At 40.5% G+C, this 57,671-nt stretch carries 52 protein-coding genes and 3 tRNA genes (1 of these 55 running past the window's edge); 18 read left to right on the top strand and 37 right to left on the bottom strand.

Annotation, left to right across the window (positions count from 1 at the left end; translation table 11 throughout):
• Both AC6JA8_RS00275 and pstS read left to right on the top strand, forming a co-directional pair.
• Positions 1-423 carry the final stretch of a porin gene (locus AC6JA8_RS00275; protein WP_497975250.1) on the top strand. The gene continues 648 nt to the left of window position 1, outside the view, so 423 of the gene's 1,071 nt are visible here — the last part of the coding sequence; its start codon lies beyond the left edge, outside the window; its stop codon occupies positions 421-423.
• Between the two features lie 168 nt (positions 424-591).
• Positions 592-1,566 (top strand): phosphate ABC transporter substrate-binding protein PstS, encoded by a 975-nt coding sequence (gene pstS / locus AC6JA8_RS00270; protein WP_497975249.1) that lies wholly within the window; start codon positions 592-594, stop codon positions 1,564-1,566.
• A gap of 41 nt (positions 1,567-1,607) precedes the next feature.
• Here pstS and AC6JA8_RS00265 read toward each other — a convergent pair whose 3' ends face one another.
• The gene (locus AC6JA8_RS00265; protein ID WP_497975248.1) at positions 1,608-2,348 is read right to left on the bottom strand and encodes a sulfite exporter TauE/SafE family protein; all 741 of its coding nucleotides are present in this window, start codon (positions 2,346-2,348) and stop codon (positions 1,608-1,610) included.
• Between the two features lie 74 nt (positions 2,349-2,422).
• On the opposite strand from AC6JA8_RS00265, the gene AC6JA8_RS00260 reads away from it, so the two are divergent.
• The 6 genes from AC6JA8_RS00260 (at position 2,423) to AC6JA8_RS00235 (ending at position 8,199) form a co-directional block, all read left to right on the top strand.
• Positions 2,423-3,337, top strand: coding sequence for an AAA family ATPase (locus AC6JA8_RS00260; protein WP_497975247.1), 915 nt, complete (start codon positions 2,423-2,425; stop codon positions 3,335-3,337).
• Between the two features lie 3 nt (positions 3,338-3,340).
• The gene (locus AC6JA8_RS00255; RefSeq protein WP_497975246.1) at positions 3,341-4,258 is read left to right on the top strand and encodes a DUF58 domain-containing protein; all 918 of its coding nucleotides are present in this window, start codon (positions 3,341-3,343) and stop codon (positions 4,256-4,258) included.
• Positions 4,251-6,107: a transglutaminase TgpA family protein gene (locus AC6JA8_RS00250; RefSeq protein WP_497975245.1), complete on the top strand. Its 1,857-nt coding sequence runs from the start codon at positions 4,251-4,253 to the stop codon at positions 6,105-6,107. The genes AC6JA8_RS00255 and AC6JA8_RS00250 overlap by 8 nt, the downstream gene beginning before the upstream one ends.
• Before the next feature lie 38 nt (positions 6,108-6,145).
• Complete coding sequence (locus tag AC6JA8_RS00245) at positions 6,146-7,468, top strand: DEAD/DEAH box helicase (RefSeq protein WP_497975244.1); 1,323 nt, start codon at positions 6,146-6,148, stop codon at positions 7,466-7,468.
• Positions 7,469-7,639: 171 nt separating this feature from the next.
• A complete protein-coding gene (rbp, locus tag AC6JA8_RS00240) occupies positions 7,640-7,954 on the top strand; it encodes an RNA-binding regulator (protein WP_102241852.1) in 315 nt (104 codons plus the stop codon).
• 71 nt (positions 7,955-8,025) lie between these two features.
• Positions 8,026-8,199, top strand: a complete 174-nt coding sequence (locus AC6JA8_RS00235; RefSeq protein ID WP_497975243.1) for a zinc ribbon domain-containing protein — start codon at positions 8,026-8,028, stop codon at positions 8,197-8,199.
• Here AC6JA8_RS00235 and AC6JA8_RS00230 read toward each other — a convergent pair whose 3' ends face one another.
• The 6 genes from AC6JA8_RS00230 to AC6JA8_RS00205 all read right to left on the bottom strand — a co-directional run bounded on the left by AC6JA8_RS00230 (position 8,200) and on the right by AC6JA8_RS00205 (position 13,541).
• Positions 8,200-8,457: an RNA recognition motif domain-containing protein gene (locus tag AC6JA8_RS00230; RefSeq protein ID WP_497975242.1), complete on the bottom strand. Its 258-nt coding sequence runs from the start codon at positions 8,455-8,457 to the stop codon at positions 8,200-8,202.
• Positions 8,458-8,662: 205 nt separating this feature from the next.
• Positions 8,663-9,748, bottom strand: a complete 1,086-nt coding sequence (locus AC6JA8_RS00225) for an OmpA family protein (RefSeq protein WP_497975241.1) — start codon at positions 9,746-9,748, stop codon at positions 8,663-8,665.
• A 99-nt stretch (positions 9,749-9,847) separates the two neighbouring features.
• A complete protein-coding gene (locus tag AC6JA8_RS00220; protein WP_497975240.1) occupies positions 9,848-10,480 on the bottom strand; it encodes a response regulator transcription factor in 633 nt (210 codons plus the stop codon).
• Between the two features lie 137 nt (positions 10,481-10,617).
• A complete protein-coding gene (locus tag AC6JA8_RS00215; protein WP_497975239.1) occupies positions 10,618-11,946 on the bottom strand; it encodes a hypothetical protein in 1,329 nt (442 codons plus the stop codon).
• On the bottom strand, positions 11,947-12,570 hold the full coding sequence (locus AC6JA8_RS00210; RefSeq protein WP_497975238.1) for a hypothetical protein: 624 nt from the start codon (positions 12,568-12,570) through the stop codon (positions 11,947-11,949).
• An 83-nt stretch (positions 12,571-12,653) separates the two neighbouring features.
• Positions 12,654-13,541 carry a hypothetical protein gene (locus tag AC6JA8_RS00205; RefSeq protein WP_497975237.1) on the bottom strand — a complete coding sequence of 296 codons (888 nt, stop codon included), beginning with the start codon at positions 13,539-13,541 and terminating at the stop codon, positions 12,654-12,656.
• 177 nt (positions 13,542-13,718) lie between these two features.
• Between AC6JA8_RS00205 and AC6JA8_RS00200 the strand changes: the two genes are divergently transcribed.
• A complete protein-coding gene (locus AC6JA8_RS00200) occupies positions 13,719-14,123 on the top strand; it encodes a DoxX family protein (protein ID WP_497975236.1) in 405 nt (134 codons plus the stop codon).
• A 49-nt stretch (positions 14,124-14,172) separates the two neighbouring features.
• Complete coding sequence (locus AC6JA8_RS00195) at positions 14,173-14,331, top strand: hypothetical protein (protein ID WP_497975235.1); 159 nt, start codon at positions 14,173-14,175, stop codon at positions 14,329-14,331.
• A 67-nt stretch (positions 14,332-14,398) separates the two neighbouring features.
• Here AC6JA8_RS00195 and AC6JA8_RS00190 read toward each other — a convergent pair.
• The 18 genes from AC6JA8_RS00190 to AC6JA8_RS00105 all read right to left on the bottom strand — a co-directional run bounded on the left by AC6JA8_RS00190 (position 14,399) and on the right by AC6JA8_RS00105 (position 32,886).
• A tRNA-Arg gene (locus AC6JA8_RS00190) sits at positions 14,399-14,475 on the bottom strand.
• Positions 14,476-14,504: 29 nt separating this feature from the next.
• A tRNA-Ser gene (locus tag AC6JA8_RS00185) sits at positions 14,505-14,596 on the bottom strand.
• A 45-nt stretch (positions 14,597-14,641) separates the two neighbouring features.
• A tRNA-Ser gene (locus AC6JA8_RS00180) sits at positions 14,642-14,729 on the bottom strand.
• Positions 14,730-14,782: 53 nt separating this feature from the next.
• On the bottom strand, positions 14,783-18,004 hold the full coding sequence (locus AC6JA8_RS00175) for a tetratricopeptide repeat protein (RefSeq protein ID WP_497975234.1): 3,222 nt from the start codon (positions 18,002-18,004) through the stop codon (positions 14,783-14,785).
• 10 nt (positions 18,005-18,014) lie between these two features.
• Positions 18,015-19,397 carry an NADH-quinone oxidoreductase subunit N gene (locus tag AC6JA8_RS00170; protein WP_142410268.1) on the bottom strand — a complete coding sequence of 461 codons (1,383 nt, stop codon included), beginning with the start codon at positions 19,395-19,397 and terminating at the stop codon, positions 18,015-18,017.
• Between the two features lies 1 nt (position 19,398).
• The gene (locus AC6JA8_RS00165) at positions 19,399-20,883 is read right to left on the bottom strand and encodes a complex I subunit 4 family protein (protein WP_497975233.1); all 1,485 of its coding nucleotides are present in this window, start codon (positions 20,881-20,883) and stop codon (positions 19,399-19,401) included.
• Between the two features lie 14 nt (positions 20,884-20,897).
• Positions 20,898-22,883: an NADH-quinone oxidoreductase subunit L gene (gene nuoL / locus AC6JA8_RS00160; protein ID WP_497975232.1), complete on the bottom strand. Its 1,986-nt coding sequence runs from the start codon at positions 22,881-22,883 to the stop codon at positions 20,898-20,900.
• A gap of 8 nt (positions 22,884-22,891) precedes the next feature.
• Positions 22,892-23,188 (bottom strand): NADH-quinone oxidoreductase subunit NuoK, encoded by a 297-nt coding sequence (gene nuoK / locus AC6JA8_RS00155; protein ID WP_102241840.1) that lies wholly within the window; start codon positions 23,186-23,188, stop codon positions 22,892-22,894.
• On the bottom strand, positions 23,181-23,699 hold the full coding sequence (locus AC6JA8_RS00150; protein WP_102241839.1) for an NADH-quinone oxidoreductase subunit J family protein: 519 nt from the start codon (positions 23,697-23,699) through the stop codon (positions 23,181-23,183). Before AC6JA8_RS00150 ends, nuoK (AC6JA8_RS00155) begins: the two co-directional genes overlap by 8 nt.
• Positions 23,700-23,701: 2 nt before the next feature.
• Positions 23,702-24,751 carry an NADH-quinone oxidoreductase subunit NuoH gene (gene nuoH, locus AC6JA8_RS00145; RefSeq protein WP_497975231.1) on the bottom strand — a complete coding sequence of 350 codons (1,050 nt, stop codon included), beginning with the start codon at positions 24,749-24,751 and terminating at the stop codon, positions 23,702-23,704.
• A 1-nt stretch (position 24,752) separates the two neighbouring features.
• Positions 24,753-25,112 carry an NADH-quinone oxidoreductase subunit A gene (locus AC6JA8_RS00140; RefSeq protein ID WP_102241837.1) on the bottom strand — a complete coding sequence of 120 codons (360 nt, stop codon included), beginning with the start codon at positions 25,110-25,112 and terminating at the stop codon, positions 24,753-24,755.
• Positions 25,113-25,132: 20 nt separating this feature from the next.
• The gene (locus tag AC6JA8_RS00135) at positions 25,133-26,599 is read right to left on the bottom strand and encodes an NADH-quinone oxidoreductase subunit N (protein WP_497975230.1); all 1,467 of its coding nucleotides are present in this window, start codon (positions 26,597-26,599) and stop codon (positions 25,133-25,135) included.
• A gap of 25 nt (positions 26,600-26,624) precedes the next feature.
• A complete protein-coding gene (locus AC6JA8_RS00130) occupies positions 26,625-28,157 on the bottom strand; it encodes a complex I subunit 4 family protein (protein ID WP_102241835.1) in 1,533 nt (510 codons plus the stop codon).
• 37 nt (positions 28,158-28,194) lie between these two features.
• The gene (gene nuoL, locus AC6JA8_RS00125) at positions 28,195-30,360 is read right to left on the bottom strand and encodes an NADH-quinone oxidoreductase subunit L (protein ID WP_497975229.1); all 2,166 of its coding nucleotides are present in this window, start codon (positions 30,358-30,360) and stop codon (positions 28,195-28,197) included.
• A 36-nt stretch (positions 30,361-30,396) separates the two neighbouring features.
• Positions 30,397-30,702, bottom strand: coding sequence for an NADH-quinone oxidoreductase subunit NuoK (nuoK, locus tag AC6JA8_RS00120; RefSeq protein ID WP_102241833.1), 306 nt, complete (start codon positions 30,700-30,702; stop codon positions 30,397-30,399).
• Complete coding sequence (locus AC6JA8_RS00115) at positions 30,695-31,231, bottom strand: NADH-quinone oxidoreductase subunit J family protein (RefSeq protein ID WP_102241832.1); 537 nt, start codon at positions 31,229-31,231, stop codon at positions 30,695-30,697. Before AC6JA8_RS00115 ends, nuoK (AC6JA8_RS00120) begins: the two co-directional genes overlap by 8 nt.
• Before the next feature lie 21 nt (positions 31,232-31,252).
• The gene (nuoH, locus tag AC6JA8_RS00110; protein ID WP_497975228.1) at positions 31,253-32,449 is read right to left on the bottom strand and encodes an NADH-quinone oxidoreductase subunit NuoH; all 1,197 of its coding nucleotides are present in this window, start codon (positions 32,447-32,449) and stop codon (positions 31,253-31,255) included.
• A 2-nt stretch (positions 32,450-32,451) separates the two neighbouring features.
• The gene (locus AC6JA8_RS00105; RefSeq protein WP_102241830.1) at positions 32,452-32,886 is read right to left on the bottom strand and encodes an NADH-quinone oxidoreductase subunit A; all 435 of its coding nucleotides are present in this window, start codon (positions 32,884-32,886) and stop codon (positions 32,452-32,454) included.
• A gap of 98 nt (positions 32,887-32,984) precedes the next feature.
• Here AC6JA8_RS00105 and mfd point away from each other — a divergent pair, with 98 nt between their 5' ends.
• The 8 genes from mfd to AC6JA8_RS00065 all read left to right on the top strand — a co-directional run bounded on the left by mfd (position 32,985) and on the right by AC6JA8_RS00065 (position 44,133).
• On the top strand, positions 32,985-36,497 hold the full coding sequence (mfd, locus tag AC6JA8_RS00100; protein ID WP_497975227.1) for a transcription-repair coupling factor: 3,513 nt from the start codon (positions 32,985-32,987) through the stop codon (positions 36,495-36,497).
• Between the two features lie 172 nt (positions 36,498-36,669).
• Complete coding sequence (locus tag AC6JA8_RS00095; protein ID WP_497975226.1) at positions 36,670-37,524, top strand: peptidylprolyl isomerase; 855 nt, start codon at positions 36,670-36,672, stop codon at positions 37,522-37,524.
• An 89-nt stretch (positions 37,525-37,613) separates the two neighbouring features.
• Positions 37,614-38,534: a peptidylprolyl isomerase gene (locus AC6JA8_RS00090; RefSeq protein ID WP_497975225.1), complete on the top strand. Its 921-nt coding sequence runs from the start codon at positions 37,614-37,616 to the stop codon at positions 38,532-38,534.
• Positions 38,535-38,546: 12 nt separating this feature from the next.
• Complete coding sequence (locus AC6JA8_RS00085; RefSeq protein WP_497975224.1) at positions 38,547-39,461, top strand: PdxA family dehydrogenase; 915 nt, start codon at positions 38,547-38,549, stop codon at positions 39,459-39,461.
• Entirely contained in the window at positions 39,442-42,258 is a 2,817-nt protein-coding gene (gene uvrA, locus AC6JA8_RS00080; RefSeq protein WP_497975223.1) for an excinuclease ABC subunit UvrA, read from the top strand. Before AC6JA8_RS00085 ends, uvrA begins: the two co-directional genes overlap by 20 nt.
• Positions 42,255-43,010, top strand: a complete 756-nt coding sequence (locus AC6JA8_RS00075; protein ID WP_497975222.1) for a TrmH family RNA methyltransferase — start codon at positions 42,255-42,257, stop codon at positions 43,008-43,010. The genes uvrA and AC6JA8_RS00075 overlap by 4 nt, the downstream gene beginning before the upstream one ends.
• An 11-nt stretch (positions 43,011-43,021) precedes the next feature.
• On the top strand, positions 43,022-43,459 hold the full coding sequence (locus tag AC6JA8_RS00070) for an OsmC family protein (RefSeq protein ID WP_497975221.1): 438 nt from the start codon (positions 43,022-43,024) through the stop codon (positions 43,457-43,459).
• A 110-nt stretch (positions 43,460-43,569) separates the two neighbouring features.
• The gene (locus AC6JA8_RS00065; RefSeq protein WP_497975220.1) at positions 43,570-44,133 is read left to right on the top strand and encodes a hypothetical protein; all 564 of its coding nucleotides are present in this window, start codon (positions 43,570-43,572) and stop codon (positions 44,131-44,133) included.
• Positions 44,134-44,766: 633 nt separating this feature from the next.
• Here the strand turns inward: AC6JA8_RS00065 and AC6JA8_RS00060 are convergent.
• From AC6JA8_RS00060 to dnaA, 12 genes are all read right to left on the bottom strand, one after another.
• Complete coding sequence (locus AC6JA8_RS00060) at positions 44,767-45,084, bottom strand: ATP synthase F0 subunit C (protein ID WP_142410276.1); 318 nt, start codon at positions 45,082-45,084, stop codon at positions 44,767-44,769.
• Between the two features lie 44 nt (positions 45,085-45,128).
• Positions 45,129-45,941 carry a F0F1 ATP synthase subunit A gene (gene atpB / locus AC6JA8_RS00055; protein WP_497975219.1) on the bottom strand — a complete coding sequence of 271 codons (813 nt, stop codon included), beginning with the start codon at positions 45,939-45,941 and terminating at the stop codon, positions 45,129-45,131.
• Positions 45,938-46,321 carry a hypothetical protein gene (locus AC6JA8_RS00050; RefSeq protein ID WP_497975218.1) on the bottom strand — a complete coding sequence of 128 codons (384 nt, stop codon included), beginning with the start codon at positions 46,319-46,321 and terminating at the stop codon, positions 45,938-45,940. Before AC6JA8_RS00050 ends, atpB begins: the two co-directional genes overlap by 4 nt.
• Positions 46,299-46,493, bottom strand: coding sequence for a hypothetical protein (locus AC6JA8_RS00045; RefSeq protein WP_102241818.1), 195 nt, complete (start codon positions 46,491-46,493; stop codon positions 46,299-46,301). The genes AC6JA8_RS00050 and AC6JA8_RS00045 overlap by 23 nt, the downstream gene beginning before the upstream one ends.
• The gene (locus AC6JA8_RS00040) at positions 46,486-47,022 is read right to left on the bottom strand and encodes a GNAT family N-acetyltransferase (RefSeq protein ID WP_497975217.1); all 537 of its coding nucleotides are present in this window, start codon (positions 47,020-47,022) and stop codon (positions 46,486-46,488) included. The genes AC6JA8_RS00045 and AC6JA8_RS00040 overlap by 8 nt, the downstream gene beginning before the upstream one ends.
• Positions 47,022-47,828: a tetratricopeptide repeat protein gene (locus AC6JA8_RS00035; RefSeq protein WP_142410281.1), complete on the bottom strand. Its 807-nt coding sequence runs from the start codon at positions 47,826-47,828 to the stop codon at positions 47,022-47,024. Before AC6JA8_RS00035 ends, AC6JA8_RS00040 begins: the two co-directional genes overlap by 1 nt.
• A 9-nt stretch (positions 47,829-47,837) precedes the next feature.
• Positions 47,838-48,116, bottom strand: a complete 279-nt coding sequence (locus tag AC6JA8_RS00030) for a YciI family protein (protein WP_497975216.1) — start codon at positions 48,114-48,116, stop codon at positions 47,838-47,840.
• 1 nt (position 48,117) lies between these two features.
• Positions 48,118-50,658 (bottom strand): DNA gyrase subunit A, encoded by a 2,541-nt coding sequence (gene gyrA / locus AC6JA8_RS00025; protein ID WP_497975215.1) that lies wholly within the window; start codon positions 50,656-50,658, stop codon positions 48,118-48,120.
• A 36-nt stretch (positions 50,659-50,694) separates the two neighbouring features.
• A complete protein-coding gene (gene gyrB, locus AC6JA8_RS00020) occupies positions 50,695-53,148 on the bottom strand; it encodes a DNA topoisomerase (ATP-hydrolyzing) subunit B (RefSeq protein ID WP_497975214.1) in 2,454 nt (817 codons plus the stop codon).
• A 30-nt stretch (positions 53,149-53,178) separates the two neighbouring features.
• Positions 53,179-54,276 (bottom strand): DNA replication/repair protein RecF, encoded by a 1,098-nt coding sequence (gene recF / locus AC6JA8_RS00015; RefSeq protein ID WP_497975213.1) that lies wholly within the window; start codon positions 54,274-54,276, stop codon positions 53,179-53,181.
• Positions 54,277-54,281: 5 nt separating this feature from the next.
• On the bottom strand, positions 54,282-55,397 hold the full coding sequence (dnaN, locus tag AC6JA8_RS00010) for a DNA polymerase III subunit beta (RefSeq protein ID WP_102241809.1): 1,116 nt from the start codon (positions 55,395-55,397) through the stop codon (positions 54,282-54,284).
• A gap of 699 nt (positions 55,398-56,096) precedes the next feature.
• Positions 56,097-57,572 carry a chromosomal replication initiator protein DnaA gene (dnaA, locus tag AC6JA8_RS00005; protein ID WP_497975212.1) on the bottom strand — a complete coding sequence of 492 codons (1,476 nt, stop codon included), beginning with the start codon at positions 57,570-57,572 and terminating at the stop codon, positions 56,097-56,099.
• Positions 57,573-57,671 lie beyond the last annotated feature (99 nt).

Raw genomic sequence — 57,671 nt, 5'->3', positions numbered from 1 at the left:
GCTCAAGCAACAACTCCAACAACAAAAGGTGACTTTACTATGATGGCTGCTGGTTTCAGAACTGAAGCCGCTGGTTTCATCGTTGATGCTGACTGGAAGCAATTTAAAAAAGAAAAGAGAACAACAGCTGGTGCAGATGATAAAACAACTTCAATCTTCGCTAACGTTTCTTACCAAATCAACGAATTCTCACCATTCGTACAATATGCTAACGATAAATTCGACACAGACCTAACTTCTAAAGCTACTGAGTACAAGAAGAATACAGTTGTTGGTGGTGTTATGTACAAACCATTCAATGATGTTAACTTCCGTTACCACCTAGCTTACTCTTTCAGCAAGCAAAAATTTGACGATGCTGCAGCTACAAATAAAGAAGTTAAAGACAACAGAATTATCTTCGGTATCAAAGCTGATATCTAATCTCTAACTAAGTTTCGCTGATATTATAAAGAGGGCCTGGAAACAGGCCCTTTTTTATTTTGACCTAACCAAATCCTAACAATACAAAATCCTCAAATTCCCATATAAAATAAGCATAATGTTGTTTCTAACAAAACGAGTGAGGTTTTTGTGTTAAAAAATTTGCTTATGTTTCTTGCGCTTACTATTTCTCTTAACGTTTCTGCTGCTCAAAAGGTTAACGGAGCGGGTGCTACATTTCCTTATCCAATTTACTCAAAGTGGTTCTCTGAGTACCAAAAAATCAACAAAGATGTTGAGTTCAATTACCAGTCAATCGGAAGCGGAGGAGGAATTAAACAAGTCCTGGCGCAGACTGTAGACTTTGGTGCAACAGATGCTCCAATGACTGACGAAGAACTAAAATCAGCAAAAACTCCAATCAGACACATCCCAACTGTACTTGGTGCAGTTGTTGTTGCTTACAATGTTAACGGCATTCAAGCAGGTCTTCACCTTGATGGTGAAGCACTAGCAAAAATCTTCCTTGGTGAAATCACTAAGTGGAATGATGCTGCTATCGCAAAACTAAACCCAAAAATTAAACTTCCAGCTACAGACATTCTTGTTGTAAGAAGATCAGATGGATCAGGAACAACTGCAGTATTCACAGAATACCTTGCTGCTGTTTCAGCTGACTTTAAAACTAAAGTTGGTGCTGGTAAAAACGTTAACTGGCCAGCTGGTATCGGTGCTAAAGGTAACGAAGGTGTGAGCGCAATGGTTGGTCAAACTGACGGAGCTATCGGATACACTGAATTAGCTTACGCGATCAACACTCAGTTAAAAACTGCTTCTATGAAAAACGCAAAAGGGGAGTTCATCGCTCCATCTGTTGCTTCAATCACTGCTGCTGCTTCTTCTGTTAAAAAATTTGATGGTGACCTAAGAATGTCTATCATCAATGCTGATGCAAAAGGCGCTTACCCAATTTCTTCTTTCACATACATCCTTCTTCCAGAAAACGCTGCTTCTGCTCCAGTAAAAGCAGTGAGAGCTTTCCTTGGATGGGCACTGAAAGACGGACAAAAGTTCGCAAGCGAACTTCACTATGCTCCACTTCCAAAGAAAATGAGCGAGTCACTTCTTAAATCTCTTAAGTAATTTGACTTTTATACCTGCCCGGCTTCTCCCGGGCAGGTTCTTTAGCCTTCAAACCAAATCAATTTCACCATCAATAAGACAACAATAAAAAAGAGCATGGGACGAACAATCTTAGAAGCGGCCTTCGTTGCATAACTAGCACCGATATAAGAACCAAATGACATTCCTGTGGCCATAATAAGTCCTTCTTTCCAATGAACAAAACCATTCATTGAGAAAGTCACAAGTGCTGTTCCCGCAGAAAAAGTATTGGCAAGTTTTGAGATAGCTATCGCCGTAAGCATTGGGTAACCTGTGCCAAGGAATAAACTTAAGAACATGAATGTTCCACCACCAGGCCCAAAAAATCCGTCGTAAAAACCGCTAGCAATTGCACTTAAGAAAAACAATCCCGGATGAGGCTTGGTGAAATTTTCACGCTCTTTGAAAAACTTTTCTTTGTTATACACAATCCAAAGAATAACCGGACACATGAAGATCATAAGAAAACGGAAAAACTCTTTTGAGGCATAAGGGGCCATGGAGCTTCCTAAAAAGGAACCAAAAGCACAGACTACGCAAAAGGCGAGTCCTTCTTTCCATTTCAAATGCCCCTTGCGTGCATAGACAAAAAGCGCAACAGCAGCACCAACCGTACCAAGTATTTTATTTGTTCCAATGGCATGAGGCCCTGGTGCTATCGCAATTGAAAGCGTAGGAAGTGAAATCAGGCTACCTCCACCAACGACCGAGTCAATTAATCCGGTAAGAAGCCCCATCAGAGGCAATAAATAGTTTTCCATTTGCCCAATCTAAATTGATAAATTCTATTTTTCAATTAGCATTATAGTTGGCCCTCAAAAAAATCGAGTATCACATGAATAATGCTATCCAAGATTTCCTGGCTTCGGCCGAACACTCTATTTTAGGAAAACAAACAGAAACAAAGCTCGCTCTTTGTTGTTTTCTTTCACATGGACACCTTTTAATCGAAGATGTTCCGGGAATGGGGAAAACCACTTTTGCAAAAACGTTGGCGAAACTTCTCGATCTCTCTTTTGCCCGCATCCAGTTTACCAATGATCTTATGCCTTCTGATCTTGTCGGTATCCAGATCTTTGATGCCAAGGAAGGGAAGTTCAATCTTATTCATGGACCGATCTTTCATCAATTCATCCTGGCCGATGAGCTAAATCGTGGAACACCTAAAACCCAAAGCGCCCTATTAGAGGCCATGGAAGAAAAACAAGTCACCCTAGATGGCGATACCATCAATCTTCCACATCCATTTTTTGTCGTTGCAACTCAGAATCCACGTTCACAAATTGGAACCCATCATCTCCCGGAATCGCAATTGGATCGCTTTATGATGAAAATTAAAATCGGCTACCCAGACGCGCATTCTGAAAGACAAATCATTTCAAGCGACACACATACAGAAAGTTACCACAAACTAAAACCAGCGATTACCCCTTCATCTCTTGCAGATCTCTATGAAGCGGTAAAAAACGTAAAAGTTAGCGATAAACTTTTAGATTATGTCTTAAGACTCTTAGAGCAATCGCGAAACAGCAATTCATTTCAAGGGCTAAGCCCACGGGCCGGAAAAGACATCATTAAAGCGGCTAAGGCCTGGGCACTTATTAGCGGGAGAGATTATGTCTTGCCTGATGATGTGCAAATCGTTCTTCCTTCTGTCGTTTCTCACAGACTTGCTCCTTTTCAAAATCAATCCTTTGATCAGGACAGGGAACTGACTCAAATGTTGATTAAAACAACCAAGGTGGACTAAAAGATGTTTCGTTCCCTGCGAAGCTTTTTTTACAACCGAGTAGCGAATTCAGGTCGCAAGCATCCACTTTACATTGTTCCAACTTTTGATGGACTCAAAGTCATCGCTTTAAATATTACCTTGCTGGTTATTGGTCTGGTTTATGCCAATAATTATGTCCTTCTGTTTAACTTTGTTCTCTTTTGTTTATTTCTCGGATCAATGTTTTACACTCACTTCAATCTTTCAGGAGTTAAACTCGAATCCGTTCAACTTCCTTCTTTTCATGCTGGAGAAGATAGCACCGCTATTCTTCATTTCTCTTCAAGCAACGCTCAGGGGCATTATTTTGTCCGTCCCTACTTTAAAAGCTCATTAGTAAGACTTAATCACTTCAAAGAAACATTTCCTATAAAGGCCAACGAAACAACTGTTGTTAAAATTTCCTTGCGAGGTGTAAAAAGAGGGCAAGACACAATCAAGTCCGTGTATATCGAAACATTATTTCCCTTTAACTTCTTTCGCTGTTTTACTTTTTTTAATATCAATCAAGACATTTTTATTTTCCCAGAGAGGGCCAACCTAAATATTCACGAGGAAGTTGAAGTCACAGATTCAAGAAAAGAAGATGGTGATGATTTTTATCTAAGAGATTATGTGCCTGGAGATTCTTTAAAGCGCGTTGACTGGAAAAAACTGGCCCAAACCAACAAGTGGTACACCAGACAATTTCAAGCGCACATACCTAGTCCCATTATGTTGATTCTGGATAAAACGCCTGTAGAGGAAACTCTTAAGTCTATTAGCTTCTCCATTCACAACCTTCATCAGCAAAACATTAAATATGGATTAAAACTAGGGGATAGTGTTCTTATTGCTCCTGAGAATTCACCAAGACATTTAACTCAATGCTTGCGTGAACTGGCGAGATACCATGCTTAAGTTTATTACTATCGCCATTATTATCACCAACATGCTTCTGCTTAACGATGATGTTCCCGTAAACATCATCGGCATCACTCTGGCAAGCTTGATTCTTTCCCTTTTTATTACTCACAAAACAGTCAGAACAACGATTAAAATTATCCTACTTGCTCTTTCAATGCTTCTTTTGAGATTGCATTTTAAAACATTGCTGGTGACAGAGTGTGGGGTCTCTTTTGTACTTATTTTATCCGCTTTGAAGTTTTGGGAGCTAGATGAAGAACGCGACCACTTCAACATGTTTCTTATTCTCTGCCTGGCCGAATGCTCAGTTTTTCTTTTAAATCCAACCTTCCTGGTTTTTGCTTTTGGGATCGTGAAGATGATGTTCTATTTCTATTACATTTTAAAAATAAGAAACTACGACATCTCGCTCTTAAATCCCAAAAGACTCATACTTCTGGCCGCCCCTTCTATTGCTCTTTCCCTTCTGCTTTTTTATACATTTCCCCGTTTCACTCAAGGATTTATTAACACCAGTGATATGCAATACATTATCTCTGGTGCCGGTTCGCGTTTTGACTTCAAACAACTCGGTCCAATCAACCTCTCTTCAGAACAGGCCTTTAAAGCTTATGGCCTTGAAGACAGCAAACTTCCTTTTAAAATTCTTTACTGGCGAACGGCGGTCCTTTGGCAACTTTCAGGGCAAGAGTGGAGTGCAGCCAATAGCAACCTTAAAAAACCAGAACAGCATTTAACAGATGCACCCCTGAAGTACCAAGTAGAAGTCTTTGATCGCTTTAAAGAATATCTCCCGGTTCTGGACGGTACGGCCAATGTTGAGAGCGCTAATCTTCCTTTTGTTTCCTATAGCGATGGTAGTTTCAAACTGAGAACTATTTCCAGGGGTGAACTGGCCTACGTCGCAACCGGAAACTATCAGGTAAGGATTCAGGACGCCTCACCACTTATGTTGAGAAAAGGTCTGCGCTTAAAATCCCCAAGAAGAGATGAAGTTTACAAAAGCTATTTCTCACAAGAGGAGAGACAACTAACTGATGAAGAAAAACTCAAAGAACTAATAGGGATTTTTAAGAACCGCGGTTTTCAATACAGCACCACTCCCGAAAGTTACGATTCCGTTGAAGACTTTCTATTAAAAGGATCAAATGGGTATTGCAGCCACTTTTCAGCGGCCTTTGTTTATCTGGCACGCCTAAGAGGACTTCCAGCTCGAATCGTCACCGGTTATCTTGGTGGGGAATTTAATCCTTACGACAACTCCGTTATCGTCAAAGAGCTCGATGCTCATGCCTGGGTGGAAATTTATCTGGCCGAAAAAGGCTGGGTGAAAGTTGACCCTACATCGCTTGTGGCACCGGAAAGAGTGACCATGAGTACAGAAGAGTTTAATAAAAAGCTCAACCCGTACATTACAATTTTTAATTTAAAAATTGACCGCAGCCTTTTTGATTCAGCGACCATGAACAACCTGGCCCTTTGGCTTGATTCTTTGAACTCGCGTTTTAATACAAAGATTTTTAACTTTGATCGTGACACCCAGCTGGCCGTCCTTCGCGCCCTCACGCCTGGCAATCTTCCTGTCGGGATTATCTTTGCTTTTACATTGATTCTTTTCCTGCTCATTTTTTGGCTGATTTTTTATTTATATGGAAAGAAAAGGCTTCATCCCGCCCAAAAGCGCTACTTGCGCTTTCTTAGAAGGATGCAATCTTATGGGCTTCAGAAAGATGAGTGTGAAACTATTTCCATGTTTAAAGAGAGATGCCTGACCCGTATTCCTGAGCAATCTCAGTTCATTAGCGATGAAGTAAACCGATACATTACGGCCTTTTATAAATAATTTGCTTCTTTCACTTAATAAATGTAAGTTGCCCCCAGATGAATCAAGACCTACCTAAGACATTTTCAGAACTAAATCTTATTGACCCTTTAAAACAAGCCTTAAGTGAAGCCGGATACAGCACCCCGACACCGATACAAGCACAAGCTATTCCATCGCTTCTGCATGGAAAAGATCTGTTAGGTTGCGCTCAAACAGGAACTGGTAAAACAGCTGCTTTTGCTCTGCCCATCCTTCACCGCTTGGTTGAATCCAATAAAAAACCAACTCCACGTCACGCCAGAGTTTTAGTGTTGACTCCAACAAGAGAGTTGGCGATTCAAGTTCACGAAAGTTTTGTGACTTATGGAAAAAATCTTAAATTAAAATATGCCGTTATTTTTGGTGGTGTTGGCCAACAGCCTCAAGTCAAATCTCTTGCTCATGGGGTTGATGTTCTCGTGGCCACTCCTGGTCGTTTATTAGATTTAATTAACCAAGGTTTTTTAAAACTTAACGCCCTTGAAGTTTTTGTTTTAGATGAAGCTGACCGCATGCTTGATATGGGGTTCATCCATGACATTAAAAAAGTCTTGAAAATTCTTCCACCAAAAAGACACAACCTCTTTTTCTCAGCGACAATGCCGCCTGAAATTGAAAAACTTGCCAACTCTATTTTGGTTAATCCAACAAGAGTTGAAGTCACACCAGTTTCGTCAACAGCTGAACTCATTGCTCAAAAAGTTATGTTCGTTGAACGCGAAAATAAGCGTCCTCTTTTAAAACATATTTTAGATAACAAAGCTCTTAAGCGAGTTATTGTTTTCTCTCGCACCAAACATGGCGCTAATAGAATTTCAGAATACCTGGCAAAAAGTGGCATTCTGAGTGAAGCCATTCATGGAAACAAATCGCAAACGGCCAGACAAAAGGCGCTCGAAAATTTCCGCACTGGAAAAATCCGCGTGCTTATTGCTACTGATATTGCCGCTCGCGGAATTGATATTGATGAGATCACTCATGTTATCAATTTTGATTTGCCGAATGTCAGTGAAGACTATGTCCATAGAATTGGAAGAACTGCGCGCGCAGGCGCTAGCGGTGAAGCCATTTCATTTTGCGATGCCGATGAAAAGGCCTTCTTAAAATCCATTGAAAAACTTATTGGAAAGACTATTGAAGTAGTCACAGACCAACCTTTCCATTCAGACAACGTTGTCAGCGCAAAGCTTCTTTCTCACGGTAAGGCGAAAGCATTAATCGATGCAGAAAATACGCTAAAACCTGATCGTTCTCGTCATAAAGGTGGTCGTTTTCATAGGGGGGGAAGAAACTCTGCACCCAAAAAGGAACAAGGACACAAACAAGGAAGTAAAACTTAGTTCTTAAGATCCTCACGATTACCTTAATTTTTATATGGTAATAGGATTTGTAATAGATTTATTAAAAGTGCTCTGCTAGGGTGCTATCAGAATAATGTTCGTCGCATTTAGATTAGTGGTCAGTGTTTATCGCCCTCTCTTTAGCGGCCCCCAACCTTAAGGAGGTTTATAATGGGTAGAAAACTTTATGTCGGAAATCTTCCGTACACAACAAACGATGCCATTCTTAGACAAAAGTTCGAAGAAGTTGGAACAGTTGATTCTTCAAAAGTAATCACAGACCGTGAAACTGGAAGAAGCAAAGGTTTCGGATTCATCGAAATGTCTTCAGATGAAGAAGCTGAAGAGGCAATCAACAAATTCCACGGGAAAGAATTTGAAGGTCGTCCAATGACTGTTAGCGAAGCTAAACCAATGACTCCAAACGAGAACCGTGGTGGATCACGTGGTGGATTCGGTGGCGGCGGAAGAAACAACCGTTATTAATTACCAAAAAAAATAGGGTCATCGAAAGATGGCCCTTTTTTTTGTCCGATTTTCTGATTACGATCTTGGGCATGGAAATTAAATGCCACTTTTGTTTTGAAACAATCCCCCTAGAAATTTACCGTGAAGAAGGCGACAAGCAAGATTTTATTGTTGATTGCGAAGTCTGCTGTCATCCATTACACATCACTGCTGAATGGAACGAGGAAGAAGAAGATTTTGATGTTGAAGTCGACGCTGGCTAATTAGTGTAAAAGAGATTTTTTCGCTTCAACAACACTGATTGAGCGCCCATTAAAAACAGATCCATTCAAATTAACAATGGCCTTCTCTGCCTCTTCAGGCGATTCCATTTCTACGAAGCCAAATCCCATCGATAAGTTAGTCTCTCTATCTTTAATAATTTTAGCAGAGCAGACGTGCCCATATTTTGAAAATTTTTCAGTCAGGACTTCGTTGCCAATATTGTTTGGTAAATTTCCTACATAAATCTTTTGTGGCATAAAATGCTCCTGTGTTTTCAAAAAACCAAGAAGTTCAAAAAGACTCACGTCGACTCTAAGGCCCTTATTTCATCATTTCAAGTTACGATCGTGTAATTATTTTTAAATTAAAGTTACGTGAAGAAATGCGGCCAGCAATCTTGAATAATACGTGACTGCTTGCAGGAGCACTGACCGAGTCGATTATGCAACCCGGTCAGGAATATTAAAGTTGTATAACAAATTCTATTCTGCGATTAGCTGTACGTCCTTCTGCGGTTTTATTGCTCGCAATAGGATCGATTTCACCTCGACCAACAGTTTCAATACGACTTGAGCGCACACCTCTAAAGACGAGCTCATCCTTAACTGCCATCGCGCGCTTACTTGATAAGGCAATATTATTAGCAGGTAGCCCAACATTATCAGTGTATCCCTCTATACGTGCAGTCGCCTTCGGATGATTTTTCATCACAGCGACAATCTGATCTAGTTCTTTATTTGCCCCTGCACCTACGGAAATTGTTCCCGTTTTAAAAGTTAGGTTTTCAAATTTAAAACGCTTAACAGTACCGGCCGAAGCACTGTTCATAAAAGCTCCAAGCGTACTGATTGGTTGGATATTTTCTCGACTCGCTATCGCTGGCATTGCCGGCATAGTTGTTGTGAGTGCTTCTTCAGTGACTCCTTGTCTTGAGCTATACCACCAGAACAATCCCACAAGAACTAAAATGCCTAAAACGATTTTTGGCCAGACATTTCCCCTGTCTGTCATCTTGGGTAGCGCTTGAGACGAAGAAAGCGCAGAAAGGCCAGGAAGCCCCGATGGAAGCATGCTACTTAAAGAACTCTTTTGCTGACTTAAAAAGCTCATTAAAGCAGAAGGAGTCATGTGCTCTGTTTTAATTTTGGAGCCAATCGCTCCCATCACTAATGGAGCGGCCATGCCCAACATTTTATTTAAACTCGCAACATTCATCCCTGTCGTTGTGCCAAGCTTTGACAAAATACCACTGAGATTATTGCCAAAGATTTTATTCACCACTTCATTTCCCTCGCGTATCTCTGTCGGATCTGTGACCACGTCGGCAATTGGTGCTTGGTGATTGGCAATCTCTACTAAGGTTTCAGCACCTTCTTTTGTAGAGCCCTTGTTAATAATTCCCATTAAAAGAGTTGGGATTGCAGATTTTAATCCAACACGCGTTTGTTCAACTGGCTGATTAATTTCTTTGCTAATCTTTTGAAGAATATCTGGGGAGAAAAAACTCTGAGAGACGTTAAATAGGCTATCGCCCGCAATTGCCGCCATACACTTCCTCCTTGGCAGAATTAACTCTGAGGAAATGAATGCAATTTTAAAGCCTATTAAAAACTGACTAATTAAAAACCAAGTAAAAAAGGAAACTGTCTAGGCGGCTTTGTTTAAATGAACGACTTTATCTTTCTTTAAAATTTTTTTACTTTGTGTATTTAGATCACTGATTTGTTTTACTATGTTAGTAATTCTCACTAAAGCATTCTCCGCTTTTTCCAACTGTGTATAATCAGCGCGCCTGTTGGCCTTGCGAATATGGTTTAAAGCAATAAAGAGAGGATTGTTAATTTCGTGATTCAGTGTTGTCACAACTTCATTAATAACTTCAAGCTTATTTTTTGCCGTATGCTGTTCATGAAGTTTCTGAAGAGTGATTTGTGTTTTCACACGAGCTGCGACAGTTTCAATAGTAATAGGTTTGGTGATGTAGTCATTGCATCCTTGGTCTAAGGCATAAACGATTTTTTCTGTCTCATTCATTGATGTCACCATGATTACCGGAAGCTCTGAAGGCAAATAGGAGTCCCTAATTTCGGCCAGGACATCCAAACCAGTCATTCCGGGCATGTTCCAATCCAACAAAACGAGATCATAAGTATTTTTCTTAATCAGCTCAAGGACTCTTTCACCACTTAGGACATGCTCAACAGTATAACCAAAACCATTCAGACCAACTATAATATGATCTGCAATATCCTGGTCATCATCTACTAATAAAATGTTCATTTCCACATCCTTTGTTGCCAAACTATTCGGGCCCCACAGAGGGGGAAATGAGGAAAATTCCATTCTTAATATTAAATTATGGTTGTCGAGGTTTTGACTTAACTAATACCGGAATTTTTTTCCCAGGAATTTCCTTACTATATACCTTGGGCAATACTTCTTATCTCTTTCCACTTAAGAAGAAGCTCAGCATACTGCCTAATCCAATCCGCAGCTAAAGATGCGCTACTTGTTTCTATTGGCAGAAGATTTGGTGATTTTTCTAATGCTTTACCTATGAGCGCCTTTTCTTGAACTGCCAATTTGATCCAGTCGTGATAAAAGTCATTGTCTTTTAATTGCAGGCTCTTAATTTTTTCTTCTAACCTGAGTTTTCTTTCTGAGAAATGTTGTGAAATTAAAGAGTCTAATCTTTCACCAAAATTTTTCTCTTGGGCAAATTCCAAAAAGAACTCTCCGGCATTCTTATAATTTTTTTCTGCATTCTTTTTTAAAAACTCTATCCAGAGAAGAACCATAACATCGTTCATTCGCATCTCTAAGTCTGGTAACTCTTCCGTATAATTTCTTATCTCAATCGGCGCATGCATAATTGCAAAATTCAAGTGCCCAACAAGGGCATTTGATAAACAAGCACTCACTGCATAGGCATATGCTCCGTCCTGATTTCTTCCCATTGGGAAAAAAGGGGGTAATTCATAGTCATTTGAAAACCCCGCACACATCAACATGGCCGGAGAATGCTTGAATGCCTGGACTTTATCAGACACACGCCAAACCAAACGACTCTTTAAGGCCGCTTGGAATTGATCCTTTTTTATCAACGAATGAATGGATTGTTCATCAAATGAAAGAACTCCACGCGGACTCTGAAAACCAGAATCGCCATAATACCCACAAAGAGAGAGCGCGCAGACCTGAGAGCTTTGAACAAAAGAGAGCATCTGCATCTGTGTCGATAGAAAATCTTCGTCCTTAAGTCTTTCAGATTTTTCTTTTAGCAAATTTAACGATTGCTGATCTTTAAAATAAAAGGTCGATAGGGGATTTCCCGGTGTAGCTCCAAGCGCGTTTCCAAGTTCAACCGGTGCTAATCTCCTGGGCTCAAAAACCACATCGTCATCAACTGAGATAAATTTTTTACCAACAAGTTTTAATAATAAAAAATTTCTATTGGCCCCCGTGGTGATAACCCCTTTAGGCGCTGAAGGATTAAGAGCAAAATCAATTAATGATGGGTTAACATTAGCGCGGCGGCAGTTTTCTTTGAGCAATGTTATCCATTTATCCCTGGATTCCCCTTCCCATAATTCTGCTTCAACGTGTTCAGAATGAAAAAGGGGAGTCAACTCTGACTCCCCGGTATTTGAAACAAAAAAATTTAGCTTTAAATTCGTATTCTTAAAACTTTTTACTGAACGTAAAACGCTTTTAGCACGATTATGCGTAGGCCATGCGATGATCAATTAACTGTTGCCGTACAAAGTGAAGTCCACTGAATAATTCGGCGAAGTCGCATCATTCGTGTGAACGACAACTTCAAATTTTTGAGCAGTCGTCGCATCACCAACAAAAGCTGTTTCACCATAAGTGCAGATGCTATTGTTGCTCGTACTTACCGTAATGGTAAAGTCAGTACTTGCTCCGGCCGCTAAAGGAAAACTTGGTGCTGTCGTTAAAGTGTATGTTACATCACCAGAGTTCGTTGTTCCCCAGTCATATACAGTATTATCAGTAATTGTGACCACTGGTGAATTCGTGGCGCTTAATGATGAACTTCCATTATTTTTTAAAGTAAAACTAAAAGGAATACTCGTCCCACCACAATCACTATTAATTTGATAAAAACTTCCCAAATTGGTCTTGTTGGCCGCTGTAATTGAGCCAGTTGGAAATGATGATGAATTAGCAAGAGAGACAAGCGCGTTGCCATTTCTTGAGTTTTTGTAGCTTAGGCTAATTCCACCAGTACCGCCGCCTCCCGTTGATCCACCTGAAGCTTGATTGCTGTCGTCACCACAGCTCGTAAGCAACAGAGATAGAGGAATAAGAGTTGATGCTAGAAACTTTGCTTTATTTGTTTTTTTCATAACTAAAAGCTTAGCGACTCTTGTTTTTTTTCATATCCCCCAAAATGGGGGATACACCTCTTTCCCGGAGAAATTTGATTTAATTAGTTCAGTAATTGAATTTTGGCCAATTCTCCCTGGCGGGATAAACAAGCGGCCTTCTGTTGCAGGTAAGACGCTTTAGAAGAGAGATCGTAGGCTTTTTGATAATTCACACAATTATCTGTGTAGTTTTGTCTGGCCTCCTGGATGATCCCCAGGTTGTAGTAGATATCGCTTCTCGGCCCTTTTTCTAAAAGCCCTGACAGATAATGAAACGCGCTGTCGTACTCTTTATTATCAATAAATTTCTCAAGCGCTTCCATATCATCTTCATCATCTTCAATTTTAAGTGAAACGAGCTTAGGCGCCGGAGTTATTTTCTTCAAGACTTCTTTGGCCAGATTAATGTTTAAGTTATCCATCGCTTCCATCGTCGCGTAAGTATTCTGCGAGTTCATCGCTTCTGCCTTTTCATCATGCCCAAGAAGCATATTAAAAATCGGCCTTAAGCTTTTAGCCCCAGGATCTTTAGGCATCTCTTTTTCTGATGAAGCGTCACCTCTGCCTGAAAAACTAAATGTCTTTTCAACTTTTTTATCACTGCTCTTAACAATTAAAACACCCGAGCCTTCTGCAATCATGGAAACTGTTCTGTATTTTTTCCCATCGCGCTCTGATGTAGATGAATAACTTTCTCTCGAGTCTCTTTTAATCCCCTCAAAAGAAAGCTCATAAAATTTCTTATCACTAGCACTCGCCAATTTAAGCCATCCGTCCTCAGCAATACTCTTTTCTAAACTTTTAACGAAGCTGTTCGTCTCAGGATAAACAACCTTCACCACCGTTCCTTTGGCCAGAGCAAATTCCCCCGCCGAACGATACTCAACCGGAACATAAGTCGAACACGCTGTAAAAAGTAGGAGAGAGCTTAAAATAAATAGTGTTTTCATGAGCTCATCATATCGGCCCTTTTGATTTTAACAAAGCCATCTGTAAAAGAAGCGAACACCAAATGCGTACACCAAAACCCCGTGCAAGAGTTTACAATTCTTGACCTCGGCCTGACTTAATTAACAAGACCAGATGCTAGACTTCTTTTTGTGTACACATCTTCACCTGGAGACCCCATGCCCATCAACGAAAACCTGGCCAAACTCATTCTCAGAGTCACCGTCGGAGGTCTCATGATCTTCCACGGCATCCATAAAGTCATAAACGGACATGATTTCATCCGCCTCAAACTCACCGAAGTCGGCCTCCCAGAATTTATCGCTCTCGGCGTCCCCGTCGGTGAAGTCCTGGCCCCCGCACTTCTCATCCTCGGTTACAAAACCAGACTCTCTGCCCTCGTCATCGCTTTCACCATGGTCATGTCCATCTTCTTAGTCTTTAGCGATAAACTCTTCTCACTCAATCAAAACGGTGGAATCGCCTATGAGTTAAACATCTTCTTCCTGCTGGCCTCAATCGCCATCTACTTTCAAGGCGCAGGAAAATACTCCCTCTCCTCAAAAGTCAGTGCAATCGACTAATCTCCTCTCCTGAGCCGCGCCCCCCAGGCGCGCTCCTTTCTCCTCTACGATGGCCGCCAGGCTCATCGCTCTCTCTAAAAAACCTTCTAGTATGCATGAGCGCATTCGGCACTTGCCCGAAAAAATGCGCGAGCATTTTTACCCCGCAAGCGAAGCAATCAAAAAACTGAAACACGGGATTCAAGAGATCGGGCAAGCGAACTCGTAGGTTCGACTCCTTCACAGAACTAATTAAAAATGTAAGGTGGAAAATATTTTAAAATCTATCTAGAAAATGGCGCAATCGGCAGGAGTCGAACCTGCGACCACTTGATTCGTAGTCAAGTACTCTATCCAGCTGAGCTACGACTGCGCATAGGAAAAATATTTTAAAGATCAAAGTGGCGGAGACGGTGAGATTCGAACTCACGGTACCCCTTGCGGGGTACGACGCCTTAGCAAGGCGCTGGATTAGACCACTCTCCCACGTCTCCATCAAAAGTATCATCTAAATTTTTCGGGGGATCGTAGAACTAAAGTGGCGGAGGACACAGGATTCGAACCTGCGGAACCTTTCGGTTCAACGGTTTTCAAAACCGCCGCAATCGACCACTCTGCCAATCCTCCGCTTATTTAGAAAGCCATAGTAAGGGAAATGTGCAAAAAAGACAAGAGGGAATCTATCTTAGATTTCTAATTAATGACTCAATGAGGTCTTTATCCTGGGCCCCAGGGTTCAATTTGAGGTAATCCTCGTATTTTTCTTTGGCCAACGCTCTTTGTCCGGCCGCACGATAAGCGTCACCCATTAGTTTATGGATCGCTGGATTGCTCACATCTTCCTTTAAGGCACGATTTAGGAGCTCCAGGGCTTCGTTAGCGTAGTTCTGGCCCAGTCTGATTGAGGCCATAGACACCAAGGCGTCTACTGACTTTGGGTTTAAACTGATGGCCTTTTCGTACTTGGTAATGGCCTCGCGGTAATCTTTTTCGATTCGGAAAACCTCACCCATAATAAAATGAGCGGCATCCAGGTTTGGATTGAGTTCTAATTCTTTTTCTGCCATCTCGCGGGCCTTCTTCACATCATTTTTAGCTAAATAAACTCTCGCTAGTTGATAGTGAACACGCGGGTAAGATTCAAGCTTGTCTTTGACTTCGCTAAATTCCAAAATCGCCTCATCATAGCGTTTCTCATCAAATAACAATTCACCTAAATCCATACGGACTTTTAAGTTCCCTGGATTAAGTTTGAGAAGATCACGGCTATGAGTGATGTATTCATCTTTTCTGCCTTCAAGTTTAGCTGCAGCGATAAGGACTTCATAAAAGGCCTCATCTTTTTTAGGCATGTTCTGAACTTTTTTATAATAGGCCTGGAATTCTTTTAACTGACCACTTCTAAAATACGCAGTGGTAATCGCGGCCACTAAAACCGGGTCTTCGCCTTGTTCAGCGATAATATCGCGTAGGTATCCAATCGCAGTATCCGTTCCATCTTGCTCATAAAGAACTTCCGCATATAAAGCATGGTAATAAACATTCTTTGGATCAAGCTGAAGAGCACGTGTGATTCTCGATCTCGCTTCAGGAAAGCGCTTATTGCGAAGAAGAATCTTGGCGATTCTATACATGTTGTTATCACTTAATGGATCGAGAGAAAGAGCTTTATCATACCACTTGATAGCGACGATTGGATTGCGTTTAGCTTCTGAGTATTGCCCCATTAAATTAGCGTAGTCTGCAGTCTGTGCGTATTTTGTCTGGGCCATTTCTTTTAGCAAGCTATCAGCATCTTCAAACTTGTAGGCCTTGATAAAAGTTTCAACCAATGCTTTTTTTAGTTGGTTGTTTTGTTGGTGAACACCAATTAAGCGCTGAAGGGCAAAGATAGCTGAATCAAAAAAACCTCTATAAGTATTTAACTCGGCCTGAAACAATACGGCCGGAATGTAATCCGGGTTTGCATCCACAGCTTCAATCGTAAACTGGAAAGCGGTATCGATATTTTTTAAGCGGTATTCTTCTTTTGCTTTTTTAAGAAGACCAATCACCTTACTTTCTAAAATCAACGACTGGGATAAAGAGTCTCCACCAATTTCAAGTTTAGACAGAGTCGCGCGCAATTCATCTGATTCTTTTAACTCGAGTGACTTTTTGAAGAAAAGGCTGGCCTCTTTATTTTGATTTTTAAAGGCAGCGAGGTAACCCATATCTTTAAAATAGCTCGCCATAAACTCAGGCGAATTTTCCGAATCAAGAGCTTTGATCTTCGTCAGGACTTCTTCAAATTTCTTAATCGACTGCTCTTTTATTAAAATATCTGCGTATTGAAGAAGAAGCAAAACACTGTTTGGATAAAATTTTAATCCTTCTTCAATAATTGTTTTTGCACTACCAACCTTATCGTCGTTTAAATCAAATTGCGCCAGATAGTAGTAAGCTTCAAAAGGTTTTTTAGGAATGTTCTTTAAACTCTCATAGGCTTGTCTTGCTTCAACCAATTCGCCCGCATTTGTAAGCAAATGAAGATAGTAGGCCAGCATCTTCGGCGATGGCTTACTTTTAGCGCGCAGATAGTTTTTAATGATATCGACACCTGTTTGATACTTGCCGATCTTTCCATAAAAAAGCGCAGTACCAGTTGCTGTGCTTAAATCAATCAGTAACTTTCTTTCTGAAAGCTGGATGTATTTATAAAGTGTATTGGCCGATAAGTGTCTTTCTTTGGTGTTATCTAAAAGTTCAGCATAGGTCATGATAATTTCACCCATCGCCTCATTTCCGCTAAAGCGGTTTTGTAGAGAGCTTAAGTAAAACTGTGAAGCCAGTGCACGATTTTTATAAGTGTTTTGTGAATAGAGATTTCTAGCTTGTGCCAGTGCTTTATTGGCGGCCGGGACATTTTCGACAGGGGCAGGAATAGGGAATTTAATTTCTAAATACAGAGGTCCTGTAAATTTAGGTTTCTCTTCTTCCTGGATGAAAAAGAAATAAAACACACCCAAGAGCGCCAGCATAGCGACAATCGAGAGGCCTTTTTTCTTTTTCTTAACAACAACTCGTTGCTCGAATTCTTTTTTATCACGTGAGAACTCTTCAACGATCTCAACCTCATCTTCTTCAAGGCCTTCTTGCTCGGCCTGTTCTCGAAGCATGATCTCTTGCAGATCGCGAAGTCTTTTCTTTTCCAGATTCTCTTCAATCTTTGCCTGCTTCTCAAGCTCAACTTCTGAAACTGAAAGCTGGGCATTGATTGTGGGAAGAGCGTGGGCCAGGTTAATGAATTCTGTTTTTTCATTGACCAGTTCTTCATGAGAAGGCTCTGGGACAACTTCTTTTAATTCAACAACAGGTTTGACTGTTTCTTTTGGCTCTTCTTTTTTAACCTCAGGTTTTGGCGGCTCAAATCTTTGAACGACAACCGTCTTTTCCAAATCCTGAGTTTTTGGGGCCAGGGCCTTTCTGTTAATGACGACAGTCTTTTCCATCCCGTCTTCATAAGGTGCATCTGGATTTTGGGCCTGGTATTTTCTTTCGAGCTCGGCGTAGTTAACGTCGATCTTAACGTCTTTGCCGAATTTGAATTCGTTAAAAGTTTGTTGTGCCTGGGTGGTGTCCTTTTTTACAGGAAGGCCAGTTTTGGTTAATTCTTTTTTAGCATTCTCAGGTACAGATGCTGTGGGTTCGTCATTGACCTTGAGATTTTTTGCATCAAGTTTTTTGATTAGAGTGTGAAGGTCCTGGAAGTTTGAAAGAGGTTTCCAGTCGCCAATAGGAAACAGCTGGCACAGCTCTGTGCCAGCAATATGACCCTTTAAAAATAATTCACCGATTTCTTCAGTTGAAAAAGGTCCAATGACCCGCTCGTTTTTTAGGCGGATCCTGTACTTTACGCTCATTACATCCTGTCTACTTCAACCCTAAAAAGAGTGACGGAGCAATTCCGATCGTGAAGATAGACACTAAAATGATAACATGAACCAGCGATTCGCTGAATCTGGTTTTTATTGCAGGCAGACCTTTCTTCTCCTCGTCTTCAGTGAACAGGTCACTTACGAAGCGGATGTAGTAGGCAAGACCGACAATCGAGCTAATGAAGATAGAAGTTGCCTCTAGAGTGAAGCCTTCTCTGAAATAGTTAGTAAATAGCATGTACTTCATGGCAAAACCTGAAGTCAGCGGAATCCCCCCAAGACTCAGAACGAAAACAACCAACATGATTGCTAGGCCTTTATTGCGGTAGAAGCCTGATTTTAGAATCTCGCGCCCATCTCTGTTCTTATTTAATCCAGCAAATTGGTTCAGTATTAGGATCACCCCAGTTGCTGTTAGAGAGTAGATAACAAGGTAGCTGATTAGTTGGATTTCCAGAGCTTCATCTGGGTTTAAACAAATCATCATTAACATGTAACCCGTATGAGCTACTGATGAATAAGCGATGATTCTTTTAAACTGTCCTTGAACAACAGCGATAATGTTTCCGTAGAAAGCAGAAGCAACTGCGATCACCTGAACAATGCGAACTAGATAATCGTTGAATCCAGGTTCGCTATCAAGCAGAAGGATTTGAAGCATTGTAATGAACTTAAATCCGATAATGATTTTTGAGATGAAGAAGTTCGTTGCAAGGTTACCAAGTGTAACGTTTGAGTAAACATCAGCAATCCAAGCGTGGAATGGGAAAGCACCAAGCTTAAAACAAGCTGTCAGGATGAAGATCCCGATAGCGATTGCGTAGAATTCCTGGTTCACAACAGTTACGCCAACAAGGCTCAGACCGTTTGTTGCACCTAAGTAGAAAGCTACACCTAATAAGAAGATAACTGAAACAACCGCACCTTGGATAAGATACTTAACCGCAGCTTCGCGAGAGTTCTCAAGATCAGACGTTGCCACTAGAGCGTAACCAACAAGGGCAATCGTTTCTAGAGCTACGTAAAAAGTCATCAGGTCATTAGCACCAAGAAGGAAAACCCCACCAAGGAACATAAAGCTCATAAGAACTGAGTTCTTAACTTTTTCTAGTGAGTGGTAACCGTTGATTAAGATCATCAGCACGTTTAGAACTGAGACGATCTTTAGAAGCAAAATCTTGTTTCCTTCAAGGCTAAAAAGCTCACTCAGAGTAAAAGAGCTTGAGCTAAAAAGCATCGCAAAGAAAGTGATCGCCGAAATCAGCGTCGCCCCGAATGAAATATATTTTCCGTTGTTTTTAACATTCAAACACAGAAGAGCTACCGCATTGAGAGCAAGGAAGATTAAAACGTTTTGAACGAATGTTAAGTTTTCCATCTTATAAACCTTTATTTACAAAGAAATTAATTGTCCCGTCAAAAAGTGACATAACCGCTTGTGGGTATAAACCAAAAACGATTGTCAGGATCGAAAGCACTAGAAGTGGAGTCGCTTCAAGAAGAGAGATATCTTTAAGCGACTTGTTTTCTTCGTGTTTCATTTCACCAAGAGCTGTTAAGTGGTACATCTTTAGAAGATAGATTGGCGACAACATGATCCCTGTTGCAGCTAAAACCGCTACCACTTTGTTCACCTGGTAAGTTCCCATGATCACCATGAATTCACCTACGAATCCACAAGTCATTGGAACGGCCATTGAACCTGCCGTGATGATGAAAAATAAAATGGCAAACTTTGGCATAACAGAAGCGATGCCTCCGTACATATCAAGTTTCTTAGTGTGAGTTCTCGTATAAAGGTAGTGAACTCCGATGAAGAGACCCGGTGTCGAGATACCGTGAGCGATCATCTGGAAGATGGCTCCTTTAACAGCAAATGGGTTTTGCGAGAAAATACCCATGATGATGTAACCCATGTGCGAGATAGAAGAGAAAGCTACGAGCTTTTTAATATCTTTTTGTACCCATGCCGTCAGTGCTCCGTAGATAACCCCGATCGCACCTAAGTAAAGAACGATATCGCGGTTAGCATCAACTGCTTCCGGGAATAGTGGGATAACAAAACGAAGGAAACCGTAGATACCAAGCTTTAGAAGAATACCGGCCAGGATGATTGAACCTGCAGTTGGCGCTTCAACGTGAGCATCTGGTAACCATGAGTGGAATGGGAAAACTGGAACTTTTAAGAAGAAAGCAATCGAGAAAGACCAGAAGATTAAAGACTGAGGTGATAAAAACCCGTCGTATTTTAATCCAAGAGACTTAATGATTTCGTAGTTCAGGTCGTATGAACCGTTGAACTTATACGCAAGTGCCGACATGTAACACATAGACGCTAGCATCAGGATTGATCCTGCCGCTGTCATCATGAAGAACTTGAAAGAAGCGTAACGACGATTCTCTCCACCAAAAACTCCTACTAAGATGAATAGAGGAATTAGCATAACTTCCCAGAAAATGTAGAAGCCATAAAGTGAAGTCGAAAGAAGTGATCCGTTTACTGCCCATGTTAATAAAAACAGAAGGAAGTAATAAAGACGAAGCTTATCAGTCTTAATGTCCCAAGTTGTAATGACAACAATAAGAAGAAGGAATGCATTAAGAAGAAGCAGTAGTCCACTTAGACCGTCCATTGCAAATGTGTATGACATGTTGAAAAACAGTGGCATATCAAATTTGAATAGAGTTGTTAAAACTCCAGTGTCCGGTAGGTCGATGAACATCTTAACTGAGTAAGCAAGAGTTACAAGAGAACCGATAAGGGCCAGAAGTTTTACAGACTTCTCATTGTTTTTAGGTGCGAACATAAAACCGATCGCCCAAATGAGAGGAATTAAAAATTTAATAAGAAATAATTGATCCATTTTAAATCCAATTTTTATCTAAAAATAAATGCGTTAAAAATTACTGTCAGAACAACTGCTAATCCAATAACGATGTAAAGGATTCCCATTTCCAGTTTTTCTGGCTTGTTGTCATCTAATAGATGACCACCTTCAGTTGTTGCTTTCGTTACAAGTTTGACAATCCCGTTGATCACGTGTGCTTCAATAACATCAACCAGGAAGTGGCCGATTTGGTAAAGAGGCTTAATGATCGCTAGTTCATAGAACTCATCAACTTTGAATTTCGTTGAGCTGATTGTCCAAAGAGTAAGGAACTTCGCTTTTAGGCTGTCTCTCATCTTGTTGTGATCATTCTTCACGTAGATGTAGTAAGCCAGCCCCATTGAACAAAGGATCAGAACAGTTGTTACACCCATCATGATAAATTCAGTTTGAGCTGAAAGGTGAGCGTGTCCTTCTGTCTTAGCTACGAATCTTTCCAGGAATTCCTGGAAAAGACGAGCGTGTTCGTGGCTTAGAGCGTGTGGAAGACCAACATATCCGGCCGCAAACGAACAGATAGCAAGGATGATTAGTGGAACAGTCATTACACTTGGAGACTCATGGATTTCATGGTGTCCGTGATCGTCGTGTCCATGGTCATCGTGTTTAGCGTGAGCGTGGTGATCATGGTGATCGTCATGCTTAGCTGGTTCAACGATGAAAACAAGAACTAACATTCTCATCATATAGAAAGCTGTTAGTAGAGCTGTGATTAGAGCAACAGAGTATAACCAAACACCGTTTCCTGGATTAGTTAGGGCCATCGCTAAAATTTCATCTTTAGAGAAGAATCCAGAGAACCCTGGGATACCGGCAATTGCCAGGAATCCAACAGTGAACGTCCAGAAAGTAATTGGCATTTTCTTCTTAAGTCCACCCATCTTAAAGATGTTTTGTTCGTGATGACATCCGTAAATAACAGAAGCAGCACAAAGGAATAGAAGAGCTTTAAAGAAAGCGTGTGTGAAAACGTGGAACATACCTGTTGAGAATGCACCAACACCACAAGCTAAGATCATGTACCCAAGTTGAGAAACAGTTGAGTAAGCAAGGATCTTCTTAATATCTGTTTGAGTGATGGCAATGAGTGAAGCAAGTAGAGCTGTTAGAGCTCCGATCCATGCGATCACATCAAGAACAACAGGGAAGTGAACAATAACGTTTGAAACACGGCAAAGCATGAAGATACCAGCTGTAACCATCGTCGCCGCGTGCATTAGGGCCGAAACTGGAGTTGGACCCATCATCGCATCTGGAAGCCAGATGAATAAAGGAATCTGAGCTGACTTACCACAAGCACCAAGAACTAGAAGTAAGCTTGAAGCAATGAGGATTTCTTTGTTTGCCAGGATGATGCTCATATCTGGGTGCTGAAGATCTTTGAAAGATAGAGTGTTGAACACAAGTGCAAACCCGATCATCCCAAGAACTAGACCAAAGTCTCCCACGCGGTTAGCAAGGAAAGCTTTTTTAGCAGCATTACCGTTTTTAGTATGTTCATACCAGAAACCAATTAGAAGGTAAGAAGATAGACCGACACCTTCCCATCCCATGAAAAGAACAAGGAAGTTCTCACCGTGAACAAGAAGAAGCATTGAGAAAGCAAACAGTGCAAAGAACGCAAAGAACTTTCCAACTTTTTCCTCGTGGTCCATATAACCAATCGAGAAGAAAGCAATCGCACTACCGATCCCTGTAACCATTAAGCTCAGGATGACAGCAAGTTCGTCCATTACGAATGCGATATCAAATTTGATATCCCCGTATTGCATCCACTGCCATAGGTGAACCGTCACTGGCCCGTTCTTTAGAACATGAAGCGACGTCATGACAACTAAGATGAACGAAATAAACAGTGATAGGAAAGTAATGATACCGGCCTGTACATTATTTAACTTATTTCTAATCAAAGCAGAGTTAAGTAAGAATGCCAGTAAAGGAAAGAAAGGAATCAGCGCCAGATAGTTTTCGTACATAAGAACTCTTACTCGGTTATGATTTTAATATCGTCTGTATAAATTGTTTGCTTCTTTCTATAAAGCGCGATGATTAAGCTTAAGCCGATCGCAACTTCACATGCCGACACGATGATCATGAAGAAAACCAGGATTTGAGATTCTAATAATCCAGTCGAACGAGAAAAAAGAATGGTTAAAAGACCAACTGCACCCATCATAAGTTCAAGACATAGAAGGATAGAGATTAAGTCTTTTTTAAAGATTGTACCTAAAAGACCAAGAGTGAATAAAAACCCGGCCAGGTAATAATAAATACTACTCATTTGCTTCCTCCTGCTCGTGCTTAACAGCTTTTTCGTGACCAGTAATCACTACACACGCAACCAGAGCGGCTAAAAGAAGAACTGTCGCCATTTCAAACGGCAGGTAATAAACCGAGAAAAGTTTATCAAACAGTGACTTCATTGAATTATCAGTAAGGTTAACTGTTGTTAGAACCTCAATGTTGTTGTTTACGATAAGAGCAAACACACCAAGGATAACCAGGACAGTGACACCAGCTACGATCAGCTTCACTTTTCCTCTTTCACGGTTATTTTGAAATTGCTCAAGGTTGATAAGCATCATTACGAATACGAAAAGAATCGCGATCGCACCGGCGTTAACCAGAACCTGGATAGCTGCAAGAAATACAGTCCCTAATTGGAAGTAAATCATCCCGATACAAACTAATGTCATCAGGAGTGAAAGAGCGGCTACAACCGTTCTTTTTGAAAAAACTACTAAAAGAGCAAACACCATCGTAACGATGGTCAGTAGAATATCAGTTGCCATAATTATTGATTCCTAAAATATACAAAGAGAACAGTTACAATAAGGTTAACAAGCCCTAATGGTAATAAACGCTCCCATCCTAAGTGCATTAATTGATCGTAACGGAATCTTGGGAATGTCCAACGAACCCATACGAAGAACCAGATCATCAGAGCAACTTTAGTAATTAAAGAAACCATCTGAAGAATTGGAAGGACAAACGGCGATGAAGTCGGGATTAAATCCATACCTGGAAGCAGACTGTATCCACCGAAGAAAAGAATAATGAAGATCATCGAAAGTGCGATCATGTGGATATATTCCGCCATGAAGAAGATCGCAAATTTCATTGAAGAGTACTCTAAGTGGAAACCTGCAACGATCTCTGATTCACCTTCTGCAAGGTCGAATGGAAGACGGTTTGATTCAGCAAAGATACCTACAAGGAATAGAAGACATGCAAGTGGTTGCATGAACACACCCCACTTTGGCAGGAATCCAAACCAGTAACCAGTTTGAGCTTCAACCATCACGTGGATGTCATTAGTTCCGTAAACGAAGATCATTGCAACAAGAGCTGCTGAAAGTGAAAGTTCGTATGAAACCATCTGTGCACAGGCACGAAGTGCACCAAGCATTGAGTACTTGTTGTTTGATGCCCATCCAGCAAGAAGAATCCCATAAGACCCAAGAGCTGAAACAGCAAAAGCAAAGAAGATCCCCATGTCACTTCTAAAAACTTCCGGGAAAATTGTGATTCCGAAAGCTTCAAAAGGTGCTGCAACAGGAATACATGCAAGTGGAAGAAGTGCTACAACCAGAGCAACTAGTGGAGCTGCCGGGTAGAAGAACGGACGAACGTGAGAAGGATAAACTTCTTCTTTGAACATGAACTTCGCAACGTCAGCAAGTGGCTGAAGAAGTCCGAACGGTCCAACACGGTTTGGTCCAAGTCTTCTTTGGATGAAGGCCGCGCCTCTTCTTTCTACGTGAATAATAAGCGGTAGTGCACCCAGGGGAAGACCCAGGATGATTACAGTTTTGACTAATATTTCAAGAATCGTTTCTAACATCTTATTTTTCCCACTCTAGCGCTTTTGAATTGATAACAAAGATGTATCCAACTAGTAAGACGGCCATGAAAAAGATAAATCCCGCCACCATAAAACCAAGGTTGCTTGCATTGTTATAAGCAAGTGCCCACGGAAGAAGGAACACAATTTCCACGTCGAATAGAAGGAACATGATCGCTGTAAGATAGAACTTAATATCGTACTGTCTTGTGGCACTTCCAACCGGGTTTACCCCTGATTCGTAAATGTCGTTGGTTCTTACTTGTTTAGCTTTTTGGCCAAGGAAGTTTGAAATAAACATCAGCACGAGCCCCAGGGCCGTGCAGATGATTAAGAAAATTGTAAAAGATAAAAATTCCATTAGTTAATCCCACTCTTTAATTACTGAATGAATAACTTTGCATTGCCAGCTAGAGACATAATGCTTTCCCAGAAAATCCCTAGTGTGAAAATTGGCAGAGTCATTGAAACAATAATCATCTGGTTTAAGAATCCGAAACCTTCGATTTGCTCATCAGACTCTTGAGGTTTAAGAGTCATTAGACGAACGATCTTCAGGTAGTAGTAAGCTGACACAACTGAGTTTAATCCCAGGATGATTGCCAGCGTGTAGTTCTTAGTTGCAACCAGTGAAGCCAGGATGTTGTACTTCGCTACGAATCCAGCTAATGGTGGAAGACCAGTTAGTGAGAACATAGTTACGGCCATCATCACGGCCATGAATGGGTATCTGAAAGCAAGGCCAGAGAAACGGTCGAAGTTATCGTTGCCGTATTTATCCTGCACGATGCTTGTGATGTAGAAAGCAACAAGAGTCATGAAAAGGTATGTGATTCCGTAGAAAACAACTGAACGAACACCAACATCGTTGATCACAACAAGACCGGCAAGCATTACACCAGCGTGAGAGATTGATGAATAAGCCAGCATTCTCTTAACTGATTTTTGCCCGATAGCTGTTACGTTACCAACTGTCATAGTAAGTGCTGAAATCACCAGCATTAACCCAACCCATCCAATTTTTAGAGTTGAATCTACTGTGAAGAAAGTAGCCGAGATTCTGATAAGAACTGCAATCCCTGCTAGTTTTGGAACGATAGCAAAGAACGTTGTAACCGGAGTAGGTGAACCTTCGTAAACATCTGGTGACCACATGTGGAAAGGAACAGATGCAATCTTGTATCCGATACCAGCAAAGAAAAGAACAAATGAAGGCATGATGATCGCAAGTTGAGCTGTCGTTAACGTCGGGATCATTTTTGCAACACCAGCAAACTGGATTGTTCCAAGAACACCGAAGATATGTGACATACCAAAAAGCATGATACCTGCTGAAACCCCACCGTAAAGAGCGTACTTAAGACCTGCTTCGCTTGATCTCTCGTCGTTCTTTTTGAACGAGGCCATTACATATGAAAGGATCGAAAGTGTTTCGATACCGATATAAAGAGTCAGCATATTGTTGGCTGAAGCCAGAAGGAATCCTCCGATAAGGATACCAACTGCCATAATCGAGAACTCTGTTTTAAGAGTTTCGTAAATGTCTCTTGAAAAACGGCTTAGGTAGATAGCTGCGATTGTTCCAAGAACCATCACCATCTTTAGAAGAGTAGAGAAGTCATCAATCACAACCGCGTTGCTGAAGATTGCTTCTGCTTTTCCACCAAGGTTTGCCAGAAGTGCAGCGAAAGTCGCCACAAGTCCGATCATGCTCGTGATGAAGATATATCTTCTATTCTTTTCATCTTCCTTATAAGTCGTTTCAAGAATAATAAGGCCAACCATTAAAAGCACCAGAATAACTTCTGGAACATAACGACCGATATTTGCCAAATAATTTAAATGCATCTCTTTATCCTAATCTAATCTTTAACTAGAAAGTTGCTAGTAACGAAACCAGTTGTCCTACTGAAGCTTTCATAATGTTCAGGATTGGCGAAGGCCAGATACCAAACAGGATTACAGCAACACAAAGTGGAAGCATGTAAAACACTTCAAGCTTAGTCATATCTTCGTATTCTTTAACTTCAGGGTTAACTTCTCCGAAGAACATTCTCTTGAACATCCATAGAAGGTAAGCAGCACCAATAAGAAGACCAAATAGTGCAAGAACCGTGATAGTTGTGAAACGTTGGTAGATCCCTAGGAAGATAAGGGCTTCAGAGATAAACCCTGAAAGTCCTGGAAGTCCCATAGATGCGAACATACCGATGATGAAGATGATCGAGTAAACTGGAAGTTGTGTATAAAGTCCGCCGTATCCACGTGATCCATCTGGCTTAACGATCCATCTGTGGTGAGATCTTTCGTATAGAAGACCGATCATGAAGAACATCATAGCTGTTGATGTACCGTGGTTGAACATCTGAAGAACCGCTCCGTTAACACCTTGAACAGTCATTGCTGCAAGTCCAAGCATTACGAATCCCATGTGAGATACTGAAGAGTAAGCGATAAGTTTCTTCACATCGTTCTGGGCCATCGCACATAGAGCACCGTAGATAACGTTAATTAATCCAAGCCATGCGATTGCAGTAGAGAAATATTTAGCCGCTTCAGGGAAGATTGGGAACGCGATTCTTAGGAATCCGTATGTACCCATCTTTAGTAGAACCCCTGCCAGGATAACTGAGATCGCTGTTGGAGCTTGTACGTGAGCGTGTGGTAACCAAGTGTGGAAAGGGAAAACCGGAACTTTGATTGCAAACCCAACAAACATAAAGATGAAGAAAAGTTTAGCAAACGATAATGTCTGGCCGAAAATAGTAACTGTAAGTTGAGAGAACTTCCCGCCTGAAAGAGCAAGGATATTGAATGAATCAACTGATTGGTTAGTTGCAAAGTAAAGAGCAACGATACCAACAAGCATTAAGATCGATCCAAAGAATGTATAAAGGAAGAATTTAACAGCAGCGTATTCTCTGTTTTCTCCACCCCATACCCCGATAAGGAAGAACATTGGAATTAGCATTACTTCCCAGTAAACGTAGAATAGGAAGAAATCTAGTGCGAAGAATACCCCGAATACTGTCGACTGAAGAAGTAGAAGTAGAGCAAAGTATGCTTTGATTGATTTCTTGATCTGCGTCCATGAAGAAAGGATACACAGCATGAATAGTAATCCAGTAAGGAGAACCATCGGAAGTGAGATCCCATCCACACCAAGGCGGTAGAAAATGTTAAATTGCGAAATCCATGGGATCGCAATGTTAAATGCATTTTGCATTCCTGCCTGAGTCTGATCGAACTTACAGTATAGTACTAAAGTAAGAGCAAACGTAATAACAGTGTTGATAAGTGCCCAACTCTTAATCCAAGTAGTTTTGTCCTTTGGCATAAGTAATACACCAAGAACTCCCAACATAGGCATCCACAGAATCCAACTTAATAAATTTGAACCGGCCACCGGTTATCTCCCTGAGAAAAGTTACTATATAAAAAAACTAAAATCTTAATGTTAAAACGTAGCTAGCTAATACAACAACCAGGACTACAAAGTACAATTGCACTCGTCCAGATTGAAGCGTGCGAAGTAGAACGTTCATTAAACGAACACTTGCCCCTGTTCCATCAACCATTCCGCTGTCGACGATGTTGTTGTCGATCCAACGAGAAATGTTATAGGCCCAACGGTTAAGAACCGCAGTTCCATCGATAACCATTGCATCGTAGAAGTCCCAGTCAAACTTCGCCAGAAGCGCATTGAATGGAACAAGTCCTTTTTGAATGATTTTTCCGATATAAAGGTCGTCGAAGTAATACTTGCCTTGAAGAGCTCTTCTCCAGCCAGAAAATGTCTCTGCCCACCATCCTGGGTTAAGAGTTTTCTTCACGTACATTGAGTAAGCGATGAAGATCCCCGCGAAAGCGATAATGATTGACATAACAGCACCGATTTTGTGAACCAGGTGAACGTGGTGAGCTCTGTGCTCATCCATTCCGTGGTTAGCATCGTAAGCTGCTTTTGGAAGCTCAACTTTGTCACGTGTATCAGTTGTTCCGAAATCTTCTTTTTCGTAATGAGCGAAGTGCTCTAGGTGAGCGACTTCTGGCTTATGAATTAGAGTCTGGAACCATTCGTATTTTGATCCGAAAACGTTTACTTCTCCCTGACCTGTGAAAGACCCAGAGTAGAATAGACCAAGTGTAAACACAGAAAGGATTAATAGAGGAACGTTTGAGTTCCATCCAATGTGTTCATCATGAGCGTGGTCGTAAATGTGGTGATCGCGTGGCTCTCCGAAGAAAGTTAAGAACAGCATTCTGAACATGTAGAAAGCTGTCAGAAGTGCACCACCAAATCCAAGTAGAGCTACCGGGATATAAGCTTTGTTATCAAGGGCCATTACAAGAGCGTCACCAAGGATTCTATCTTTAGATACGAATCCAGAGAAGAACGGAACTCCGGCAATCGCGAAACAGCAAAGTAGCATTGCGAAGAATGTGTATGGAAGCTTCTTACGAAGACCACCCATCTGTGGCATTTCTTGGCAGTGGATTGAGTGGATAACTGAACCAGCTGAAAGGAATAGACATGCTTTGAAAACAGCGTGAGTAATTAAGTGCATGAAAGCAGCGTTGTATGAACCAACACCGATACCAATAACCATGTAACCAAGCTGAGAAATTGTTGAGTAAGCAAGAACCGCTTTTAGATCCGTCTGAATCAGGGCGATTGTAGCAGCTCCGAAAGCTGTGATAGCACCGATGTAAGCGATGAACATTGTGATATGTCCAACTTCCATAAGTGGGAAAACTCTTAGTGAAAGGTAAACTCCGGCAGCAACCATTGTCGCAGCGTGGATTAGGGCCGAACATGGAGTCGGTCCAAACATCGCATCTGGTAACCAAACGTGGATTGGGAACTGAGCTGATTTACCCATTGTACCAGCGAAGATACAAAGAGCTCCGATTGTAGCGATTGGAAGAGACAGGCCAAAGACGTCGAAAGTTCCGCCGAATTTACCAGCTCCGATAGCTGCATAAAGGTCTACGAAAGTTGTGTTTCCAACGATAACCCAAATAATAAGGATACCCATTAGGAAGAAAACGTCCCCAACTCTTGTTGTCATGAAAGCTTTCATTGAAGCGTTTCCGGCACCTTCTTTCTCGTAGTAGAAACCGATTAGTGAGTAAGAACAGAATCCCATTAACTCCCAGAAGATGAACACTGAAAGCAGGTTGTCTGAAACAACAAGCCCAAGCATCGCTGAAGTAAAGAGAGACATATAAACGAAGAAGCGGGCAAAACGCGCATCATCGTGCATGTACCAAGTTGAGAAAACATGGATCAGGGTCGCAACAGCAGTAACCATTAAAAGCATAGTTGCTGTCATGTTATCTATATAGATACCCATGTTTACTTTAAACAGGTGTTCACCGGCACTTAAGTCAAACCAAGTGAAAACTTTGTGGATGTGGTAGTTAACAGCATATACGTTTTGAAAATCTAAGAAGATTCTTAAAGCGTAAATAAATGAACCGAAAATTGCCAACGTACTTAGTGCTACTGCCGCGATCGGAACACGTTTTGCCAAGAAAACGTTAATCACGAAAGCAAAGAACGGTAGTAGTACAATGGGCGCTACAGTTGAAATTGTGTAATCCATGGTTTCCTATATCCTCTTACGATCCTTACCTTTATATTAGTTCTGTAGTGTTGCTGCATCATCAATATGGATGCTTTCTCTTAACTGGAAGAATCTGATAACGATCCCTAATCCAACCGCAGCTTCAGCAGCAGCGATAACAATAATGAAAAGACTCATAATGTGTCCTTCAAGATTGCCGTTAGCGAATTTTGTATAAGCCGCGAAGTTCAGCGCCGAAGCGTTAAGGATTAACTCGATCCCTAATAACATCGCGATAATATTTTTTCTTGCGACCATAACCATAACGCCGCAAAGAAATAGAATGAATGAAATGCCTAAGTAGGCGCCTAAACTAATCATGGATTTCTTTCCTTGGTCTAGAAATTACTGCTGCACCAATGAGAGCGCCCAGTAGTAGAACCGATGAAATTTCAAAAGCTAAGATGTGATCTGTGGCTAAAAGTGTCCCGATTCTTTCAACTGTCGGAGCGTTGTCTGTCGCAACTAGAGTTCCGCTGTTTCTGAAAACAGGAACCAGTACCTTAATAAGGACTGCCGCTGAAACAAGGGCCGCGAAACCAGCAAAGAAGAAAGTCTTTGGGTTACCCATTGCCGGGATTTTCTCAAGACCATATTTATTTACGCGGTTTCCAGAACCACCTGTAAGCATGATCGCGAAAAGCATTAGAATGATAACCCCACCAGCGTAAACAACTAACTGAGTTGCCGCCAGGAAGTCAGCTCCGATACAAGCGTAAAGACCAGCTACTCCAAATAATGAAGCAAGAAGGTAGATACAAGCGTGCATCAGGTTTTTACTCACAACAACTGCCACTGCCCCACCGATAGTGAGTAATGCAGAAACTAAAAAGAGTGTATTTGAAAACACAGTATTCTCCCTATCCTTTAATTAGTGATGAGCACCGCCGCCAGAAGCAGCTGCCATAATTAAAGTAAAAATTGATTTTCCATCAAATGCATACATCCAGATCGCACAACCTAATAAGTTGAAAATTGCGATTGGAGTTAAGTATTTCCAACAAAGAGTCATCAGCTGGTCAACACGAAGACGTGGAAGCGTCCAACGAACCCAAATAACTACATAGTAAAGGGCCAAAGTTTTTGTGAAGAAAGCTCCAAGCTCAAGAAGTTGTCCAACGTTTTGAGCAAGCATTGCATCTAGGCCAAGTTTTTCTACTAAAAGTGCACCAGAACCAAGGTCGAAAGGAACTTTGTATCCACCAAGGAATAGGGCAACAGCCACACCGCAAACAACAAAAACTTCGATGTATTCAGCAAGAGCGAATAGACCGAACTTCATACCAGAGTATTCAGTGTGGTAACCAGAAACTAGTTCAGATTCAGCTTCAGGTAAGTCGAATGGTGCACGGTTTGTTTCAGCAAGAGCTGAGATGAAGTAAACAAAGAAGCCGATGAAAGCAAACGGGTTGTGAAGCAGGAACCACTCGTGTGGTGCTCCACCTTGGCCGTTGATCAATGTTTTCATTGATAATCCACCTGCAAGAAGAACGATTGAGATAATTGTGATTGTCGCCGGGATTTCGTAAGAGATGATTTGTGAAGCACCTCTCATACCACCAAGCATAGACCATTTTGAGTTTGAAGCGTATCCACCAAGGAAAACACCAACACCCACAAGAGAGGCCATACCAACAAGATAGAAAATACCAACGTTAAGATCCGCCAGCATGAAACCACTTGAGTAAGGAACAACGGCCAGAGTTGCAAAAACACCGACCATACAAAGAACAGGAGCAAGGTTGAAAGTAAACTTGTCTGCGTTTGTAGTGATGATGTCTTCTTTCAAAATCATCTTCACCCCGTCGGCCAGGAACTGAAGAAGACCAAATGGACCAACGCGGTTTGGACCCATACGAGCTTGAAGATCGGCTGAGATCTTTCTTTCAGCGTATGTACCAAGACCACCGATTGTTGCCATAGCTCCAACGATGATGAGCGCGAAGATTGCGAAGATAATAAAAGCAACGAGTGAAGAAGCATCAAAGCCTAAAACTTTTGAAAGCCATCCAACTACGTTTTGAAATTCATTCGATTGTGCAAAATAAGATACTACAGTTGAATTCATGCCTAGTCCTTTTTCCCGAAAGTAGGTGCATCCTGGTTGACGTGCTGAAAGCTTTTAACCCAGTCAAGGTCGCCTTTTTTCCAGCAGTATACAATCCCAGCTACAAGAACAAGAACGAAAGTAAGGATCGACATAAGAAGCGTCCCACCCATTCCAATTTCATTGAATTTTTTGAACACAGCCGCTACAGGAAACATCAAAGCACTTTCAACATCGAAGATGATGAAGATTAGCGCGATAACGTAGAAACGGATGTTAAAGTTCGCCCAAGCAGTACCAACTGGTTCCTCACCACACTCATATGCAGTTTCTTTCAGTTTGTTTGGGTTATGAGGGCGGATTAAGCTCCCCAAAAAGAGTGATCCACCTGCCACAAGTAGTGCGAGCGCAATTAAAATTACGACGGGCATGTAGACGTCTAGATTAAATGTCGACATCTTGATCTCCGAGAAAAAAATTCCTATTTTTTAGTTTCCTTAGATTACACGAAAATATAATATCTTGGAAATGTTTTATTAGTTGAAATGATAGTCATATGAGTCACTTTAATTCCCTGCTTCAAAAAGTTTTAGAATGGGATGAACATGCTTCATCTCCACTAAATTTATACGGTGCAACCACGGAGCAGTGGTCGTTCATTCTCAACACATTTTTGCGAGAAAATGCGAAATTATTTCTCAAAAAATCGCAACTCATTATTGCCCCTACGAACGATGAAGCCGAAGATTTTTTCAACTCTCTTCAATTGGCCCAGAGCGAAAACAACATAGAATTAATGTTTTACCCGGGACTTGAAGCGTCGCCATATTCCGGAGTGATTTCCTCTGAAAAAAGCTTCTACGATCGACTTGAAGTGTTGAGCAAACTCAATAGACTCGATCAAACGAAAACAAAATTTATTCTCATCACAAGCTTTGAAGCACTCTCACTCAGAACACCTCCGAGACAGTTCTTCAATGAATTTAGTTTTATCATCAGGCCAGATGACATCATCGCACCAATTGACCTCGCAAAAAAATTGGTGAGCATGGGTTATTCTTCGGCCACATCAGTCGAAGAACCTGGAACATTTATTCAAAAAGGGCAGATCTTCGACATCTATCCGGTTGGTGGCAACCCGGTGAGGCTTTCATACTTCGATGATTTGATCGAAAGTATTTTTGCCATCGACTTGGATACGCAGAAAACTTTGCGCGATCATTCGATAAATACTGTTTGTATTACTCCGGCCGCAGGGATCCTGGCCCATCACGATTTCCCTGTGACTTTAAGAGAAAATCTTCCACAACCTGGGCCTGCGTTTAAAAACAAATTCGAATTTAGAAAAGCACTTTTTGCACGCTTAAGTGACGGGCTTCTTTTTGAAAATTACCCGGTTTATGTGCCGTTATTTTTCAAAGACCCGGAAACAATTTTTCATTATTTTGATCTCGCGCAAACTCAAGTCAGCATCTTAAACGCCAATGAAACGGAAAGAGCTTATCTTGAGTACGCAGAAGGTATGCGTTTTGAGTTTGAAAACGCTGAAGAGAACATCAACAGCGAAAACATTCTTCCGATTTTCAATAAAATTTATGATTTCTCTTTCATCGACAACATGAAAGACAGCAAGGTTATCTTAATTGATCAACTCAACCTCAACATGACCTTTGGTGAAATCTCCGACTCGGTTGATTTGCGTTTAATTAAGACAAAAACGTTCTTAAATGAACACATCAACCCAGCTCTTTCAAAACCTGAATACATTAAGGCAGCACTCGATTTTATCAAGGTGCATTTTGAATATCAGGGAAAGATTTATTTTTCTTCTTATAGTGATTCATCAAAAAATGAGATTCAGCACTTGATTGACCTTCAAGGTTTTTCCGGTGACTTAAAAAAGAGAATTGAGTTTTTACCATTCAGAGTTTCTGAAGGTTTTTATTATGAAGGCGAAAAATTTCTGATCATCAGTGACGGTGACTTATTTGCTGCTAAAAAAAATAAAGCACAAAAATATAAGAAAGTTGACCTCGATCTTTTCGCTGAACAACTGGCCACCTTAAAAAGTGGTGACTACGTTATTCACAGTGAATATGGTGTTGGTGAATACCTGGGGCTTGAAGCCTTAGATATTGCCGGTGATAAAAGTGACTTCCTTGTTTTAAAGTACGCCGATAACGATAAAGTTTATGTTCCGGTTTATAAGTTAAACCTGATTCAAAAACATGCTGATGCAACTGCCGCTTTAAAGTCGGATAGTCTTCGCACAAACAAGTTCCAGGTTCTTAAAGCAAAAGCGAGAACATCAGCCAAAGCTCTGGCCTTCGACCTTTTAAAACTTCAGGCCGAAAGACAGTCTTCTGTCGCTTATGCTTTTTCTCCCCCTGATCACTTATACCGCGAGTTTGAACTGGCCTTCCCATTTGAAGAAACTCCAGATCAGGCGCGCGCAATTGAAGAAGTGCTCGAAGCTATGCAAAAGCCGGTGCCGATGGACTACCTGGTTTGCGGTGACGTAGGTTTCGGTAAAACAGAAGTAGCGATGCGCGCAGCTTTTAAAGCTGTCGAAGATAAAAAACAAGTTGCCGTTCTTGTTCCAACAACAATTCTGGCCCTTCAGCACTACAACTCTTTTTCAAAACGTTTTAAAGAGTTCCCGGTTCGCATTGAATTCATCTCACGTTTTAAGTCGGCCAAAGAATCTAAAGAAATATTAGAAAAAGCAGAAAAAGGGGAAATCGATATCTTAATCGGGACTCACAAACTGCTGTCAAACCAATTAAAATTCTCTGACCTTGGGTTGGTTATTGTCGATGAAGAGCAGCGCTTTGGTGTTGGCCACAAAGAGAAGCTAAAACTCATGAAAGCTTCCGTAGATTTCCTGACTTTAACAGCAACTCCGATTCCTCGAACATTGCAAATGGCCTTCCTTGGTCTGCGCGATTTATCACTAATAAAAACGGCACCACCAAGACGTCAGTCAATTAAAAGTTATGTGATTAAAGAAGACGAACTCACCATTCAGAACGCTCTTCAAAAAGAGCTTCAACGTGGGGGACAAGTCTTTGTTGTTCACAATAAAGTAAGCGATATTGAACAGTACGCGGCTTCAATCAGAGAACTTGTGCCCGAAGCAAAAATCACTTTTGCTCACGGGCAAATGGGTGAAAAAGAACTCGAAGACCGCATCAACTCTTTTTATAACGGTCAGTACCAAGTTCTCATTGCGACCACCATTATTGAATCGGGGATTGATATTCCAAACGCCAACACAATGATCATCGACCGCGCCGACACTTACGGTCTGGCACAGCTGCATCAGTTGCGCGGAAGAATTGGGCGCTCAGATAAAAAGGCCTATGCTTACTTCGTTGTTCCACGCATGCGTGAGATTTCAACTATTGCCCAAAAGAGATTGCACGCTCTGCAAACTTACGCCGATATGGGCTCAGGTTTTAACATCGCTTCTGTCGATTTAGAAATCCGCGGGGCCGGTGATATTTTAGGTGCAACACAGTCTGGACATGTAGAAGCAGTTGGACTTGAGCTTTATATGGAACTTCTAAAAGATGCCATCCATGAACTGCGTGGTGAAAGAAAAATTCTTAAAAAGGATATCGAAATCCTCACTCCATTTCCGGCCTTCATTCCAAACCACTACATCAGTGATGCAAGCGAGCGCCTAAAACAGTACAAACGTCTTTCCAACTGTGAAACTCATCAACTTTTGGAAAATATCAGAGAAGAATTCCAGGATGTTTACGGACTTTTCAGCGAAGAGCTCTCAAATCTCTTTATGGTTTTAGAAACGAGAATTTTCCTGCAAACACTTGGACTAAAATCGGTTCAAGTTGGTGGAACGGCCATTACATTAAAATTTGATAAACAATTTCTTGAGGCCAACACAGACCTGCGCGACCGCGTAGTGAACTTCTTTATCTCAAGACCAAAAATCTATCAATTTACTCCAGATTATCGAGTCATCTATAACCAAAAAACAGCGGTTACCCAGAATGATTTACTCAAATTTTCGAAGACGATTAGTGAGCATTTAATTCCATCTTAGCGTTCCTCGATCTCTTAAAAATAGCTGATCTTATTAATAGACTAAAACCGGTAAAATGCTCCACTAGAGCAATTTTTCAGGAATTTACACTACCTTTTTTTATTTTCTGCTATCATTAAAAGTACATACATTATTGCGTGTTAAAGAATTAACTTTTCTGAGGATAATAGTGATGAAAACATCAAATTACTTATCGATTCTTGCCCTGGCATTTTCAGTGTCGGCTTACGCTCAAGATAAGGAGCAGCCAGCAACGAACCCAAGAAACACTAACCCTGAAGCTATTGTTGCAACAGTTAACGGTGTGGAAATTAAGAAAGGACAACTTGATCAGGCCTTTGAACAAAACCTGATGTTTGTTTCGGATAAAATCGTTACAAAAGAAAAAGTTCTTAACGATATCATCAACCGTGAAATCGGGATCAAAAAAGCAAAAGAACAAAAACTTCAAGACGACCCAATCGTTAAATCAAAAATGGAAGATGTTCTTTACCATGCGATGATTTCAAAAGACCTGGAAAAGAAACTTCAAGGTATTCAGGTTTCTGACAAAGAAGCGCAAGACTACTATGCTAAAAACAAAGAATATCGCACAGCTCATATTCTTTTCCGCGTAAGAGTCGCTCCAGATAAGGCCGAAGTTGAAGAGGCAATGAAAAAGTCTCTGGAAGTTTACAAACAACTTCAATCAAAACCACAACAATGGCCGGAACTTGCTAATAAGTACTCTCAAAGCTCAACTGCGCCAGCAGGTGGAGACCTTGGTTACCTTCCAGCAGTTAAATACGCTCCAGAATACTTCAGAGCAATCAACGGAAAAGCTAACGGATACATTTCACCTCCAACAAGAACTCAGTTCGGGTATCACATCATTAAAGTTCTAGGGGTTAAGGAATGGAAAGAAGTTGACCCAGCACTATACAAGAAGATTGTTTACGACCAAAAACGTGACAAGATCCTTGAAGAGTACTTTGCTGACGCACGTAAAGGTGCAAAAATTACAGTTAACAAAGAATGGTTAAAATAGACAGCTAACAATAGCCTTGCGACTTGCGTAGTAATATCAGATAACTTACTCTAATAACCCTATAAGGTTTTAAGTTTTAGTAGGTTAAAATGAAACTCGCAAGTCGCTTTTTTTTTCTCGCAACTCTTCTGATCTCTCTTTCCGCTGAAGCTAAACTTCTCGATAAAATCGCGGCCATTGTAGACGACAACATCATCACTCTTTCACAAATCAATAGAACCAACAGCAACCTGGCGATCAAAAAGAACGTTGCTCCGATGATCTATGACAAAAACGCATACTCAAATGACGAACTTCTACAGATTGCAATCAACAAATACTTAATCCGCGCCAAACTCTCTGAGCTTGGATACACGATTACAGATGATCAGGTTGAAGCACAAATTAAATCAAACCAGGAACGTCTGGGTGTTGATAGAAAATCCTTGATGGGATTTTTAAAGCAACAAGGAACTTCATTTGATGAGTACTTTGAAACATTAAGAGAGGCTATCGAGTACAGCTACTTCGTTAACCGCGTTGTCTCTCCACTTATTGCTATCTCTGAGCAAGATGTAAAAAACACTTACTATAAAAACAACATCAAAGACTCACGACTTAACTTCAAATACTCCCTGATTGATTATGCTGTTGGAAAAGACGTTGTTGCTAAACCAACTAAAGGTCAGATGGAAGAGATCGTAAAACAATACCGCGTAAACGGCGTTTTACCTGAAGCTTACTCAACACTGACGGTAACAAACCTTGAAGACATCAGTGAAGAAGGGGTCACAACTGAGCTTAAAAACCTTCTAAAAGAAACTGATGAAGGTGCACTAACAACTCCAATTGTTATCAATAATCAGTACCACGTTTTCTATCTTGGGAAAAAAGACCTGGTAGAAACTGAAGCTTTCGCGTCTCAAAAAGATAAGATCAAAGATCAACTTTTTGAAAAGGCCGTAAAGTCTGAAACATCTGTGTGGTTTGAAAGAGAAAGAAACAAGCACTACATTAAAATTTCTCTCTAATGGAATTAAGAGATGATTTATGTAACTCAAGGACACGAAAGGGGCATTGGTCTCGAGATCTTTCTTAAGGCCTTTTTACTTCTCTCAGAAAGAGAGAAGAAAGCTGTCACACTCGTTGTTAATGAGCAGGACTTAAACGCAAACTTTAAGGACCTGGGTTTTAAAAAAGATAATTTCAAAGATCTCATTACTCTTCATCCAAAAACAGAAAAGGGAATTCCTTCTTCAACATCTTCATTGATGCATGTTCTAAACCTGATTAAGCCTGAAGATATTTTGGTGACTCTTCCCACTTCAAAAGATCAACTGATTCATGACGGGAAAAGCCTGGCCGGATACACGGAGTTTTTCCGTGAGTATTTCAACAACAAGAACATATCTATGACATTTAAAGGAACTTCACAAAATGTTCTTTTAATCACTGACCATGTTGCGCTCAAAGACGTCACAAAAGTCATCACGACGGATTTGATTGTTGAGAAAACCAATACGACGATTGAGTTTTATAAAAAGTATTTCTTTGATTATGAACAAGTGATCTTCTCAGGAATCAATCCGCACGTTGGTGAAAACGGAATCTTAGGAAGCGAAGATAAAATTATCACTACTGCCATTGACCAATTAAAAAAGAAACACACATTAGAATTCAAAGGCCCTTATTCTGGTGATACACTTCATATGCATCACGATGAAACAAAGAAGCAGTTATTTGTTTATATGTTTCACGATCAAGGTCTTGCCCAATTCAAAGCGATGCATGGACTCATTGGACTTAATATTTCTATGGGGCTTCCATTTTTACGTCTAAGCGTTGATCACGGCACGGCTTTCGATTTGTATGGTAAAAATAAAGCTAACCCAACCGGCCTGATTTTTCTTTTTAAACAAGCTTTCGAGGTTATGAAATATGTCGATAAACGAAATTAACGTTGTAAAAGCAGCGGTTCATAATTTGAAGGATGTTACTATCAGCATCCCGAAAAATACTCTTACTGTTATCACTGGGCCTTCAGGTTCGGGGAAATCATCTTTAGCTTTCGACACAATCTATGTTGAAGGGCAAAGACGTTATATTGAATCGCTTTCAAGTTACGCCAGACAATTCTTAGGTCAGTACCAACCACCTGAAGTGGAATCAATCACAGGCCTAAGTCCGGCGATTGCGATTGACCAAAAGACTTCTAGTAAAAACCCAAGATCAACAGTTGGAACAACAACTGAGATCTACGATTACCTTCGCGTTCTTTATGCGCGTATTGGAACACTTTATGATCCTGACACGGGTGTGGAAGTCAGAAGATACACGCCAAGCCAGATCACGAGAGAAGTTTTAAAAGCAGGGGATAAAGCAAAACTGCAAATCCTGGCACCTATTCCTTATAACGACAAAATTAAGTTCAAAGAAATCTCAAGTAAATTTCAGACAATGGGATTTACCCGCGCTCGCTTAAACGGCGAGATGATTCAGCTTGATGAAGACATCAAAGCTCCAAAAGGCAAATACCAGTTAGATATCGTTGTCGATCGTATAGTGCTTAAAGACGATGTTGAAAAACGCCTGGCCGACTCGATTGAGTACGCTCTAAAGCTTGCGGAAGGAAATGTTCAAATCCTGGTTAATGACAACAAGGTCCTGAATTTTTCTGAGCACAACAAATCAACTAATGGGGATAAGATTTATCCCGAGCTTGAACCGCGCCTGTTTTCTTTCAACTCGCCAATTGGTGCGTGTGAAGTATGTAACGGGTTAGGGGAAACAAAGATCTTCGATATTGACCTGATGATCTTTGATGAAAGCTTACCTCTTCTAGAAGGGGCCATCACTCCGATCTCTAAAAAGAGTTCATTTCTTTATAAAATGGTAGAAACCATTGCCGAAGAAGAAGGAGCAGATGTAAGCCTGCCTTTTAGAAAACTTCCAAAAAAGTTTAAAGACATTCTTTTTAACGGTTCAGATAAAGTCTACCGCTATTCATTTACTTCAGAAAACTCACACTTCGAGTTCTCTAAGGCCTTCCCGGGACTTTCAGCATGGCTGGAGAAAAAGTATCTGGAAAGTGGATCGGATAAAGTCCGTATTGAACTAGAAAAATACATGAACATTAAATGTTGCCCGTCTTGTAAGGGATTGCGCTTAAACCGCATTGCTCTTTCAACTAAGATTGGTAACAAAAATATTATGGATCTATGTACGCTTTCAATCTTTGATTGTTTTGAGTACTTAAATGCCATCAAGCTAGACGGTGAAAAGAAAATCATCGCAGAAAAGCTCCTTAAAGAAATCATTTCGCGCCTGCGCTTTTTAAATGATGTTGGTCTAAGCTACCTGACACTTAACCGCGGTGCCATGACTCTTTCTGGTGGTGAGTCTCAACGTATCAGACTCGCAACTCAAATTGGTTCTGCTCTCTCTGGTGTTCTTTACGTTCTGGATGAACCAAGTATCGGACTTCACCAAAGAGACAACGACCGCTTAATTAAGACACTTAAAACTCTTCGCGACCTGGGCAACACTGTTTTAGTAGTTGAACACGATGAAGATACAATGAATGAAAGTGATTACATTATCGACATGGGACCAGGAGCTGGTATTCACGGAGGGACAATTGTTTCTCACGGACCACTTCCAAAACTTTTGAGTGATAAAAAATCACTGACGGCAAGATTTCTTTCAGGCGCTGACCGCATCCCAGTTCCACAAACGAGAAAGAAGGCCACTAAGTTTTTAAAGTTAACTGGAGCAACTGAACACAACCTAAAAAAACTCGACGTTAATTTCCCTCTTGGTGGATTAGTGTGTGTAACGGGGGTGAGTGGTTCAGGAAAATCAACTCTTGTTCACAAGGTTTTAGTTCCTGCTTTAAAAACGCACTTAACTAATACCCATAAAACACTTTATTCGAAAGCTAACTACAATGCTCTTGCCGGCGTAGATGAAATCAAGACGGTTATCGAACTTGACCAGTCTCCCATCGGAAGAACACCGCACTCAAACCCGGCCACATACACCGGACTCTTTGATGATATTCGCGATATCTTTGCTTCAACCAATGAATCGCAAATCAGAGGGTATAAAACAGGACGCTTTAGCTTTAACGTTAAAGGTGGACGCTGTGAAGAGTGTGAAGGTAACGGTGTAAAGAAAATCGAAATGCACTTCCTTCCTGATGTTTATATCACTTGTACTGAATGTAAGGGGACTCGCTACAACGCTGAGACTCTTTCTGTTCTTTATAAAGGAAAAAACATCGCTGAAGTTTTAGAGATGTCGATTGAAGAAGGTTGTGAGTTCTTTAAAAACCACACTAAAATCTCTCGCGTCCTGGAAACACTTCGTTCAGTTGGTCTGGGCTATATGAAATTAGGTCAGCCGGCAACGACACTCTCTGGTGGTGAAGCTCAACGATTGAAACTCTCTCGCGAGCTTTCAAAAAGAACAAAAGGGCACTGTCTATACGTTCTTGATGAACCGACAACAGGTCTTCACTTCCAAGATATCAAAATCCTTCTTTCAGCTCTTCAGCAACTAGTTGATCAAGGTCACACGCTTTTAATTATTGAGCACAACCTCGACGTTATTAAAACTGCCGACCATGTTATCGACCTGGGGCCAGAAGGCGGAACAGGTGGAGGAGAAGTCGTGGCCATTGGGACTCCGGAAGAAGTCGCTAAAAACCCAAAATCGATTACTGGTAAATATTTAAAGAAAGTTCTTAAAGCATGATTCATATAACAGACGCCAACGATCCACGGATTGCAGAGTTTATCTCAATCCGTGATCATGTACTCAATTCAAAAGACCTCATCATTGCCGAAGCTGAAAAGCTTTTCCTGCAACTGCGTGCGAGCAATAAACCTATTCATAAAATCCTGGCAATACCAGCATTCATTGAAAGACATCAGCTCACTGGTGACAATATATTTGCGGCAGATAAGAAGGTCCTTGAATCCGTGGCCGGCTTTAAAATTGAATTTGAAGTCTTAGTCCTGGCCGAAAAACCAAAGGACACTGCCCTTGATCAACTCGACAATCGAATCATTGCTCTTAATGGTTTAACATCACCTGAAAATGTCGGAAGCATTGTCCGCTCAAGCGCTGCTTTTGGAATTAAGTCCATGCTGATGGATGAAAAGACATGTTCACCTTACTTAAGACGCTGCATCCGCGTTTCTATGGGAAATATCTTTGCCATGAAAACGCATCATGCACTTAATGTTAGAGGGGATTTAAAAAGACTTAAAGAATTAGGTTACACTATTCTTTCAACGGCCAATATCCCAGGCTCTATTGATGTGGCCGATTATAAATTCCCTGAAAAATGTGTTCTGATTATCGGAAGTGAAGGTCATGGTATCGACCAGGACATTCTTAATCTTTCCGACACTATTTTAAAAATTAAAATTGATCCACAGGTAGCACACCTCAATGCTGCCAATGCCGCTGCCATCTTTTTATCGAAGATGAGCTCGCTTTAAAAGGAGACCCCATGGAAGCTAACGTTAAATGGAATACAAAATTAAGTTTTACTGGAAATGTTAGGGGACATGAGACTCAACTCGATACAACTCTTGCTAACGGAAGCTTAAACCGTGGCCCAAGTCCAAAAGAGATGCTTTTAAACGCTATCAGTGCTTGTGCTGGAATGGATATTGCTTCGATCTTAGAAAATAAAAAAGAGCCACTACTTACACTTGATATCAATGCCAAGGCCAACATGACAAAAACGACGCCATCGTATTTTGCCGACATTCATTTAATCTATAAAATTGGCGGCGAAGTGAATAAAGATATGGCCATCAAAGCTTGCGAAGCATCGATGACAAAGTATTGTGGTGTGAGTCTCATGCTGAGCAAAGTCTGCCCAATTACTTATGACGTTCTTCTTAATGGAGAAAAGATTTTCTCTGGCGAGTCAAAGTTCTAGAGTCTTTCTGACACTAATATCTTCTTAATGCTTTCATGCTCTGACAGCGTCTTGTTGTTTACGTGCTCGTTCGTTAACCTACCTTCATTGTTCTTTTTTAAGGAGTTTTTATGAAGTGGTTAATTCTATCCCTGGTCCTTTCATCGCAAGCTCTCTTTGCTTCAAGTGAAGTCGATCAACTCTCTTTTCTTTATTACAAAAACAAGATCAATAGCTTTGAAAAAGCAATTGAAGGTGAAGACCAATGTTATCCTCGCCCAGACTCAAGTTCATGCGCGAAAGTAGTATGTGCAAATCTTCCTTCATACATGTGTGACAGCGCTGATGAAATCAAACAAGTGACAACTATGTGTAAAGGAAACTTTGGAGGTGAGTGTGTTGCAAGAATTATCAAGCAACTTCCTTCATATCAAAGTGATTCATTAGATAAAATGAAAGGCATCGCTAATCAATGCAGTGGTGTATTTGGTTCAATATGTTTTGATTTCTTTGCAAGTAAACTTCCTGCTTATCAACTAGACACTCGAGATAAAGTCTTCGAAGTGTTAGGCCAATGTAAAAATGCTTCGTATGATGCTGTCGACTGCGCGATCTTCACTTGTAGCAAACTTCCATCGTATCAATGCGACTCTCGCGATGAACTCATCAATGTTTTAAAGTCATGTGGTAATTAATTTGGGGGCTTTGCGCCCCTTTTTTATTTTCTGTTGCCTAGTTGACAAAAATTTAAACTGCGTTTATTCTGACAAAAGTTATTACTTTAACACGAGGGAGGTACATTTATGATTTCAATTAACAAAATGATTTGTACTGATCGTCGTGTGTCTCAACCCGTCCAGCTCTAAAGCACACTTCTAATCTTTGTACATTCATTGTCATTAATTCGGATCAACTCAAATGTAGTTTTTAGTTTTGTTGTTTTAATTTTTAGTATTTTTTAATTTTATTGGAGTTTTATATGGAACATTTGTTTCACAGGAATTGTTTTGCCTTTTTTCTAGAATTTAAAGAGTTCAGTTTCTATTTTGCAAAAGCTAGTTCTAGTTTTTTCAAAATGATCTGGGCCTTAACGTGCCTGAGTGTTTTTTGTATCAGATCTTTGTGCCACCTTTTATTTGTTGGCCCATCTTTATACAAAAGGCATTCGCCTTATGAATCCACCATCGTGGAGAAGAGTGCACCATTGCACTTTCACAGGAATTTCTAATCTATGGAAAAACACTTTTTAGGCATAAAAAAAGGGAGCCCGAAAGCTCCCTTCTTTTTATCGTAAAACGCTCTCGCGTTTTTTCTTGCGAATAAAAAAATTACACAAGGAAAGTAGAGATAAGTGCGAAAATTACAAGTGATTCCATAAGTGCTAGACCAAGAATCATTGGAGTTTGGATTTTATCAGCTGCAGCTGGGTTACGAGCGATTCCTTCTAGAGCTACTGAAGCAGCTTTAGATTGAGCTTGTGTACCACCGAAAACAGCGATCCCTAGAGCGAAGAAGTAAGCGATGTACTTGATTGCTACAGTGTTAAGACCAGCAGCTGCTGCGCCTTCTGCACCTTGAGCGTATGCTTGTTGAGCAACAAGACCAACTAGAACTAGGAAAGAGAAAATTAAAGGTAGCTTTTTCATTTGTTTGTCTCCTTAGACAAAAAAGTTAATAGTTCGGTTTTTTCTTAGTGATGAGCGTGATGATCACCATGATCGTGGTGAGCAGTCGCTAAACTAATATAAACCATTGATAGCATTGTAAATACGTAAGCCTGGATAAAAGAAACCAGGATCCCTAGAACCATGAATACGATTGGTACTAATAGTGGAGCTAGGTTTGAGAATGTTCCAAGAACCATGTGGTCCCCGTACATGTTTCCGTAAAGACGAAGAGCTAGAGAGATTGGACGAATACATGTTGAGATGATCTCGATCGGGAAGATTAAGATCGCCATGTACCATAGAGGTCCAGCAAAGTGCTTAAGGTAATTAAGCGTTCCAAGTTCTTTACAACCTTTGAAGTTGAAGTAGATGAACGAGAACACACCAACTGCAAGAGTTGTGTTGATTGATTCTGTAGGTGGAAGGAATCCTGGGATTAGTCCAACCATGTTCGATACGAAGATAACAAGGAACATTGTCGCAACAAACGAGTAGTACTTAGGAGCATCTTTTTCTCCAAGAACTGCGCGAGCTTGTGTGTAGATAAATGAACCGTATAGTTCAACGATGTTTCTGTATGTGATTCCTTTATCAGGAATAACTGCAGCGTCCATGTTTTTAGTTTTAGCACGGTAGTAAACACCAGTTAGCACTAAAGCTAGTAAAACAAGGATGAAAGTTAAAATGTGATCGTAGTGATGAACTCCAGTCAGGTGTTCAAAGAAGTGATCTAATCCAGTCGCGTGACCAAACTGAGTTACCCAAGTGAAACCACCAGATGCATGTGCATTCGATGAAAGAAGTGCAAGAAGTGATACGAGTGAAATTTTTCTCATTTATTAGACCCTTGTTCTGCCACAGGTTTTTTCATACTGAGGTAGAGGACAACTATTTGTAATACATAAATTAGCACTGGAATTATTATCCTTTTTCCCATGATTTGTACACCTAAAGTTAGCGCGACAATGAGCACAATTGCTTTTCCAATAAAAAGCCCAATAAGCCCTGATTTATCTGCCTCGCCATTGCCCGCGGCCTGATTTGTGACCTTCTCAACACCCTTAACCAACATATATTGATTTAGGCACGCCGCTAAAAAAATGGTCAACATCACTTTAAGTTCTTCGAAATTTCTGGATAAAAAATAGGAAATGATTAGCAAAATGCTTGAAAAGAGTACGTATTTTTTGAAATCAATTTTTGCGCTTATATGCATAATAAACCATGAGGAACAAGATGTTTCCTACAATCGCCAGGAAGATTAAAACTGCTACGACTTTGCTTATTATCCCGAGTTTGACGAGTTGGAAAGCCCCCCAGGCCGCAATAAAAATTGTCGAAGGAAGACTCATGGCCAAGCCCATGATTTGAATCCACTTTTTATTCATGTTTTTTCTCCAAATCAAGGTTGTCCCAGACATAACAAAGCTCAGTCACTTTTTGGCCGGCAATCACGTCTTCTTTTGTGTGCCCATTAAAACGCCCGCCCGTACTTTCATAAAATTTAATCGTTGGATTATCTTTTAAAACCCAAAGATAGGCCTTAGTGAAGCCGCGTTTTTTATATTCATTAAAATATTTTTTGAAAAGTTCCAGCCCAATTTTTTGCCCTTTATATTTTTCGAGCAAATAAACAGCATAAACTTCCGCATAATCTTTATATTCTGGATCGCGAGGAGTGCTGCCATTAATAAAACCAATTACACCATGCTCTTTTGATTCGGCCACAAAAGTGACTTGTGCCGCATCCATCGTCACGCGCTTCCATAATAGGTAACGGTTCTTAAAATTTAAGGGACGTTCGTTAAGAAAAGATTCAGGCATTAAGCCTTTGTAAGCTTCTCTCCATGAGTTGATATGAACGTTGGCAATTTCAGCGGCATCATCGTATGTAGCAGGTCGTACGATCACATTCATTAGCGTCTTCTCGAAACTCTTCTCTGATAAAGAGAGTTGAGTCTGTTTTGAATAACATCCGGATTCGGGTAATCATTGGCAATCGAATAATAAATATCGTAGGCCATCTTTAAGTTTTCAGTCGATTCGTAAGCGTTGGCGACCATGAATTTCGCCTGAACGATGTATTCTTTTTTCGTTTCACGCTTTAAATACTCCAGCCATACATAAAGGGCCTTGTTAAAATCTTTCTGCTCAAAATAGATCAGGCCGACGTAATAAAAAGAACGAATAAAGTACTCATGATTCGGGTCAGACTGAATTTTTGTCAGCTGAGAAAGAGCAGCTTCTTTATCGTTGAGATAAAAATACGAAAGGGCAATTTGCAGCTGGAAGAAATCGAAATTTTTTAATTTCGGCGTAAATTGCGAGAGGCGAGTGTAGTTTTTAATCGCATCTTTATAATTTTTTAAATAGTTGAAGTTAACGTCTGCCAGTTTTTCTTCAGTCTTAATTAACCAAAGTGGATCTTCTGTCAGCTCTTTAACTTCATTGTAGTAATAAACGGCCTTTTTATACTGACCCAGGTAAATAGAGTAGAGTTCTCCTAACTGGTAGCAGATTTTAAGTCTTAAATCTTGAGCGGGGTTACTCTTTAGAATGTCTTCGTAAAGATAAGCTGCTTTAGCGTATTCTTGTTCAGTAATGTAGTTTTGGGCATCAATGATTTTTCTATTAATTGGGGGAGTGAAGTCGCACGAGGTGAAGGCCGCAAGTGAAGCCACGATAAAAACTTTGAATAGAAACCTTGGAAAGATCTTCTTCATGAAGAACTCCTAGTAATTAAAGTTTGCTGATCTTTTTGTGACGGCAAAATCTGTAATCTTAAAATCGGCCACACCTTCTTTCCAAAAGGGATCGAGGGCCAGGATTTTTTCCAGTTCAGCTCTATCCATTTCACGAGCTAAAATAATTCCGCCGTCGCGTGGGTTCTTAGGGCCTGAGGCCACTAAAGTTCCCTTGGCGTAGTACTCGTCTAAGAAAGCACGATGAGCTTCGAGGTGACTATCCACGAAGCTCATGTCTTTTTTATAAGTCAGTTCAATGATAAACATTCTATTCTTCAGTAGCTGCCGGTGGAGTTTCATTTCCTCCGCCTTCCGAAGGTGTTCCAGCTGATGCTGCTCCTTCTACTACTTCGATATCCTCATCTGGATCAACGATTTTTTCTACAGCTACAACTGATTCACCTTCTTTAAGCTTAATCAGACGGACACCTTGAGTTGTTCTACCCATTAGAGAGATACCAGAAATTTTCGTTCTGATGACTTGTCCTTTATCAGAGATGATCATTAGATCGTCTTTGTCTGTAACTGGTTTAATGTCGATGATGTCACCGTTCTTTTCGTTCAGTCTCATCGCCAGGATACCTTTACCACCGCGAGATTGTTTTCTGTACTCAGATACTGAAGTACGTTTCCCATAACCTTGAGATGTAACAGATAGGATTTCTACTGAGTCATCGATAATTTCCATACCGATAATTTTTTCATCGTCAGAAAGCTCAATCCCTTTTACCCCTTGAGAAACACGGCCTAATGGACGAGCGTCTGTTTCAGCAAAACGGATAATTTTCCCTGAAGATGAACATAGAAGAACGTCTTTTTTACCATCTGTGATCTTAACCGATAGAAGGTTATCGCCATCTACGATCTTGATTGCTGTTAATCCTGATTGACGGATGTTTTTGTATTCAGAAAGTTCTGACTTCTTAACAATTCCGCGCTCAGTAGCGATCATCAGGTATTTTCCTTCGACGTCATTTGGAGCAATCATGATGTTCTTAACTGTTTCACCAGGTGGTAATTGAATTAAGTTAACAATGTTACGTCCTTTCGTCGTACGGTTACCTTCTGGGATGTTGTAAACTTTAATCGAGAACACTTGTCCTTTATCTGTGAAGACAAATAGAGTCGAGTGAGTGTTAGCGATGAAGATAGATGTGTAGAAGTCGTCATCCGCTCCATCAGCACCTTTTACACCTGTTCCACCACGTTTTTGCGTGCGGTAAGTGTCCATCTGCATACGTTTTACGTAACCTTTGTGAGTAATTGTTACGATAACATCTTCATTCTTAACCAGGTCTTCCATCTGAATTTCATCAGCTTTTGCGATGATTTCAGTTCTTCTCTTATCGCCGTAGTTTTCCAGAACTTCTCTGAATTCTGTACGGATGATATCTGTGATCAGATTTTCATTTCCAAGAATTTCTTCAAGGCGAGCAATCTCTCTCATGATGTCGTTGTAGTCTTTAATGATCTTATCGCGCTCAAGACCAGTTAAACGTTGTAGTCTCATATCCAGAATAGCTTGCGCTTGAATATCAGATAGAGAGTAAACGCTCATTAACTGAGCTTTAGCTTGATGAGGACCTTCAGATTTCTTAACAAGTTCAACGATAGCGTCGATATTTTCAACAGCAATCTTTAAACCTTCCAGGATATGAGCGCGCTCTTTTGCTTTTTTCAGCTCGTAAACTGTTCTTCTGATAACAATTTCTCTTCTGTGGTCGATGAAGAAAAGAAGTTGTTCTTTGATGTTTAGAATACGAGGAGATCCGTTAACAATCGAAAGGAAGATAATACCAAACGATGTTTGAAGCGGAGTCGCCTTATAAAGTTTGTTAATGATAACTGTCGCGATTTCGCCTTTTTTAAGGTCGATAACAACTCTGATCCCTTCGCGAGAAGACTCATCACGGATATCTGAGATACCAGTAAGTTCTTTTTCGTTAACAAGTTCAGCAATTCTTTCAATAAGCTTAGCTTTGTTAACTTGGTAAGGAAGTTCAGTGATAACGATAGAATCGCGGTCTTTTTTAGCGTTATGTTCAACGTCGATTTTCGCTCTGATTTGAAGAACACCCTTACCTGTGTGGTAAGCAGAACGAATCCCTTCCGTCCCGTGGATTGTACCAGCAGTAGGGAAGTCCGGCCCTGGGATGATTCTCATTAAATCTTCAATTGAAGCTGTTGGCTGATCAATTAAAAGAAGAAGACCGTTCATGATTTCTGATAAGTTGTGTGGAGGAATGTTTGTTGCCATCCCTACAGCGATACCAGAAGACCCGTTGATTAAAAGGTTTGGAATTTTTGTTGGAAGAACACTTGGCTCAACTAGAGAGTCATCGTAGTTCGGGTTCCAATCAACCGTTTCTTTATCAAGATCAGCAAGCATTTCTTCCGAAAGCTTCTTCATTCTGATCTCGGTATACCTCATCGCCGCCGCATTATCTCCGTCGATCGATCCGAAGTTCCCTTGTCCATCTACTAGCGGGTATCTCATTGAGAAATCCTGAGCTAGACGAACGATAGCACCGTATACAGCAGAGTCACCGTGTGGGTGATACTTACCGATAATATCCCCAACAACACGCGCAGACTTTAGGAATGGCTTGTTGTGGTAGTTATTTAGTGAGTCCATAGCGTAAAGAACACGTCTATGTACCGGCTTCATCCCGTCGCGAACGTCCGGAAGGGCACGGCCAACGATTACCGACATTGCGTAATCGAGATAGCAGTTCTTCATCTCATCTTGAATGACCACTGGAGAAATATTTCCGTGGTTAATTGTGTTATTGTTGTTTTCTTCTGACATATTTTTTTACCTTTTTAACAATCTAAAATTTACGAATTACACATCAAGGTTTCTAGCGTTCAGCGCGTTTTCCTCAACGAACTTTCTTCTTGGCTCTACCTGGTCTCCCATTAGAACTGTAAAGACTTGATCCGCTTCAAGCGTATCTTCGATTCTTACTTGTAGAAGTGTTCTGTTAGAAGGGTTCATAGTTGTTTCCCAAAGTTGCTCTGGGTTCATTTCTCCTAGTCCCTTGTAACGCTGAATGTATGCACCTTGTTTCCCATCTGCGATAACGAATTCAGAGAATGCCGTTAGAGATGTGAACTCTCTTGTGTCTTTTTCACGTTCAATTTTAAAGCTCGCTTTGTTGTATTTTTTAATACCGTCAAAGCTGTTAACTAAATCAGCAAATTCCGGCGATCTTAGGAAGCCCGGGCTGATTTTAAATCTCTTTGTTCTTGAAGCAGTTTTAATGTTCAAGCGAAGAGAGAAAGTTTTTGTGTCATAGTCTTCTTCAACTGTGATTGAGTACTGCTTTAGTGTTTCAGTCTCAAGCGGCTTGAAGAAATCAGTAAGTCTCTTAGCTTCAGCTTCAACTTTTGCTTTATCGCTCATGTCTTCAGCTCTAAGCATCCCATCTTCAATCAGTCTTCTTAGAAGGTCTGAATCGTAGTGAGTGTCGTAGTAAGAAAGAGTTTTTCTGTACATGCTTTCTTTATTGATTAATTGCTTAGCTGAATCCCCAGAAACTAGTTCTCCATTGATACTAATTTTTGAATCATCAGTTGCATTGTTAATCAGGTACTCTTCAAGGCGTTTATCGTCTTTTAAGTACGTCTCCATTTTCCCTTTTTTGTATTTATAAAGAGGTGGTTGAGCGATGTAGATATACCCTTGCTCAATTAGCTCCGGGAATTGACGGTAGAGTAGAGTAAGAAGCAGAGTTCTAATGTGTGATCCATCGACATCGGCATCGGTCATGATAACAATTTTGTGGTATCTAAGCTTTGCGATGTTGAATGTATCTTTACCAACACCAGTCCCTAGGGCCTGGATTAGGTTTTTAATCTCTTCTGAAGCCAGCATTTTTTCATAACGAGCTTTTTCAACGTTAAGAATCTTACCTTTTAGCGGAAGAACGGCTTGTACTCTGCGATCGCGACCTTGTTTTGCTGATCCGCCCGCAGAGTCCCCTTCTACGATGTATAGTTCACACTGAGCAGGATCTGATTCCTGACAGTCTGCCATTTTCCCTGGAAGACCAGAGAATTCTAAAACGTTTTTACGACGAGTAAGTTCACGTGCACGTCTTGCAGCTTCACGAGCGGCAGCGGCGTCCACAGATTTTTTGATAACCATTTTCCCAATTTCTGGGTTTTCTTCTAAGAAAGTTTTGAAAGATTCACCCACAAGTGAGTTAACAATCCCTTCAACTTCAGAGTTACCAAGTTTTGATTTCGTCTGACCTTCAAATTGTGGCTCTTTTAGTTTTACTGAAACAACAGCTGTTAAACCTTCTCTCATATCATCACCCGTAAGAGCGATTTTGATGTTTTTTAGAAGGTTGTTATCTTTGGCGTAGTTGTTAAGTACACGTGTAAGAGCAGTCTTAAATCCAGAAACGTGTGTTCCACCTTCTGGAGTCGAGATGTTGTTGGCGTATGACGTGATGACTTCGTTGTACGAGTCAGTCCATTGCATTGCGATTTCCGCTTCGTAATCATCTTTTGTCTGCACGAAGTAGATCACTTTTTTGTGAATCGCAGTTTTTGCTCTGTTTAGGTAGTTAACGAATTCAGAAATCCCGCCTTCGAAATAAAATAGGTCTGATTTTTCTGAACGCTCGTCTTTAAGAGAAATTTTTAGACCACGATTTAAGAAAGCCATCTCGCGGAAGCGGTTAGCTAGTGTATCGTAGTTGAATTCGTGGAATTCGAAAATCTCGTTATCTGGTTTGAAAGTAACTTTTGTTCCCGTTTCTTTTGGATTATCAAGCACACCAATTTCTTTAATTTTATCAGTCGCTTTACCGTGATCAAAATTTAATTCGTGAAGCTTTCCGTATTTTTTAATCTCTAGTTTTACCCATTTTGAAAGGGCGTTTACTACCGCAGCACCTACACCGTGAAGACCACCAGAAACTTTGTAAGCTCCTCCGTCTTCGTTGAACTTTCCACCGGCGTGAAGTTTTGTATACGCAAGTTCCGCTCCTGAAATTCCCTCTGTAGGGTGAATATCAGTTGGGATCCCACGGCCGTTATCAACAACGGTAACTGAGTTATCGATGTGAATAACAACGTTGATATCTGTACAATAACCAGCAAGGGCTTCATCGACAGAGTTATCAACAATTTCGTACACGCAGTGGTGAAGACCACGGATACCAGTATCACCGATGTACATACCAGGACGCTTTCTTACGGCATCAAGTCCTTCAAGAACTTTAATCTGGTTTGATCCATACTCAGTGTTTACTTTTGAGATTGATTCGGATTGATTGTTTTCCAAGACAGATACTCCTTCATTGTTGGAGAAGTCTTAGTGAATTATGGAACCATTCCTGATGTGGATGTTGTTGGCGCCGCTAATTCGGTCTAATTCTTCCTTAAATTTTTCGTTGGCAGTAGTTATCAAAACTTGAAATTCTCGTTTTTCTAAATACTCAACTAGCCTACGCCATCGATGCTGATCAAGCTCGCCAGAAACGTCGTCAATTAGCACTATTGGATAGGACATATATTTATACCGAAAAAGCTCTATATAGGCAAATAAGAGGCTTAAATAACTCATCTTTTGCTGACCTAGAGAACAAAAATCAAACGAATTTAAACCGTCAAAAAGAAGCACGTAGTCATCTTTATGTGGACCGTAAGAAGTGTGTCCTCTTTCGCAATCAGATTCCAAGTTGTTGGCGAATAATTTTTGAATATTTTCTACCGACATTCCAATTATGCGCGAATCTAAATTTATTTTTAAACTGTGGCGCTCTGAAAATAAGGCCTGAAAGGTCTCGCCAATTAGCGGTTCTAAGGCCTCCAGGAACTCTACGCGCTTGTTTGTGAGAAAATGCGATAGTTGGGCAAGCTCGGAATCAGAAGCTAAAATTTGCTCCTTAAAACGGCTTGGTTTTTTGGAAAGCAGGGTATTTCTGAATCTAAGGGCGATTGTATAGCGGGCCAATTGCTTTTTATATTGGTCATCCAGCTGGCTTAAAAAGTAATCAATCCACTCGCGGCGATCGCTGGCACTATTGTGAAATCCATACGAATCAAACGGATTGATGAAAACAACTTTTATGTCTAAGCGTTTTTTTACCGGAGCTCCATCTAAAAACCAAAGGACATTCTCATTGGTCATTTTAGATGTGTAGCTCATGACTTCTTTGTCGTCGTTTTCCACAACAGAAGAAAATATAATCTCAGGTTTTCCACCATCAATACTCAAAAATTGTGGAAAACTCGTATTTTTACGAAAAGATTTTTTTGTGGCGAGAACGTTGATAGCTTCTAAGATATTTGTTTTGCCATTTCCGTTCTCACCAAGGATGCAATTGATCCCTGATGAAAACGTGATGATGTCTGGATTTAAATTTCTAAAGTTTGTAACTTGTAATTTAGAAATTTTATACGTGCTCATAAGACCTATAATTTAAGCGGCATTACGATACACAGATAGTTTTGATTTTTTGTCGATCTGATAACAGCTGGTGAAAGCTCATTGTTAAATTCCATTCTGATATCTTCATCACCAAAGATTGAAAGAATATCCATTAAGAATTTAGCATTGAATCCGATTTCAAATTCTTTTCCAGAATAATTAATCGGGAACTTTTCAAAAGCATCACCTAGAGAAGGGTGGTTAGCAGCAACCGTCATTTCACCTTCTTTCATGATAAGCTTCACACCATTCGATCTTTCGTTGGCCATAATCTTGATACGTCTTACAGCATTTAAGAAAGAGTTCTTGTCGATATCAGCGTGGTTATTTGTCTTCTTAGGAATAATCGCCTGGTACTTTAAGTATTCTTTCGCAATTAATCTAATAGCTAATAAATAAGTATTATTAGCGTTCAAATAAATGAATGATTCATCAACTGAGATCCCAATCTGGTGATCTGGGTAAGCTTCAGCAATTTTTTTAAGTTCAGCTACACCTTTCTTAGGAATGATGATCCCGTTAATAAGCGCTTCAATCTTATTGTTAGAAAGTTCTGTCTCTACTAGAGCAAGTCTGAATCCATCAGTCGCTACTGCTCTAAGTTTTCCATCGATCTCTTGAAGATAGATACCACTTAAGAAAAGTCTCGTTTCATCATTTGAAATAGCATGTGAAGTTTTATTGATCATTTCCAAGATCTGGAATGTGTTCAGTTTAAACTCATTAGCATTTGTTCCAAATTGAAGGTGAGGAAACTCTTCGCTTGTATAGATCAGAAGTGTGAAGTTAATAGATCCACATGTAAGCTTTAAGTTATTTGATCCTTCTGGAAGTTCAATTGTTAATTCCTTCTCTGGAAGTTCTTTTACGATATCAAATATATTCTTGGCATTTACACAAAATGTACCTGGTTTTTCCACAATACAGTTAGCTGTAACTTTTGCTGATACTTCTAAATCTGTAGCAGTCATTTCGATCTTGTTACCGCTAGCTTGGATTTGAATGAAATTTAGTATTAAACGAGTATTTTTTTTATCTACTACTGAAAGGATTTTAGTAAGAGTCTCTTTTAATTCATGAACTGAAATTTTAATTAACATAAGGCTATTTCCAAAATTTTATATCCTAAGTTTTTAGCAATTAGGAGTCATAGTATCAAGCTTCATTGAGCCACAATATCCCATAAATTGATCATCCTAAATGTAATCAATCTAAACGAATTTAATGAGTGGTTTGATGAAGTTCAAAAGAGCTCACTTCAGACTCCCATGGCTTTATATTATTTATTATTATTATTAATACTTTTATTATTACACTGTGGATAAGTGGAAAAGATATGAAAGTCTTTTGATTTCATACAATTAATGAATGTGGGTATCTTGATTATTTGGGATAACTTTTCACTTTTTTAAAAGTCCCGACGGATATTCTTGTTGCGGGGCCTATAATTCACATTCTTATTCACATCTTTTCAACTGAGTTTCAACATTACTTCTTAGATTGCTTAAATAGGGCCTTTTTCACCTCATTTTAAAAATCTTTTCCACATAGTTATTCACATTGTTGAAAACTTTTTGTGGATAAAGGCCTATGCGAAATAACCTTGTTAACACGCGGCCGTAAAACGAAAATTTTTGTTTGGCCATGCATAAAATCTCGGCCGTTATGTGGAAAAGGCCGTGGATAAGGTGTGAACAAATTGTGGAAAACTATCTTAAAAGACGACAGAGTTATTCACAGCTATCCACATTCAATGTGAATAGCTGTGATTTATATTGAGACAGTTTTGGACTTAATTTTTAGAGATTAGATTCGATAGCGTTGATGTCTTTTGAAAGAGAAGAGTCAGTCTTAACTTTATCAGAGATAGTGTTTACAGCATGGATAACAGACGAGTGATCGCGGCCCCCGAAGAACGCTCCGATTTCTTGTTGTTTTGCATTGACTACTTTTCTAGCTAGGTACATGGCCACGTGACGTGCCTTGGTGATGTCCTGGCTTCTTCCTTTAGATTTTAAGTCTGCTAGTGGTACGCGGAAGTATTGAGCTGTAGCTTTTGCCACAGATTCAATGGTCACTTCTTTTTCGTTTTCACTATTAGGAAGCATTAGTTGCTCTTTAACCAGGTCAACTTCGATTTCAACATTCATTAGCTCGCTGACTGCTTTAAGTCTTACTAGTGAGCCTTCCAGCTCTCTGATGTTCGTCTTAATTCTTGAAGCAATTAACGTTAAAACGTCTTCGTTGATATAAAGGTCAAGCGCTTCCATCTTGCGACGAAGAATCGCGATTCTTGTTTCTAAATCAGGTGGCTGGATATCAACGACAAGTCCCCATTGAAGACGTGTTTTGATACGCTCAGAGATACCGTCAATTTCTTTTGGCCTTTTATCAGAAGTGAAGATCAGCTGTTTTCCTTTATTATGCATTTCATTGAACACATGGAAGAACTGGTCTTGAGTTCCTTCTTTATTTTTTAGCTCGTGGATATCGTCGATCATTAGGACATCGATTCTCTCAGTGTACTTTCTTACGAACTCATTAATACGGTTCGTTTTCATTAACTGAATCATCTCATCCATAAAATCGCGGGCAGTGATCAGACAGATAGTGTATGACGGATGCTTTTCTGCAATTTCATTAGCTACAGCATGCAGGAGGTGGGTTTTCCCCAGGCCTGAGTTACTGTGGATGTATAAAGAAGGGTATTTTCCTTCCTTACCTGGTGTCAGGGCTACGGCTTTTGCTGCTGCCTGAGCGATATTGTTAGTAGGTCCAACGATAAAATTATCGAAGGTCTTTGAACGGTCAACTCTGATTCCCGTTTTGTTCGGGTTCATGTGCTCAATGTACTCAGCGTCCACGCGCGATTTTAAATCGTCGCGAGTAGGGGTTAAGTCCAGGGTGAACTTAGTTGTCGCCATCGACTTTGGTTTGTTGTCGTCTTTAATTTGAACGCCTGAAAGGCCAAAAGCAGGAGCGATGTCCGCTGCCTGGTCTTTAGATGTGATAATGATCTCGTATGCTGTTCCTAGAACATTATAAAGAGCTTTGGCGATTTCTTCTTTATATAGGTCAGCCGACTTCTTAATGAAGGCCGTACGAACGCTAAAAGTTGCGCCTGTGCTGTCGATTTCTTGAAGCTCAAGAGAGTTCTCGAAATACGTTTTGAACTTTAGTTCTGGTACGATAGTCTTCAGGTGGCTTAAAACCTCCTGATTAATAGCGTTTAGCTCTTCTTGATGTTCAGAAGACTGGCCGTTTTCTGGGCTCAATTCAGGTGAGAATTGTCCGAAAAAATGGTCATTTGTCTTGGTCTCATTACCTATCGAAAAAAAATGTTTAATGAGATGAGACGGGAAGTCCTGCGCCAT

This window comes from Bacteriovorax sp. HI3 (assembly GCF_059738875.1).
The sequence above is the reverse complement of the archived record's forward strand: the minus strand, read 5'-3'. Positions and strand labels throughout refer to the sequence as shown.

What these genes read in the sequence shown, in the direction of transcription:
- pstS (WP_497975249.1), top strand. Translation starts at nt 592, where the DNA reads ATGTTTCTTGCGCTTACTATTTCTCTTAACGTTTCTGCTGCTCAAAAG.
- AC6JA8_RS00265 (WP_497975248.1), bottom strand. Translation starts at nt 2,348, where the DNA reads ATGGAAAACTATTTATTGCCTCTGATGGGGCTTCTTACCGGATTAATT.
- AC6JA8_RS00260 (WP_497975247.1), top strand. Translation starts at nt 2,423, where the DNA reads ATGAATAATGCTATCCAAGATTTCCTGGCTTCGGCCGAACACTCTATT.
- AC6JA8_RS00255 (WP_497975246.1), top strand. Translation starts at nt 3,341, where the DNA reads ATGTTTCGTTCCCTGCGAAGCTTTTTTTACAACCGAGTAGCGAATTCA.
- AC6JA8_RS00250 (WP_497975245.1), top strand. Translation starts at nt 4,251, where the DNA reads ATGCTTAAGTTTATTACTATCGCCATTATTATCACCAACATGCTTCTG.
- AC6JA8_RS00245 (WP_497975244.1), top strand. Translation starts at nt 6,146, where the DNA reads ATGAATCAAGACCTACCTAAGACATTTTCAGAACTAAATCTTATTGAC.
- rbp (WP_102241852.1), top strand. Translation starts at nt 7,640, where the DNA reads ATGGGTAGAAAACTTTATGTCGGAAATCTTCCGTACACAACAAACGAT.
- AC6JA8_RS00235 (WP_497975243.1), top strand. Translation starts at nt 8,026, where the DNA reads ATGGAAATTAAATGCCACTTTTGTTTTGAAACAATCCCCCTAGAAATT.
- AC6JA8_RS00230 (WP_497975242.1), bottom strand. Translation starts at nt 8,457, where the DNA reads ATGCCACAAAAGATTTATGTAGGAAATTTACCAAACAATATTGGCAAC.
- AC6JA8_RS00225 (WP_497975241.1), bottom strand. Translation starts at nt 9,748, where the DNA reads ATGGCGGCAATTGCGGGCGATAGCCTATTTAACGTCTCTCAGAGTTTT.
- AC6JA8_RS00220 (WP_497975240.1), bottom strand. Translation starts at nt 10,480, where the DNA reads ATGAACATTTTATTAGTAGATGATGACCAGGATATTGCAGATCATATT.
- AC6JA8_RS00210 (WP_497975238.1), bottom strand. Translation starts at nt 12,570, where the DNA reads ATGAAAAAAACAAATAAAGCAAAGTTTCTAGCATCAACTCTTATTCCT.
- AC6JA8_RS00205 (WP_497975237.1), bottom strand. Translation starts at nt 13,541, where the DNA reads ATGAAAACACTATTTATTTTAAGCTCTCTCCTACTTTTTACAGCGTGT.
- AC6JA8_RS00200 (WP_497975236.1), top strand. Translation starts at nt 13,719, where the DNA reads ATGCCCATCAACGAAAACCTGGCCAAACTCATTCTCAGAGTCACCGTC.
- AC6JA8_RS00195 (WP_497975235.1), top strand. Translation starts at nt 14,173, where the DNA reads ATGGCCGCCAGGCTCATCGCTCTCTCTAAAAAACCTTCTAGTATGCAT.
- AC6JA8_RS00175 (WP_497975234.1), bottom strand. Translation starts at nt 18,004, where the DNA reads ATGAGCGTAAAGTACAGGATCCGCCTAAAAAACGAGCGGGTCATTGGA.
- AC6JA8_RS00170 (WP_142410268.1), bottom strand. Translation starts at nt 19,397, where the DNA reads ATGGAAAACTTAACATTCGTTCAAAACGTTTTAATCTTCCTTGCTCTC.
- AC6JA8_RS00165 (WP_497975233.1), bottom strand. Translation starts at nt 20,883, where the DNA reads ATGGATCAATTATTTCTTATTAAATTTTTAATTCCTCTCATTTGGGCG.
- nuoL (WP_497975232.1), bottom strand. Translation starts at nt 22,883, where the DNA reads ATGTACGAAAACTATCTGGCGCTGATTCCTTTCTTTCCTTTACTGGCA.
- nuoK (WP_102241840.1), bottom strand. Translation starts at nt 23,188, where the DNA reads ATGAGTAGTATTTATTATTACCTGGCCGGGTTTTTATTCACTCTTGGT.
- AC6JA8_RS00150 (WP_102241839.1), bottom strand. Translation starts at nt 23,699, where the DNA reads ATGGCAACTGATATTCTACTGACCATCGTTACGATGGTGTTTGCTCTT.
- nuoH (WP_497975231.1), bottom strand. Translation starts at nt 24,751, where the DNA reads ATGTTAGAAACGATTCTTGAAATATTAGTCAAAACTGTAATCATCCTG.
- AC6JA8_RS00140 (WP_102241837.1), bottom strand. Translation starts at nt 25,112, where the DNA reads ATGGAATTTTTATCTTTTACAATTTTCTTAATCATCTGCACGGCCCTG.
- AC6JA8_RS00135 (WP_497975230.1), bottom strand. Translation starts at nt 26,599, where the DNA reads ATGCATTTAAATTATTTGGCAAATATCGGTCGTTATGTTCCAGAAGTT.
- nuoL (WP_497975229.1), bottom strand. Translation starts at nt 30,360, where the DNA reads ATGGATTACACAATTTCAACTGTAGCGCCCATTGTACTACTACCGTTC.
- nuoK (WP_102241833.1), bottom strand. Translation starts at nt 30,702, where the DNA reads ATGATTAGTTTAGGCGCCTACTTAGGCATTTCATTCATTCTATTTCTT.
- nuoH (WP_497975228.1), bottom strand. Translation starts at nt 32,449, where the DNA reads ATGAATTCAACTGTAGTATCTTATTTTGCACAATCGAATGAATTTCAA.
- AC6JA8_RS00105 (WP_102241830.1), bottom strand. Translation starts at nt 32,886, where the DNA reads ATGTCGACATTTAATCTAGACGTCTACATGCCCGTCGTAATTTTAATT.
- mfd (WP_497975227.1), top strand. Translation starts at nt 32,985, where the DNA reads ATGAGTCACTTTAATTCCCTGCTTCAAAAAGTTTTAGAATGGGATGAA.
- AC6JA8_RS00095 (WP_497975226.1), top strand. Translation starts at nt 36,670, where the DNA reads ATGAAAACATCAAATTACTTATCGATTCTTGCCCTGGCATTTTCAGTG.
- AC6JA8_RS00090 (WP_497975225.1), top strand. Translation starts at nt 37,614, where the DNA reads ATGAAACTCGCAAGTCGCTTTTTTTTTCTCGCAACTCTTCTGATCTCT.
- AC6JA8_RS00085 (WP_497975224.1), top strand. Translation starts at nt 38,547, where the DNA reads ATGATTTATGTAACTCAAGGACACGAAAGGGGCATTGGTCTCGAGATC.
- uvrA (WP_497975223.1), top strand. Translation starts at nt 39,442, where the DNA reads ATGTCGATAAACGAAATTAACGTTGTAAAAGCAGCGGTTCATAATTTG.
- AC6JA8_RS00075 (WP_497975222.1), top strand. Translation starts at nt 42,255, where the DNA reads ATGATTCATATAACAGACGCCAACGATCCACGGATTGCAGAGTTTATC.
- AC6JA8_RS00070 (WP_497975221.1), top strand. Translation starts at nt 43,022, where the DNA reads ATGGAAGCTAACGTTAAATGGAATACAAAATTAAGTTTTACTGGAAAT.
- AC6JA8_RS00065 (WP_497975220.1), top strand. Translation starts at nt 43,570, where the DNA reads ATGAAGTGGTTAATTCTATCCCTGGTCCTTTCATCGCAAGCTCTCTTT.
- AC6JA8_RS00060 (WP_142410276.1), bottom strand. Translation starts at nt 45,084, where the DNA reads ATGAAAAAGCTACCTTTAATTTTCTCTTTCCTAGTTCTAGTTGGTCTT.
- atpB (WP_497975219.1), bottom strand. Translation starts at nt 45,941, where the DNA reads ATGAGAAAAATTTCACTCGTATCACTTCTTGCACTTCTTTCATCGAAT.
- AC6JA8_RS00050 (WP_497975218.1), bottom strand. Translation starts at nt 46,321, where the DNA reads ATGCATATAAGCGCAAAAATTGATTTCAAAAAATACGTACTCTTTTCA.
- AC6JA8_RS00045 (WP_102241818.1), bottom strand. Translation starts at nt 46,493, where the DNA reads ATGAATAAAAAGTGGATTCAAATCATGGGCTTGGCCATGAGTCTTCCT.
- AC6JA8_RS00040 (WP_497975217.1), bottom strand. Translation starts at nt 47,022, where the DNA reads ATGAATGTGATCGTACGACCTGCTACATACGATGATGCCGCTGAAATT.
- AC6JA8_RS00035 (WP_142410281.1), bottom strand. Translation starts at nt 47,828, where the DNA reads ATGAAGAAGATCTTTCCAAGGTTTCTATTCAAAGTTTTTATCGTGGCT.
- AC6JA8_RS00030 (WP_497975216.1), bottom strand. Translation starts at nt 48,116, where the DNA reads ATGTTTATCATTGAACTGACTTATAAAAAAGACATGAGCTTCGTGGAT.
- gyrA (WP_497975215.1), bottom strand. Translation starts at nt 50,658, where the DNA reads ATGTCAGAAGAAAACAACAATAACACAATTAACCACGGAAATATTTCT.
- recF (WP_497975213.1), bottom strand. Translation starts at nt 54,276, where the DNA reads ATGAGCACGTATAAAATTTCTAAATTACAAGTTACAAACTTTAGAAAT.
- dnaN (WP_102241809.1), bottom strand. Translation starts at nt 55,397, where the DNA reads ATGTTAATTAAAATTTCAGTTCATGAATTAAAAGAGACTCTTACTAAA.